Raw genomic sequence first — 57,671 nt, forward strand, 5'->3', positions numbered from 1 at the left:
GCGGCGGGAGCGGGCACGCTGGGGTTGCCAATGCTGAAATCGAACACGTTCTCTTCGCCAATTTCAGCCTTGCGCGCCATTCCGTACGCAAACAGCTCGCGGATGGCCGAGGGCTCGTTACCCAGCCCGTACATCCTCTCGTTCACCATGTGCACCACGTCCTCTTTTACCGCCGGTAGATAGTGAAAACCAGGGTAGCACAACCGCGCCAACCCCAAAGCTTTTCCCACGCGAACGGCACGCGTGCCATCCACCCAGCGAAGCTCCCGGCCGCGCCCAGCGCCCCAACACCAAAAGCCACCAACAAAACAACAAGCCCCTAGTTGCGTGCGATTCGTTGTTGCAAGGGGGTGAGGGAAACGAATCGCAGCAAAACCAGGGAGCTTGTTCGCAAGGCGTGTTCGCGCCGAAACCGGTTTGCCCAGCACCCGGCGCGTCACGACGGATTAGTAGAACATGAATATACTCGCGCCCAGGTTATAGAACACCACGCGCATGCATACCGCACCGACTGCCGCAGCAACAATGGCCACCGCAGCCCACATCTTCCATGAGCCTTCCTTTCCTTGTTTTTTGGCAACCAGCAGTGCGGCCAGCGGCACCACAGCGCCAACCAGCACAACACCAAGCCAGGTGAGCAGCGCCTGCTCGCCGGTAAATACATTCGTCAAAGCCGCGTAATCGATAGCCGGGTTCATCGGCGTGATGGTGGTGAAGTGGCTACCCACGTTCGTGAACGCCGCACCACTCATCTGCATGGCAATAAGGTAAGCAACCGTTGCCACCGCGTTCACCGCAGCGCCCACCACAGCCAGCAGCTGACCGAACGGCGAGGCGTCACCCTTAAGCGAGCACAACAGCGCCATGGTGGCCGGGCCCAGCACACAGGCGTTGCCCACCACGTACACAATCCACAGCACGGAGTTCCACGCGGGGCGCGCCGCCATCATGTAGGAGTGCGCCATTACCACTACCAGCACCACGGACACCACAATGCCCAGCACCGCCAGCCACGAAGGAATCTTGCCCTCGTCGCCCGCTTTGCGCAGAAACGCCAGGTAAATCACGGCCACCACCGCAAGCACCACAATAGCGATAAGCTCTTGCGTGATACCCGAGGTCAAGTGTCCGAACCCGTTGAAGATGCGCTCCCAGTGCTCAAGGTGCAGAAACACCGCGATACCACCCACCACCAGCAAGGCGGCGGACACAATCCAGGCGATCATCTGCGTCTTCTTGCCTTCGCCCTTCAGCGCAAGCGCGCACTGGCTGGCAAACAGACCCGCCGACCACGCCACCAGCGTGGTGAACACAATCAAAGGCCACTGCAGTTCCATTATTCATCGCCTCCCTGCCACTTGCGGTCGCGCAGGATGTAGACGTAGGAAGGCTTGTTCCCCACGTCGGGAAGGTGATGCACGTCCTCGTCGGTCCACGGTTTGCTCGTCTTGGTGATGGGCTGGAACTCGCCGGACGCATCAGGCGGGCCCACAAACGTCTCGATGCCCTTCTCCAAGTCGCCAAAGAAGCGAGCACGACCGCCGCACTGGCGCACGCACTCGGGCAGCTCGCCCTGGGCAATTTTCTGCTCGCACAGCGTGCACTTCTCCACCACGCGCTCTTCCTCGTTGAGGTAGCGCACGTTATAGGGGCAGGCCATGGCGCAGAATTGGCAGCCGATGCACTTCGACTTGTCAATCTGCACGGTGCCGTCCTCAAGCTTCATGGACGCGCCTGTGGGGCACACGTTCACACACTCGGGATTCTCGCAATGCTGGCACGTCACCGGGAGGTAGTACATCTCCACGTCGGGGAACTGGCCCGACCCGCCCTCAATGGGGTTGGGGCCGATGCGCAGCACCTTGTTCCAGAACGCGCCGGGCGCAATGCCGTTCACAATTTTGCACGCGACGGAGCAGGCCACGCAGGACACGCAGCGGTTGAGGTCAGTCGCGATAGCGTACTGGGTCATGCTTACACCTCCTCGGATTTCACGGGCATCCAAGCCTTCAGGCGCGGGTCGTTCGCGTCGGTGATGATGGGCGTGCCATCCTCGTCGGCGCAGGGAATCACCACACCATTCGGGCAGTTCTCGGGCGTGGCCTTGTAGATCTTCACCAGGTAGGCGCGCAGCGTGGTGGCGCCGCTGATGGGATCTTGGGCCGTGTCGTCAACCAGGCAGTTGATGTTACTCAGGTTGTAGCCGTGCGTCGGCGCGGGCAGCTCGGGGAACCACCAACCGTGGTCAGCCTCAACCACGCCGGGCGCAATGCCGTAGAACAAGTCGGCCACCTGGCGAATCTTGCCGCGGCGCGACTCGATCCAGCACCAGTCGCCCTGCTCGATGCCCAGTTCCTTCGCCGTTTCGGGGTTGATCTGGAACGTGGGCACCACCGCTTGCTCGCGGGCAAAGGGCTGCTGGCGGCCTTCGCTGTGGAAGAACACGGGGATGCGGCGGCCGGAGGTGAGGATGATCGGGTACTCTTCGGCCACATCAGGCGTGGAGTACGGGCTCTCGACAGGCTCGCGCACCACGGGCAGCTGCTCGCCGGGGTGATACGTCTCAAGCAGCGTCGACCACAACTCGAACTTCGTCGTGGGCGTCTCCCAACCGGGCAGACCGTCCTTGCGCATGTAGCCCAGCATGTGGCGGCGGTAGTAACCGATGGGCGTCACCTCGCGGAGGTCCCACTGGCCGTGTTCCTGCCACTGCTCTTTGAAGTCGTCCCAGTCCTTGAACTCCAGCTTCTTGCCCTCGGGGCCCGGAATCTGCATGCCGTGCGTCGAGTGGAAGATGGACATCTCGTTCACCTGCTGCTCGTCGGGCCACTGGATGTCCAGCCATTCCTTCGGCCAGAACGGCGGCGCCGTCTCAGCGCTGGTCGGCCACCAGGGAATACCCATCTTCTTGCACAGCTGGATAATCTGGATGGTGTCCCACTTCGCCTCGCCTTGCGGCGGCACCACGGCCACCTGCGCGCCGAAGCCGCTTTCCGCACCCTGCGAGATGCGCAGCGTGTCAATTTCCAGGAAATGGCAGGCGGGAACCAGCACGTCGGCCAGCTCCACCGTGGGCGAATGCCAGAGCTCAGCCGCCCAGTAGAAGTCAAGCGACTTGAACGCCTCCCAGTTACGGTTCGCGTTGCCGGAGTGATGATGCGAGCCCGTGGCCGAAATCATGGCACGGATGGGATACGGCTTGCCCGTGAGGATCATGTCCGTGGCGGACGTCTGGTCGTGATGGAACGCCGCACCACCAATGGTCTGGAAGAACGGCAGCAGCGGGAACTTGTCGCCGCCGGCCACCTTCGCGCGCAGCGCCGGATCCTGCATGGGCGCGCCAAAGGGGGTAACGTAGCTGAAGAAGCAGTTGTACAGGTAGTGCACCGTCTCGCCGCCGCGGTTGCCGCCCGGCGTATCCAGGTTGCCCGTGAGGGCCGACAGGATAAGCGGGATGCGCGTGGCCTGGATGGCGTTGCCCGCGTGCTCAAGGGCCAGCTGGTACTGGATGCCGCCCTGCATGAGTTCGCAGCCGTACTCCTGGGCCGCCTCGCGCAGCGACTCCACGTCAATCTCGCAGTGCTCGGCAACACGCTCGGGCGTCCACTCGGCCAAACCGTCGGTGAACAGCTTAAACGTGGGCGTTGCGGACACCTTGCGGCCGTCCTTGAGCGTAACCTCGTACTCGCCGTCAAGCGCGGGATCAATACCCGTCGAGAAACCGTTTTCCTCGGGCAGGAAGCCACCGCACCAGTCCTCGCCCTCGCCAATCTTCGTCATCTTGGTGGGCTTGATGTACTCCGTCTCGCCTTCCCACAGGCCGGTCTCGGAATCGAACCAGGTCAGACGGTTGCCCTTCTTGTCCCACACCATGAAGCGACGGACGCTGCCGCCTTCCTTCACGTCGGATTCCTTCAGAAGGCGCGTCTTCACCGTGAGCGGATACCCCTGGTTGTCCAGGTTAGCCTGCCAGTCGAACGGTGTGGGCTCAAGCTCTTCCACAAACAGGAAGGGGCCGTCGGTCCACTTCTTGGCGAACATTTCGTCATAGGTCTTCATCTCGTTCACGATGATGTTGAGCATACCCATGCCGAACGCGTCGTCAGTGCCGGGGCGGAGGTGCACCTTGATGTCGCACTCCTTGCCCAGGTTCTGCAGACGCGGGCCAACGCAGATGGACTTGCGGGCATTCACCTGGGAGTCTACGGTCACGCGGTTCGCGTTGTCGTAGTTGGACACTTCCTGGTTGGTGCCCCACTGGAAGAACACTTTGCAGCCCTCGTTCAGCGACACCCAGTGTGCCGGGAAGCACGTGAGCGCGCCCGCCTCGGTACGGGGGCCTTTGCACACCTGACCTGCGGTGCAACCGCCGTTGGGGCTGCCCACGTAGTAGCCGAACAGCATGGAGCCGTAGCTGGTGATGCGGCTGGTGCCGTGCAGCGACTTGATGGCCGGTCCGCCGTACTTGTCGATGACTTCTTGGAAGCCCTTGGCGCCCAGTTCAAGTGCTTCGTCCCAGCTGATACGCACCCAACCCGGGTCCTCGCCCTTGGGGTTCGTACGCTTCATGGGATAACGAACGCGATCGGGATGGTACAACGCCTGCATGGCCGACTTGCCCTTCGCGCAGATGTGGCCTCGGCTCGAGATGGCGCTTTCATCGCCGGTGAGGTCGATGACGCGGCCGTCTTGGACCCATGCCCAGATGGCGCACTCCATTTTGCCGCATGCACGGCAGTGCGTCCTGATCTTCTGCACGTCGCCCGCAGCCTGCGTGGCGTTTCCCTCGGCCAATGCGACGGGAGCCCCAGCACTCGTCAATCCCAGGGCAACGCTCGTGGCGGCAGCGGTCTTCAGAAAGGTACGGCGCGTGCACTTCAGTTGTTTCATTCCCCCTCCTCTGCTTGCATCAAAAAACACCTTCGGGTACATTTGATGAACGCTCATCAGGGCCAGTGTACTGAGCGCATGAAGCATGCAGAAGCGATTAAATGGCAGCCTGCTATTCCACAACGGAATAGCTTTATGCGATTTCAATCCCAGGGGAGGGGACGGCACTATGCAGCTTTCGCATTTGGAGGAGTTCGTTGAGTTGGCGCAGTGCCTGAATTTCAGCAAGGCCGCCCGCACGCTCAACATCTCTCAGTCTGCCTTGAGCAAGCACGTGCTCGCGCTGGAGAAGGAGTGCGGCGCGGAACTGTTGGCGCGATCGAGCGTGCAGGTGCGCCTCACGCCCGAGGGGAGCGTGCTGTTTGAAGAGGCGCTTTCCATCATTGAGGCACACGACCACGCGCTGCGCCGCATCGCCGAGATGAAGAAGGCGCATCCGCCCTTGTCAGTGGGTGGGTTGTACCTCAACATAAATATTGTGGGATTCATTAACGCCATCGCGCGCACGCTGAAAAGCACCGACGAGCACCTGCACCTCGTGTACAACAACGCGAGCGACCGCCCGTTTTGCGACCTGGTGGCATCGGGCGAAGTGGACGTGGCGTTCACCATTTTGGACCCCGACGACCCACTGCCACCCGGCGTGGAGCGCCTTCACCTGTTCGATGACCCCCTGGTGGCCATCATGGACCCCGACCACCCTTTGGCGAAGAAGGACACGCTTTCGCTGAAGGATCTCAACCGCCAAAAGATGCTGGCACCTGCCGGGTCGTACTTCATTGCCGGCGCGAAACTGGCGCACACCCTGTTGGAGCGCCACGGCTCGCGGCCGCTGTACGAATCGGTGCGCTTGCAAACGATGCAGGAGTTTCCCCTGATAGATGTGGGTGACAGCATTTTGATGGTGGAGGAATCGCTGCAGAAGCAGCAGATGTCGTACAGCTCCCATCGCGTCTTGCGCTTTGAGGAAGCGGACGCGCAGTTCCCCTTTTATGTGGTGTTTCGCAGCTCTCCGCGCACCGAGGCGACGCAGCGGTTCGTCGACGCGCTGCGCGAGGAGTCTGAGAAGTTTCGGGCCGCGGGTGGGGCGGCTGGGGCTGCCGAAGGAGCCGGAGCCGCCGGAGCCGCCGAGGCCGCGCTCTAACAGCGGTCGTTGATGTTGGTGCTGCCGAGCAGTTCCTGCAGGGCGTTTTTGATGGAATGAGGCTGATTGGGCACCGCCGCGGGCGGCTTCAGATTGAAGCGCGTCCACGTATCCGCCACGAGGCTTTCCGCAGGCACTTCGTCGGCCAGACTGAGGGCATCCTTCGGGCACACATCCACGCAGCAGCCACACTTCACGCACAAGCCGGGACGATGCTCCAAGCCCCACACACCATTGTTGTCGCAGGTGCGCAGGGCACCCGTCGGGCAGAACGTCGCGCACATGCGGCACGAGGTGCACCGGTCGGCATCGACGGTCACCTGACCCCACAGGCGCGTGACCACGGAGCTTGCCTGCGGCGCACCGTGACTTTCCAGCGCTTTGACCAGGCGCTTGCGGCGTCCAGGCACAAACTGCGGCAACACGCCCTGCTCGTTCACCTTCGTATAGCGCTGCTGTGTGAGCAGTTCGTCCTCGCCGGGAGCGACCGCCTCCCCCGCCACGGCAGCCACCGCCGCAATGCCGGCGATGCGCGCCGCCTCATCGCGCAGGTGCGCAAGCGTTTCGCGACGGCGAGCGTCGTAGCCCAGCGGCTGATCGAGGCGCAGCGAGGCCGGCAGCTTCTCCACGACGTCGGCCCGCGTGCTGCTCCCCCACGCTTCAAGCAGCGTGTTGGCCGACGCGCACACCGCGCGCGCCGTATCGATGCTGGCAGCATAGTCGCAGGTGGGGCACTGAGCTTGCACAAGCGTGACACGCTGCGCGCCGTTGGCGGCCAGCATAGCAATGAGGCTTTCCTCCACGCGCCCCAGGCAGGTGACGCCCACAACTTTCGCCGGGTCGAAGCGGCCCTCAGCCGCGGCAAGCATCTTGTCGCACGCGATGACCACGTGCCCGTCGTGTTCCCGCAGGGCATCCATACACTGGCGGTAGAGTTCCTTGTCCTCGGGGTGACGCGTCTCAAGTGCGCAGGTGGGGCACACGGTGGCGCAGGTTCCGCACCCGATGCACTTCTCGGGAGCCACGGCAAATGCGCCGTCTTTGATGGAGAGGCACCCGGATACGCAGGCAGTGGCGCAGCGTGCGCAGGTGGCATTGCGGTTGCGTACGGCAACGCAGCGGTCGCGATGGACCGTGATGTAAGGACTATCAATTTTTTCGAGTAGACCGAACATGGTGTATGCGGATGGCATAAGCGCCCTTTCTCGTCTACCCCCTTGCAGCGCATGAGTATAGCGGTTTTTCTTGGAAGGGGAAGAGGGCACGGGAGGAATGCCCCTTGTCATCCTGAGCGTAGGCGCTTCGCGCCTTCGCTCAGGATGACAACAGGCTTTACACTCGGGGCGGGCTGGCCTATAATGCGCCGCGGGGAAACCGCGTGGAGGCTTTGCCATGCGGACAATGTTGCAAAAGATGAGTCTCAGGGGTGAGGCTTAGCGTGCGCATGCACGACATCTGAACGCAACATTGTCTGAGAGGCCTTTCATGGAACGCGACACTTCACCTTATAATCCCCCCATCGAATTCGATTTCGATGACGATTTCGAAGATCTTACTCCCACCGAAAACCCAACCGACGCAGAACCGGTACCGGAACCCGATGCGCCGCCCGTCGTCATTCGCGACGAGCGTACGGCCGAAGAGCGCACGCACGATTTGTTCGCGCGCATGGCCCCGCACCGCGCCACGCTGCTGGGCATTCTGTCGCTGTGCGTTGAACCCCACACCGCTTCTGAGGTTGACGCGTTTGTTGACGAGTTGCGCGCCGGCGACTTCTCCGTGTTCTCGAGCGCGAGCCTCTGCACCCACCTGGAAAAGGCAGGCGCCCTTGAGCGCATTGTGCCCGAAGGTGCAGATCCCGCGGCCCCGGCTGAGCCGCGAACCATCGTGGTGGACGGCATCGAATACCTGGAGGCTGCCAAGGCGCCCGAACTCTCGTGGGTGACCACCTCTGTCGGCAAGGACGTGCTTGACGCCGACAATCCCGCGCGCCGCATGCGCGACCTGTTCGTCACCGAGGCGCGCTACCTCCCCATTTTCCAGCGCATTCTTGAACTGTGCGCAACCGAGGAAGGCGCTACCGTACCCGCACTGGGCGAGGCAGTAGACGATGACCCCCTGGTGCAGGAGCCGCGCTTCTACGCCTCGTACTTCGTTGACCTGCTTGACAAGTGTGGGGCTCTCCAGTGGAACAAGACCTGGCATATCACCGAAGTGGGGCGCGAAGGCTTGGCCCTGCTCGTCGAAACCGACCAACCCACGCACACCAACTGAAAGGCAACTTCCATGACTGAACCTACGAGTGCCGCACCTGTGGCCGAATCCGATCTTCTGCACGACCTTGCCGCAGCATGCCGTCAGCGCGCGGCGGCCTACGGTTTCCTTTCGCGCCTGTTCCGCGTGGAGGTGGACGAGGCGTACCTCGGTGAGTTGGAGCAGATGCGCTTCCCCGCCTCCACGGGCACTGAGAACCTGGACGAGGGGTATCGCCTCATCGCCCGCTATTTGAGCGGGTCGCGCGAGAGCACGGTGCTTGACCTGGCCGTGGACTACACGCGCACGTTCATTGGCAATGGCATTGTGGCGAAGGGGCTTTCCGCGCACTCGGCGGCCTACCCTTACGAGAGCGTGTACACCTCCGAGAAGCGCCTGCTCATGCAGGAGGCGCGCGACCAGGTGCTCGCCATCTACCGCGCAGCCGGGCTGGCCAAGCAGGATTCGTGGCACGACGGCGAAGATCATCTGGCGCTTGAGCTGGAGTACATGCAGGTCATGGCCAACCGCGCGGCGGAGCGCCTTGAGGCCGCCGATGAGGAAGGGGCCGTGGAGCTGTTGTCCGCACAGGAAGAATTCTTGCGCGCGCACCTCACGCCCTGGGTTCCCCAGCTGGCCGCCGACATGCGCACGTTCGCCAAGACCGACTTCTACCGTGGCCTCGCTTCGCTGGCGGAAGGGTATCTGGAAGCCGAGCGCGCCTTCTTCGACGAGGTACTGGCCGATGACGAGGACGAATGCCACTGCGACGAGGCGACGGAGGTGAGCCCGGATGGAGCCGGAGCATAACAACGAGCGCCCTGCCGAGCGCGCAAGCGAGAAGACGTATGCAGGCATGACGCGCAGGACGCTCTGCCTGGGTGTGGGCGGCGCTGCCGTCATGCTGGGACTGGGCGGCCTCACGTTTGTGGGCAGCACGCCACTCGTTCGACCGCCGGGAGGTCAGGACGAGGAACACCTGATGTCGGCCTGCATCCGCTGCGAGAAGTGCTTCGAAATATGTCCGCACGACATCATTCAACCGGCGCACATTGAAGACGGCATTCTGGGAATGCGCACTCCCACGCTGAAGTTTTCCCAGTCGTGGTGCGACTGGTGTAAAGAGGCGAACGGCGGCGAGCCGTTGTGCGTGAAGGTGTGCCCCACCGAGGCGCTGAAACTGCCGGTGGACGCCACGCCGGAAACCACCATCTTGGGCAAGGCCGTGCTAAATCGGGATTTGTGCCTGGCCTACAAACTAACCGGGTGCCGGTTCTGCTACGACGCGTGCCCCTATGAAGCCATGGGGCTTGACGAGGCCAATCGCCCTTACGTCATTGAGGACCCCTGCAACGGCTGCGGCGCGTGCGAAAGCGTGTGCGTGTCGCTGCAAAACGGATCAATCTCGCAGGGAACGAACCGACGGGCCATCGTTATTGAGCCGTACGAAGAAGGGCGGTGAGGAACACCATGAAAGCAAAAACGCTGCGCGTTGTTATTCCACTCGCCGTCATGGCGGTTATCGCGGTGGGGTTTTACCTGAACACCGGCGTGGGAACGCTTTCGGCCATCGGCTGGGCCGACGTGTCGCTGCTGTGCCCGCTGGGCGCTTTGGCCGCCATGCTGGCATCAAAGTCCATCGTACCGCAAGCGGTGATATCGCTGGTCATTGCCGTGGCAGCCATCGTCGTACTCGGCCGGGCGTTTTGCGCCTGGGTGTGCCCCGTGCCCATCGTGTCGAAACTGCGCGGGTTGTTCAGCAAGGGAAAAACTACCGGTTCGGGTGAGGACGCGGGTGGCGCGGTGGGGGCTGCCACTGCGACGACGAGTGACGCCGCAGTGGCTCCCCTGTCCGCGAGCGAGAAGGCGCTCCTGTCGAAGGGCTCCGGCTGCGCCTCGTGCCGCGAGAAGCGCGGTGCGGTGGATTCGCGCCACTTCGTGCTGGGCGGCGCGCTGCTTTCGGCGGCCATCTTTGGCTTCCCCGTATTCTGCCTTGTGTGCCCTATCGGACTTACCTTCGCTACTATTTTGTTGGTCATGCTGCTGTTCTCGAACGGCGACGTGACGTGGTCAGTGGTGGTTATTCCCGCATTACTGCTGGTGGAAGTGGTATTTTTCCGCAAGTGGTGCTCGAAGTTGTGCCCGCTTTCGGCCTTCATGAGCCTTATTGGCAAGGCAAACCGCACGTTCCGCCCGGCGGTGGATGAGAGCGCGTGTCTGGAAACCTCCAAGGGCGCCACGTGTGGAACGTGCGCCACCGTGTGCACCGAGGGCATCGATCCGCGGCATCCTGAGCTGGGTGCCAACTGGAGCGAGTGCACGAAGTGCCGCGCGTGTGTTGAGGCCTGCCCCGCGCACGCCATTTCCCTCCCGCTGCTGCCGCGCAAACGTTCCTCGGAAGGAACGCCCGCGCTTGACAGCGTGGACGAGGTCGCTCAGCAACGCTAAAGCGGCTTCGACCACATCCCTCCCTCCCCATGACGCGCCGCCCGCACCTCCGCAGGCGGCGCGTCGGCGTTTGTGGGAGGGCCGGGAGCGGCGCGTGACGCACCCGGCGGGAGCGGCGCACTCGGCGGGCGGCGGAGCGCAGGAAGCTAGTCCTGCTTCACCACCAGCACGTCGCAGCGCATGTTTCTGATAAGGAACGTGGACACACTGCCCACGAAGGCGTACTTGATGTTGGACAGGCCGCGCTCGCCGCACACCACGAGGTCGGGGTTGAAGGGTTGCGCAAGTTCCTCCATGAGTGTGTCGGCCACGCGCCCGGCAGCTACACGCACGTCAACCGAGGGGATGCGTGCGTCTTCACGCGCACGGGCGAGCGTGGGAGCAAGCTCCTGCTCAAGAAGCTTCAGACGTTCGGCGCATAAGGCCTGGTAATCGGCCCCGTTCATCTCATTAGGAACCGAGTCAACTACATGCCCAAACAAAAGATGCGCCCCATTGTCGGCCGCAAGCGAAAGAGCGCGGTCAGCCACCGCCTCCTGCGTCGAAGCCCCGTCAAGCGCTGCGAAAATGCGTGTGTACTTCTGTGTCATGGCACACCTCTTCCGTCAATGAAGGCCCCTAGCCGCCCTCACGCCAGCCGCACACTACCTTCCCCCATTGTACCGCAGCCCCACGAACCCCACGCCTGATTCCCCCGCGATTCCCGTCGGGTTCCCCTCGCGTGTTTAGCTTGTGATGAGTAGCATTGCGCCTACGAACAGTAGTAACACGTACGTGAGTTTCAGGAACTTCTCTTGGCTGATGCGGCGCTGGAGGCGGTTACCTATGAAGGTGGCTAGCACGGCGAGCGGCACGCACATGAGCACGACCTGCACTACCTCGCCGGTGAAGTGGCCTTGGCTGAGCGCGATCAGCGCATAAATAAGGTTCAAGATGGCCCACACCATGGAGAGCGTCGTGCGGAACTGCTGCTTGTCCTTGATTTTCTGCACGGCGTAAATCACCAGCAGCGCGCCGCCCGACACAAACATGCCCTGTATGAGCCCGGCCAGCGCCAATATGACCCACAGCGCCCACTCGGGCAGAAACTTCTGACGCTTCGACAGCAGGTTCTTCAAACCCACCGCCACAATGACCACGCCGTATATGCGCAAGAGCACATGCAGCGGCAGCACCGTGTCAAGCCATATGCCCACCAGCACAAACGGCAGCATGGTGCCCACAATTTTGCCTAGCTCGCGCCAGTTCACGTGCTTGATGTTCATCAGCGCCAAAAGCCCGCACGCGAAAAAGCCCATGGCGTTCAGAATGGCCACCGAGCTTTCAAGGCCAAGCAGGTTCGTGCCCACCGGCATGGCGAAGATGTTGCCGGCGAATCCCGTGATGGCCTGTATGGTATAGGCGAAGAAGAACGCGGCAAGGAACAGTGCTTTTTGCATATGTGATACAATCCTTCTCTAACGAACATCGTTCAGTGTAGCATTCGAAGCGGGGCGTCGCTGACGCGTCGCGGCAGGCGGGCGGACGGCCCGCGCGAAACCCACAACGACAACGAGCGGGACGGAGGCATATGGCGGGATTCACCATAACCATCGCCGGCGATTCGGCACTCAACCTGGAGTTTGCGCACACCATCTCACCTGAGACGAGCGCAAAAATTCGCCTGGCTGCGGAAAATCTGACGGACGACCCTATTGAGGGCATCACGGAACTCGTCCCCACTTTCTGCTCACTTATGGTGTATTACAACCCGCTCACCATCTCGTTTGATGAACTGGCAACACGCCTGCGCGGAAAGCTGCGCGATGTGGGCGAAGCCGATCTCAGCGTGCGCAAAATCGTGCAGATTCCCGTGTGTTACGGCGGCGATTTCGGCCCCGATTTGCCTGCCGTGGCCGCTCATGCGGGCCTCGACGAAAGCGAAGTGATGCGGCTGCACTCCGCACACGACTACCTTATTGATATGCTGGGCTTCCTGCCCGGCTTCGCCTACCTGGGTGGGCTGGACGAGAGGCTGCACACGCCGCGTCTGGCCGTGCCGCGCACGCGCATCGAACCAGGCAGTGTGGGCATTGGCGGCGCGCAGACCGGCATCTACCCGCTGGCCTCGCCCGGCGGCTGGCAGATCATTGGCCGCACACCGCTGCGCCCGTACGACCCCGACCGCGAAGAACCCATCCTGTACGCGGCGGGCGAGTACCTGCGCTTCACCCCCATCTCGGCCGACGAATACGCGGCCATCGAGGCGCAGCTGGCGGCCGGCACCTACGAGTACACCACCTTCGTGGAGGGCGAGTAACATGGGTCTCGTCGTGAAGAAACCGGGCGTCATCACCACCGTCCAGGACAAGGGCCGCTTCGGCTACCAGGGCAGCGGCTTCGCCACCAACGGCGTGATGGATCACCGCGCCTTCGCCATAGCCAACCTGCTGGTGGAGAACGACCCCAACGCGCCCGTGCTGGAGTTTGCCCTGGCAGGCCCCACGCTGCGCTTCACCACGAACACGTTTGTGGCCATTACGGGCGGCGACTTCTCGCCCACTATCGACGGCAAGCCGGTGCCCCTGTACACGGCGCTCATGGTGCGCCGCGGCTCCATCCTGCGCTTCGGCGCGTCGAAGACGGGCTGCTACGGCTACCTGGCCATCGCGGGCGGTAGCATCCGCGTGCCCGAGGTCATGGGAAGCCGCTCGACCAACCTCAAATGTGAGCTGGGCGGGTGGAAGGGTCGTGCGCTCGCCGCGGGCGACTACCTCCCCTTCGCCACGAAGGGTGTGGATTTCCTGCCCAACCTGGGCTCGCACCGCATTGAGGGCGACCCGTATTACGGCTTTGGCAAGGACGAAATTGTGGTGCGCGTGGTGCCCGGGCCTCAGGAAGAAATGTTCACCGAGGCGGGCGTCGAAACGTTTTACACCCAAGCGTACACTGCCACCACGAAGTGCGACCGTATGGGCTATCGTCTGGACGGGCCGGAAATTGAGACGCGGCACGGGTCGGACATCATTTCCGACGGCATTGCGTTCGGCGCGGTGCAGGTGCCCTCTCACGGACGCCCCATCATCATGCTGGCCGACCGCCAAACTACCGGCGGTTATGCAAAGATAGGCACCATTGCGACGGTTGATATTCCGAAGTTGGTGCAGCGCCCGCCGGGAAGCCGCGTACGCTTCGAGCGTGTGTCGGTACAGGAGGCGCAGCGCCTACTGAGGGCCGAAGCGCGCCAGATGGATCAGCTCATGCTGAAGGTGCGCCGCCCCAGCGCCGACGGCATTTCGCCCCGACGGACAGCCCGCCGCTTGGCACCCATCCTGGAGGCCCAGGCCCAGCGCATGCAGGCCGACACATTGTGGATTGACCGCGCGAACCGAGACGAACGAGTGGGACGACGCAACGATTTGACAAGCGCGTCGTACGAAACCGCCGCTCAGCGACCCACCGAGTAATCGGCTCGACCGGATAAGAATGCGAGGAATAAGCGACATGGACACGAAAGCCATCGAAGAACTGATCGCCATCATGGACAAGGCCGAGCTCACCGCCCTGCGCGTGGACGACGGCACCCAAAAAATTGAGCTGGAGCGCAATCACGGGCCGCTGTCGTCTTCTGCACTACCGCTTATGGCCGACCGCGTGAGCGCGCTTCTGGCCGGCAAAACCGAAAGCCACGAAGCCGCCGCGCTGGAAGACGTGGACGAGGACGCCCTCATCGTGCGCAGCCCCATGGTAGGCATGTTCTACCTTGCGCCGAGCCCCGACGAGGATCCGTTCGTCAAGGTGGGCCAGGAGGTGCTGTCCGGTCAGACGCTGGCCATTGTGGAGGCCATGAAGATGATGAACGAGATCACCGCACCAGCGCCTGGCGTGGTGGTGGAGGTGCTGGCCGCCAACGGAGCCCAGGTGGAGTACGACCAGCCGCTGTTCCGCATCGCCACCGCCGAAGCGCGCTAGGCGGGTCGCGCCATGTTCGACAAGATTCTCATAGCGAACCGCGGCGAAATAGCCGTGCGCATTATCCGCGCGTGCCGCGCGATGGGCATCAAAACCGTGGCCGTGTACTCCACGGCCGACAAGCATTCGCTGCATGTGTATTTGGCTGACGAAAGCGTGTGCATCGGGCCGCCAGCTGCGCGCGATTCTTACCTCAACATTGCCGCCATCCTGTCGGCCGCGAAGGGCACGGGCGCGCAGGCCATTCACCCCGGCTACGGCTTTCTGTCCGAAAACTCCACGTTCGCGAAGCTGTGCCGCGAGAACGATATTGTGTTCATTGGACCTGCTCCCGAGGTCATCGACCGCATGGGCAACAAGAGCCAGGCACGCAAAACCATGATGGAAGCGGGCGTGCCCGTGGTGCCCGGCACAAAAGACCCGGTGCATCACCCCGAAGAGGCGCTGGCGTTGGCGCGCGAGATTGGCTGGCCCATCATGATTAAGGCGTCTTCGGGCGGCGGCGGTAAGGGCATGCGCGTGAGCCTGGACGAGCGCGACTTCGCCGAGCAGTTCAGCATTGCGCAGCGCGAAAGCGTGGGCGCGTTCGGCGACAACACCATGTATCTGGAGCGCTGCGTGATGAACCCGCGCCACGTGGAAGTGCAGGTTATTGCCGACACGTACGGCACCGTGGTGGCGCTTGGCGAGCGTGACTGTTCCGTGCAGCGCAACCACCAGAAGATGATTGAGGAAAGCCCCTCGCCCGTGCTGACCGAGCAGGTGCGCGCCGAAATGCTGGATGCCGCCGTGCGCGCGACCCAGGCCGTGGGCTATACCTCGGCTGGCACTATTGAGTTTCTGCTGGACGACCAGCTGAATTACTACTTCATGGAAATGAACACGCGCATTCAGGTGGAGCACCCCGTGACCGAGATGGTGACGGGCACCGACCTCGTGCAGGAGATGATTCGCGTGGCGGCGGGCGACCCGCTCACGTTCACACAGGAGGACATCACCTACCGCGGCCACGCCATCGAGTGTCGCGTGAACGCCGAGCAGCCCGAGCGCGGATTTTTGCCCTCACCGGGCACTATCCTACAGATGCACCTGCCCGGCGGCAACGGCGTGCGCGTGGACACCGCCGCTTACGACGGCTACGAGATCACGCCCTACTACGATTCAATGATTGCCAAGGTAATAGTACACGGCGGCGACCGCACCGAGGCCATCGCGAAGATGCGCACCGCCCTGGAAGAGATGGTGGTGGTGGGCGTGAAGACGAACCTCGACTTCCAGTACGCCATCATGGAAAACGAAACCTTCGCCGCCGGCCTTGCCGACACCAGCTTTATTGAGCGGTTCCTAAAGGGCGAGGTGTAGCGGCCGCCTTCGAATTACCAGGTTTTCGTACGTGAAAGGGGTACGCCATGTTGAATACGCCGGTTCCTACCAAGCCTGAGGGCGTTGCCGATGAGGTGTGGACGCAGATGCTGTCCGCATCACCCGTGGAGGCGCGGCGGCTTATTCGCACGGGTGCGTTCGCGGCCCCGACCAGCGGGCTTTGCCCCGGGTATGCGCAGGCGAACCTCATTGTGCTGCCGCGCGAGCAAGCCTACGACTTTCTGCTGTTTGCGCAGCGCAACCCCAAGCCGTGCCCGCTGCTGGAAGTGACCGAGGTGGGCGCGCGTGAGGCGACGCTCTGTGCCACCGACTGCGACATTGCCACCGATTTCCCGCGCTACCGCATCTACGAGCACGGCGAACTGGTGGCCGAAGTGGAGAACGTCGCGGACTATTGGCGCGATGACCTGGTGTCATTCGTGATTGGCTGCTCGTTCTCGTTCGAGAGTGAGCTTATTGAGGCCGGCATTGAGATGCGCCACAACACACAGGGCCGCAACGTGTCCATGTACCTGACCGGCGTGGACTGCGTGCCGGCCGGCAGCATGTCCGGCAAGATGGTGATGTCCATGCGCCCCATCCCGCATGACCAGGTGGTGAAGGCGGTGCAGATCTCCGGCGCCATACCGAAGGTGCACGGCGCGCCCATCCACATTGGCGACCCGTCCGCCATTGGCGTGCGCGACCTTGCGCACCCCGAGTTCGGCGACCCGGTGGACATCCACGAGGGCGAAGTCCCCGTGTTCTGGGCCTGCGGCGTTACCCCTCAGTCCATCGTGATGAACAGCAAGCCCCCCTTCGCCATCACTCACGCCCCCGGCTGCATGCTCATTACCGACACGAAGAACATTGACCTGAAGGAATAACTTTTATTCGGATTACGCGACAGGAAGCCGAGGAGCCTGCTATGTATAGAATCGACCTTAACAGCGACTTGGGCGAGAGTTTTGGGCGCTACACGCTGGGGATGGACAATGAGATAATCCCGCTGGTTTCCAGCGCGAACGTGGCGTGCGGGCAGCATGCGGGGGATCCGCTGGTCATGCGCGATACCGTGCGACTGGCGGCCGACGCGGGCATTGCCATTGGCGCGCACCCCGGGTACCCCGACCTGCAAGGCTTTGGTCGGCGCGATATGCACCTGTCGCCCGATGAGGCGTACTCATACATGTTGTACCAGATAGGAGCGCTGCAGGCGTTCTGCGCCGCGTCGGGCGTGCCGCTTTCACACGTGAAGCCCCACGGCCAGCTGTACAACCACGCCGCCGTGGATGCCGAATTGGCCGCCGCCCTGGCGCAAGCCGTGCGCGATGTGGACGACCGCCTGGTGTTGGTGGGCCTGGCGAATAGTGCGCTTATCGACGAGGGCCGCAAGCTGGGCTTGGTCACGGCTGAGGAATTCTTCACCGACCGCAACTACACCGACGAGGGACGTCTGGTCAGCCGCAACGACCCCGCCGCGCTCATCCGCGACGAAGAGGTGGCCATCGAGCGCGTGAAGAATGCCATCCGCGACGGCGCCATCCTGTCCGTCACCGGCAAGCTGGTTGACCTGCACCCCGACACCATCTGCGTGCACGGCGACTCCCCCACCGCCCTTGCGTTCGTCCGCCGCATCCGCCAAGCCTTGGAAGAAGACGGCATAGTCATCAAACCTGTCCGCGCGGAATAGTGGGCTTTTGAGCTGGGATTGAGTGTGGCTAGCAGCGCCGTGACTCACGCTGGCGAGTTGGCGCGGTGCTTGGTGACAGCTTAGCTTGCGAGGTCGCTGGGTTTGACGCCGAGGCCGTCGGCCAGCTTGCAGAGGATGTCGAAACTGGCGTTGCGCTGGGCTTTCTCAACTTTGGCGAGATACGAGCGCTCGACGTGCGTTTTCTCGGAGAGGTGTTGCTGGGTCATGTCCTGCGCCAGACGTAGTGCGAGGATGTTCGCGCCCAGTTGCTTGCTGCGCTGTTCAATGCTGGGAGCGTCGTCGATGCGTGGAAGTTGGTCGGGCAGTGGCTGGTCACTCAGCAGCAGGTCAACGCTCACCTGAAGTCCATCGGCAATCCTGCACAGCATGTCAAACCCAACATTGCGTGTGCCGCTTTCCACGCGGCTGAGGTACGCCCGGCCCATTGCAACGTCCTGCGATAAGCGCACCTGAGAAAGGCCTCGCTGCTTGCGAAGCATCCGTATACGCTCCCCCAGGTTTGTTCGCCGCTCCACCGTATCCATCATGCCGCCAGTGTACGCCATCGGACTAATCCCCCCGTCCGATATAGGCAAAGACTTGGGGATTATATTTTGCTGGCGTGATTTCTTGCCTGTTTGCGGGGGAACGGTGGTGGTTTGGGTAGAGAAAAGGCGGCTCGGGAAAGGTCCGGGCCGCCTTTGTAGGGCGTTGGGTTTGCAATGCTGTTACTTGGCGACGATGTTCACCAGGCGGCCGGGGACGACGACGACCTTCTTGACGTCCTTGCCGGCGAGGGCGGCTTCGGCGGCGGCGAGGGCGGTGGACTTGATATCGTCCTCGGGGGCGTCGGCGTCCACCATGATCTTGGCTTTCACCTTGCCGTTCACCTGTACGGCCAGTTCCACCTCGTCGGCTTTGGCTTGCTCGGGGTCGAACTCCGGCCACGGCTGGGTATGCACGGAGCCTTCGCGGCCCAGCACGTCGTGCCACAGCTCCTCGGCCCAGTGCGGCGCGATGGGAGCCATCAGTTTCACGATGACCTCAGCCACCTCCGGGTCGATGGAGCGGGAACCCTCGCAGGCGGCGCGCTCTTCCGGCGAGCACTTGCGCAGGTAGTCGCTTGCAGCGTTCGTCAACTCCATGATGGCGGCAATAGCGGTGTTGAAATTGTTGCGGTCGAAATCGTCGACCACCTTGCCCGCCACGCGATGGCGCTCACGCACAAGCGTCTTCAGCGCTTCGATGCCCTGCTCCTCGGTGGCGCCTTCCTGGTAGAGCGTCTCGTCGTCGGCCTTACCCACGAGGTCGTTCACGATGCGCCACGCGCGGTTCATGAACTTGTAGATGCCGGCAAGGCCGCCCTCGTCCCACAGCAAGTCCTTGTCGGGCGGGGCCATGAACAGGATGTACGCGCGCACGGCATCGGCGCCGTACTCGGCGATCATGTCTTCGGGCGCAATGACGTTGCCCTTCGACTTGCTCATGGTTTCGCCGTTTTCGTCCTTCACCATGCCTTGGCAGAGCAGGTTTGCGAAGGGCTCGTCGAAATCCACCTGACCCAGGTCACGCAGCACTTTCGTGAAGAAGCGGCTGTACAGAAGGTGCAGGATGGCGTGTTCGATGCCGCCGATGTACTGGTCAACCGGCAGCCAGCGGTTCGCTTTTTCGGGCGCGAACGGCAGATTTGTGTTGTGCGGGTCGGTGTAGCGCAGGTAGTACCAGCTGGAGCACGTGAAGGTGTCCATGGTGTCCGTCTCGCGCTTCGCCGGGCCGCCGCACACGGGGCACGTGGTGTTCACGAACGCCTCGTGCGTGGCCAGCGTTTCGCCCGCGGCCAGGTCAATGTCCTCGGGCAGGCGCACCGGCAGGTCGCTTTCGGGCACGGGCACCAGGCCGCACTCCGGGCAGTGGATGGCCGGGATGGGGTTGCCCCAGTAGCGCTGGCGGCTGATGAGCCAGTCGCGCAGGCGGAATTCCACCTTTTTGCGGCCCTTACCAGCGGCCTCGAGGTCACCGATAATGGCATCCACGGCCGGGCTGTGCTTGCCACCCGTCATGCCGGTGTACTTCCCGGACTGCACGAGCACGCCCTCCGCGTCGTAGGCGTGATCCCAGTCAACCGTGGTCACAACGCGCTCTTGCACGCCGTTGAGCTGGGGATACAGCGGGTCATCTTCGCCCAAGATGATGGGAATGATAGGCAGGTCGTACTTGCGCGCGAACTCGAAGTCGCGCTGGTCGCCGCAGGGCACGGCCATGACCGCGCCGGTACCGTAGTCGCTCACGATGTAGTCGGCCACCCACACGGGCACCTTCTCGCCGTTAATGGGGTTCACCATATAGCGGCCGGTGAACGCGCCGTGCTTCTCGCGATCGCCCTGGGCTCGCTCGACGGCGCTCACCTTGGAGGCCTGCTCCACCACGTCGCGCACGGCGTTTTCGTATTCGGTGCCTTCTACCAGGTCCATGAGGCCTGGGTACTCGGGAGCCAGCAGGAAGAACGAGCAGCCGAACAGCGTGTCGGGGCGCGTAGTGAACACGGTAATGGTGTCGGCCTCGGTGGGATTCGCCGGCACTTCGCCGTCAAGGTCGCACAGCACGAAGTCCACCTCGGCGCCCTCGCTGCGGCCGATCCAGTTTGCCTGCATCTGCTTGACGCGCTCGGGCCAGCCTTCCAGCTGATCCAGGTCATCCAGCAATTCCTGCGCGTAATCGGTAATCTTGAAGTACCACTGCGTGAGGTCACGCTTTTCCACTTCACCGTGGCAGCGCCAGCACTGGCCCTCGGTCACCTGCTCATTCGCAAGCACCGTAGCGCAGTTCGGGCACCAGTTCACCGGCGAATTTCGGCGTTCCACTAGGCCGCGCTTCCAGAACTGCAGGAAAATCCACTGACCCCAGCGGTAGTACTCCGGGTCGCACGCCACCACGGTGCGGTCCCAGTCGTACGAGAAGCCCATACGCTTGAACGACGCCTTCTGCGTGTCGATGTTGGCGTACGTCCACTTCGCCGGGTGGCTGTTGTGCTTGATGGCGGCGTTTTCCGCGGGCAGGCCGAACGCGTCCCAGCCCATGGGATGCAGCACGTCGAAGCCGCGCATTTTGGAGTAGCGCGCGATGACGTCGCCGATGGTGTAGTTGCGCACGTGCCCCATGTGGATGTCGCCCGAGGGGTACGGGAACATTTCCAGCACGTACTTCTTCGGCTTGGAGGCGTCCTCGGTCACTTTGTACAGATCGGTGTCGGCCCACTGCTTCTGCCAACGGGGCTCAATCTCATGCGGATTGTAAGGTTTCATGGTCATGGTTATCTGTCCTCGTCAGGTGAGCGCCCACCCGCGCGCGTCCGCGCGGGGGGGCTCGATTCGCGAATGTTCCCTATTATAGTGATATTCGCGCGCTCGCGAAGCGTCAGATCACCATTTCGCAGACGCTGTACACGCTGAGGTTATTCTGTGCAGTAGTGCGCCAACTCGGTGTTGAGCACGGCTTCGGCCAGATCGGCCGGAAGGATCGTGACATTTCCCTGGTAGTCGTTGACGTTGTCGTCCCAGAACTGCACGATGGTTGCAGCCATGATGCAGTAGAACGAGAGCATTATCCCATGCTGTTCTTCGAGGGTTCTGACGAACAGAGGGTTGCCCTGAAGGGCGGCCTCCAGCACGGCCAGCTCTTCATCGACCATGGGCTCCGGTTCGCCCTGCGGGCCCAGAATGGTAATCACCATCTTCACATTGCCAAAAACGAGTTCAGTTTCTAGCAGGGCTTTCAGTGCCGAAGCCTTGTTTTCATCCTCGACCGTTATAGTCATGGTATGAGTTTCGTCGTCCGACTCATCCACTTCGCCTACCTGCACCTGCGGATCCCGCCCAAACAAGGCTGCCAGGCGATGCTGCCACGCAAACCAGGGAGAAGACAGCTGCTCAACTGCTACGTTAGCTTTCGCGCTCATGATGTTCCTCTTCTCTACTCGCGGTCTCACAGTGCTCCTGCATCATGCCGATGTCGACAACGTATGCATTACTGAGATTCTACTATGCCTTGAAGCCAAAAGGAACGTAGTTATGACTTATTTAATAAGTATTAGTTCCGATGCGTGATCATGAGACGAGGCACCGCCATCCGCCTTCCCCAACCCACTCACACGCCACGAGAATGTGAATCTCACATGCGAACAAGCTTTTGGCGGTAGAATGGCGATGATATGGCAACAAAACATCAAAAAGGCCAGGACATATGTCCTGGCCTGGAGTTAATGGTCGCGGGGGCTGGATTTGAACCAACGACCTCCGGGTTATGAGCCCGGCGAGCTACCAGACTGCTCCACCCCGCACCTTTGCGCCTACCCCTCCTGCCGGTACTACCAAACAGGAAAAGCGGCAAGATTGAATACTACTCTTGTAACCGCCAAGGGGCAAATGCTTTCTTGTTCCTACACAAAACCACCATGTATGGGGCGCCATGAGGGGCTTTCTCGCGCCCTTCTGGACATATCGGCGCCCTCCTGCACGATTCCGCCTGCATACCGCCACCGCAAGCAATAGGTTGATGTATTCCGTCTGCACCCTCACACGGATTGCAGTACAATCGGACGCGGACTTACACGGGGCGCATTCGGTGCGCCTTACGGATAGCGAGGAACAACCATGAACGTCATTGATGTGCATGCTCATATTTATCCGGAGAAAATTGCGGACCGTGCGGTTGGGGCCGTCGGGGACTTTTACCTGGTGGACATGTATGGCGAGGGTACGGCGGCGCACTTGTTGGACTCGCAGGAACGCTCGCCCATCACACACTTCGTCGTGCACTCCGTGGCCACCAAGCCCAGCGCCGTGGCCAGCATCAACGACTTCATCGCGGAGCAGTGCCGCGAGCATCCGGAATTCATCGGGTTCATGGCCATGCACCAAGACCTCGAAAACCCCGAAGCAGAAATCGAACGCGCCCTTGACCTGGGCCTTGTGGGCATAAAGCTGCATCCCGACACGCAAAAGGTCAATATGGACGACCCGCGGCTCATGCGCATCTACGAAATGATCGCAGGTCGCCTGCCGCTCATCGTACACACGGGCGACTACCGCACCGATTTCTCACACCCGCGCCGGCTGAAAAACATCCTGCACACGTTCCCCAACCTCGTGGTGGACGCGGCGCACTTCGGCGGCTGGTCCATCCCGGAAATTGGTTACGACGTGCTGCACGACGAAAACGTCTTCATCGACGTATCCAGCTCCATGCCTTTCCTCGGCAATCGCCGCACGCGTGAACTGGTGAACCTCTGGGGCGTCGACCGCGTGATGTTCGGCTCAGACTTCCCTATGTGGGATCCGGCGCGAGAGTTCGACACGTTCACCTCGCTCGGCTTCTCGGACGACGAGTTGGAGAAGATGCTCTGGAAGAACGCTGAGCGCTTCCTGGGCGCGCCGGTATCGGAATAAGCGCGAGGCACCGCGCGCACGCAGCAAGCGCCTCGCCTCGCGCGAGAACTAGCTCTCCAGCTGGTCAGCCGGGCGCACCACCACCACGCGAATCTTGTCGATGCGATGGCGGTCCATATCAACCACGGTGAACGTGGCCACGTGACCATCCTCCGCCACCGACACTGAGTCGCCTTCGTCGGGGATGCGGTCGAACAGCGAAAGCAGCAGGCCACCGGCCGTTTCGCACTCGGACGATTCCTGCGGCTGGAAGCCGATAAGTTCCTCCACCTCGTCAATGGGCATGGAGCCATCCACCAGATAGCTGCCGTCGTCCAGCTGCACGAGGTTCTTCGTCTCGCTGCTGTGCGCGTACTCGTCGTCGATGCGGCCGACAATCTGCTCCATGATGTCGCTCATAGTGACAATGCCCGACGTGCCGCCGTGCTCGTCAATGACCACGGCAATTTTCGTATGCTTCGCCTGCAAAATTTGCAGCAGCTTTGCAATGGGAATGCCCTCGGGCACCGCCTGGATCGTCCGCACGTGCAAATCGTCGATGGTGCTGTCGGGCGGCAGCGTGTACAGATCTTTCACGTGCACGAAGCCCACAATACGGTCTTTGCTGCCGCGGCACACCGGATAGCGCGTGTACTTGTAGCACGTGATGAGCTGCAGATTCTCTTCCAGCGTGTCGTCCAAGTCCAGACAGATGACGTCGGTGCGCGGCGTCATGATGGCCTCGGCGTCCTTGTCGCCTAGGTCGAAGATGTTGTCCACGTACTCGTTTTGATCCGGATCGATGAGACCGCTTTCGGTGCTCTCGTCGATGAGCAGCTTAATTTCCTCGTCGGTGTACACCTCGTGCTCGTCGGCCACATCGTGCCCAAGCAGCTTCATGACGCCGTTCGTGATGGAGTTGAACAACCACATGATGGGATACGTAATGCGGTAGAACCACACGAGCGGCGTGGCGCTGAACAGGGCCCAACGCTCGGTGGAGAAAATGGCAAGCGACTTGGGAATGAGTTCCCCCACCACAATGTGCAGCGCCGTAATAATAATGAAGCCCACGGCCACGGCAATAGCATGAATGGCTGCCTCGGGAAGCCCAAGCGCCTCGAGCGCTGGCGAAATGAGTGCCGACACCGCCGGCTCTCCCAGCCAGCCTAAAGCCAGCGAGGCCAGCGTAATACCCAGCTGACAAGCCGAAAGATAGGCGTTCACGTTGTCGGCGATGAGCTTGGCGTACTTCGCGCCGCCCTTGCCCTCATCGAGGGCAATTTCCACCTGGGACTTTCGCACGCGCACGAGCGAGAATTCGGCGACCACGAAGAAAGCATTCATGAGCAGGAAAAACAGAACAAGTAGCAAACTGAGTGCTGGGTGCATAATTGCGGATGGTCCTCCTTTATATGACTATTCGCTTCGTAATCGTACGGCATCCCCCCAACCATTCGCCCAACCGTCACCCAAAACCCGCAGGTTTCCACAAGTAAGCCCTTGTTGCGCCACGCACCGGGTGGTATGCTCCAAGTGATATCACTGCTATCACTTGGCTTCAAGCAGCATCGGAAAGGAGCCGCCATGTCCGACCTTCTTATCCGCAATTTAGCGCCCCGCGATAAAAATGCGCTCAGGGCGCGCGCTGCACGAAACGGCCGTTCTCAGCAGGCTGAAGCGCGTGCCATCTTGGAAAACGCCCTGAGGTCCGAGTCGCGAGAATGGACCTCGCTCCTTCGCTCGGCTGCGCAGGCAGTTGACGGCATTGAGGTCGAACAGCCTCAACGTCACCCCGCCCGTTCGCTTGACACTAAGGACTGGCAATGAGGTACGTCGCCGACACCAATGTGGTGTCTGAACTGATGAAGCGCGACCCGGCGGACAACGTGATCGACTGGTTCCAAGACCACGAAGGAGACATCTACCTTACCGCCATCACCATCAAAGAGCTGTACTACGGCATGCTTCGCCTTCCGGAGGGAAAGCGAAAGGCGCGCCTCAAAGATACCATGACTGCTATTGTTATGGATTGCTCGAACAAGACCTTTGCCTTTGATGCGTACAGCGGCTACCTGTGCGCTGGCCTGCATGAACAGGCTATCGCAAGCGGGCGCACGCCCACTATTGAAGACCTCATGATAGCGGCCATCTGCCAACGCAACGACGCTGTCCTCGCCACGCGGAATGTTAAAGATTTCGACTACTTGGGAATAGAACTCGTGAATCCGTTTGAATACGAAGCAAGCTGCGCACGAACGTGACAGGAATGTCATGGTGGGTAAAGGCCTTTGCAAGGTTCCTACAAGGTGGGGGCGGTAGGGTGTTGGGCGTACTGAGATACCGTCTTGAGGGAAGGAGCCTGGCATGAAGAGAGTACTTATCACACTGGCAACGCTGGCCGCAATGGGAGGACTGTTTGTTTGCGTCGCTTTGCAGGCGCCACGGTTGGAGAAGGCGCGGTAGCTGCCGCTGTGTTTGCCGGAACTGCGACGGGAGTCGCGGCGGAACCACGACCCCCGTCGATCAGGACGTTATGTGCGTCAACCTGCCCGTTCGGTCAACCCAGCCGCTAACCAGCGAAGCGCTAGGCACCTGCTGCGATCAGGTCTTCCTCGTCGGCGTCAGTAACAGGCGCGGCCTCGGCTGGTTTTGCCACCTCATCAACAGCCGGCTCTTTCGGCAGCACGAGGTTCGCCACCACCGCCACCAGGAACACCACGGCTACGCAGTTTTGCGCGAACACGCTTTGCACCAGCTCCGGGAAGATGGCAAACAAGTCGCCCACCTGCGTAAACCCAATCCCTACGGCCAACGACAACGCTGAAATCACAATGTTGCGCTGCGTGAAGCCAGCACGCGCAATCATCTGGAAACCGCTCACAATAATGTTGCCGAACATCATGATGGTGCAGCCGCCCAGCACCGCCTCCGGCAGCGACGAGAACACTACGCTAATGACCGGCAGAAACGCCGCCAAAATCATGATGACGGCACCCGTGGCGATGGCGCGCCGGTTGACCACCTTCGTCATAGCCACCAGGCCCACGTTCTGCGAGAACGACGTGATGGGCAGACAGCCGAAGCACGCGGAAAGCGAGCTCACGAAGCCGTCGCAGGCGATGGAGCCCGACAGCTCCTTCTCGCGCACCTCGCGGTTGAGGCCCACCATAGTTAGCGCCGAAGTGTCGCCGATGGTCTCGGTGGCGGACACCAAGAAGATAAGCGTCACCGACACAATGGCGCCCAGGTTAAACTCCGGCGTGAAGGGCATGAGTTGCGGCAGCGCGAACAGTCCCACGTTCGCAAACCCGCTGAAGTCCACTGCGCCCATGAAGACTGCTAGCACATAGCCCACAATCAGGCCAAACAACACCGACAGCTGCTTGGTCTTCCCCTTCGCCAGCACTTGGAATACCAGACATGCCGCCAGCGACACCGTACCCAGTATGAGATTTTGCGGCGAGCCGAAATCAGGCGCGCCGCTCCCGCCGCCAAACGATGTCGCGCCCACACCCAGCAGCGAAAACCCGATGGCCGTCACCACCACTGCCGCCACAATGGGCGAAATAATGCGCCGCCAGTACTTCGCGAACAGGCCCAACACACCCTCAATGATGCCGCCCACAATAATGGCCCCGATGGCCGCACTGTAGCCGTACGTGGCCACCACGCCCGTGAGCACCGTCACGAACGTAAAGCTGATGCCCATCACAATGGGCAGCCCCGAGCCCACGCGCCACAGCGGGAACAGCTGGATGAGCGTGCCGATACCCGCAATGAGCATGGCGCTTTGCACGAGCGTGCCCGTCTGCGCCTCGCCGAGGCCCGCCACACCTGCCACAATAAGGATGGGCGCGAGGTTGGCCACAAACATGGCCAGAATGTGCTGGATGCCGTAGGGCACCGCGCGCAGAAGCGGGATGTCGCCATCGAGTTTGAACAGGTTTTCGTGGTTGAACTCCTTGAGTTTCATCGGAACACAACCTCCCCCGTGTCGGGGTCCATCGACTCCACAATGGCAAGCGACTCCAACCGATAGCCGCGCGCACGCAACTCCGCGCCACCCGGCTGGAAGCCCTTCTCCACCGCAATGCCGATGCCCTCCACGGTGGCACCCGCCTCGTCCACCAGCTCAATGAGCCCGTTCAGCGCGCAGCCGTTCGCCAGGAAGTCGTCGATGATAAGCACGTGATCGGTGGGGCCGAGAAATTTCTTGGATACAATAACGTCGTAGATGCGCCCGTGCGTGAACGACTGAATGCGCGTGGTGTACATCTCGCCGTCGAGGTTGATGGACTGCGCCTTCTTCGCGAACACCACCGGCACGCCGAAGTGGCGCGCCACCACACACGCAATGCCAATGCCCGACGCCTCAATGGTGAGGATTTTTGTGACCGGCACATCGGCAAACAGGCGCTTGAACTCCGCGCCCATGGCGTCGAACAGGTCAATGTCCAACTGGTGGTTGAGGAAGCTGTCCACCTTGAGAACGCCCTCGGACTTCACTACTCCGTCGCGCCTGATGCGCTCCTCCAACAGCTCCATGCACCGCCTCCGTCGTCCGCCCCATGCGCCAGCCCCCCGGGCGGCGCAAAACCTTTGGAAGACAGTGTAAAGGACAAGCGCCAGGTTGAAAACGGGAAATGTGGGAAGCATCATCAAGCGAGCGATGGTGATAGGAAAGGCGCCCCCTCCCGCAAGAAAAAGGAGTGCCCCGAGCAAGACCGCCAAAGCGGTTTTTAGAGCCGCAAGGACCGAGCGCTCCCCGCGGCTCGTCTAGTAGTACACCCAAACATCCACGCCCGGGTAAACCACTATTTTTGCCCTGTATCCGTCAGCTAAATAACCACGGCTCCCGTCGCAATAAGCACGATGGACACAAGGGCGGCCGCCAAAATGATGGCCACCACCACCTTGTCGAGCGTGCTCTTCAGGTACGGCTCGCCGCGTTCCTTCTTCCCCTTGATATACATGAGGATGCCCGGCGCGTACAACAGCGACATGATGGTAAGCCCCACCGCGCCGCTTGCGAACGCCAGGAAGAAGCTGTACACCACGCCAAAGATGCCAAAGATGCGCCAGAGCGTCAGGTTGCCGCCCACCTTGCCCTTGAACGACTCAGGCTGTGTAAAGGCGAGCTTGGCAAAGTACGCGGCGGAAAGCAGGTACGGCAGCAAAATCATGCCGGCCGAAAGCGTATAGAAGAACTGGTACGTACTATCGGAGAACAGCATGACAATGAGAAAAGCTTCAACAATAAGGTTCGTCACAATGAGCGTGACGATGGGCGCGCCCTTCTTGTTGGTTTTCGCGAAGGCTTTGATGAAAACGCCCTGCTCAGCGGCCTCGTAGGGCGACTCGCTGGAGAGCACCGTGTAGCCCAGCATCGCGCCCACCAGCGACAGCACCACGCCGCCGTTGATGAGGGTGGCACCCCACGGCCCCACCGCATGCTCAAGCACGCCGGCGAGTGCCGGGTTCGGCAGTTCGGCCAGGTCGGCCAGCGGCATCACGCCCATGGACAGCACGCTCACCATCAGGTAGATGGACAGCACGCACACAAACGCTATGATGGTGGCCTTGCCCACGTCGCGTTCCTTCTTGGCACGGCCGGAGATGGCCACCGCGCCTTCAATACCCACGAACACCCAGATGGTTACCATCATAGTGTTGCTCACCTGGTCGAAAAACGGCAGGCTGGGGTCGGCGCCCTGCGCAAAGTTCGCCATAAAGATGGCTGGGTCGAACTTCTGCAGGAAGATAATGGCGGTAATGCCCACGAAGATGGGCACGAACTTGCTGATGGTGATGACGGCGTTCACGCCGGTGGCCTCTTTGATGCCGCGCGACACGAGGAACACGTAGAACCAGATGAGGCAGCTGGCCGCAATGACCGACGGCAGGTTCGTGCCGTCTTCAAAGATGGGGAAGAAGTACGCAAGCGCCCCGCACAGAAGCGCCGAGAAACTTACCGTACACAGAAGCGCGCTAATCCAGTAGCCCCACGCGCTGTTGAAACCGAGGAAGTCGCCGAAGCCGGCGGACGCGTAGCTGTAGATGCCGCCTTTCAACTCGGGTTTGATGCGCGAAAGCGCGAAGAACGTCATCACCAGGCAGAACACACCCACGCCGGAGATGCTCCACGCCGTGAGGATGGCCGCGCCGCTCGCGCCGCCAGCGGCCTGGTCGCCCGCCAGTGTGAATACGCCGCCGCCCACAATGAGCGTGATAACCGTGGTAACCAGTCGGAAGATGCCCAGACCACCGTGGGTTTGTGGCGTGTCGGGCGCGCTGGATCCGGGGGTTGTTGCCACTTCGCCTCCCCCCGCAGGCGAGACCGTAGGGGCAGCGACAGAAGCCGCGTTCACTGTTGAAGCGGGGTGGTGCGATGCGGAAACGCTCATGGGATCACCGTTCCTCGTCGGATTGACCGCACCATAATACCGCAGGATGCCAAAAGGTTCTGCCTCGTTCCCCAATGTTTTACTACTGATAGCGTGGCGAAGGGCGACGCGCGGGCGGGCGCTAGCGTTCGATGATGATGCGGTCAACGAGCACGCTTGCCAGGGCGGTGCGGTTGAGATCGCAGCCAAGACCGTGCGTGTGACCAGCGCGATTGAGGGTGACCATGCCGCGCTCGGCGGTGTGCGGCGGGTTGGTAATGTCGGTGGCGAAGTAGCGCGCGGTGGCCCCAATGTCGCCGGGCGCATCGATGCCGGGCAGCGTTTCGAAGGCGGCGTGCAGGCGTTTTGACACGCCGGTGTCATACATGCCTCCCATCCACACACGCAGACCTCGCGAGCGCGCCAGTCGCACAAAATCGAGCGAGGGCTGCACGCCGCCCAGCTTCGCCAGCTTCAACGCGTAGCAACGCAGCTCGGGATGGCTGAGCGCGCGAGCTAAATCGGCGGCGGTGACGATGGATTCGTCCAGGCACACCGGCGTGCGCAGGCTGCGTTGCAGGCGGGCCAAGCGCTCGAACGCGTCGGACGAGGTTGAAGTTGCGATGCGTCGCAGGTCTAGGGGCTCTTCTATCCCGGCTGTGCCGCAGCTATCGAGAGCGCGCAACTCGTCGAGGTGCTGCTCGGTGAAGCTTTGGTTTGCGTCCAAGGTAACCATAAGCTGCGGGAAGGCGTCGCGCACGGCGCGCACGGCGGCGAGCGAACCCGGCGCCACCTTCAACTTCACGCGGCGATAGCCCGCTTGCACACACCGACGCACCGCGGCCACTGTGTCGGCGGGCGAACCAATGCCCACCACGGCACCGGCGGGAACCGAGGGCGACGTGGCCGCGTGTGACGTGACCGCGCTTCCGAGGGGCCCCTGCGCGCCCGCACCCTGACACTGAGCAGGAGCGGTGCCGCCAATGAGCTGCCAAAGGGGCTTGCCCACTATCTTGCCGTACAAATCCCACAGCGCCGGCTCCAACGCGCCCTGGGCCAGCGGAAAGCCCGCCGCGGCGGGGCAGGCGGCAAACGACGCGCTCACCTCGCTCGGATGCAGGTACGCCTCGGACAGAACGAGCGGGGCCAGCACGTCTTGCAGCACGCGCACATCCTGGTCGAGCGTTTCGGGTAAGTACCAATCGGTGGGGAACGCCACGCATTCGCCCAGGCCAATGCGCCCCTCGTGGTCTTCCACTTCCACGATGACAGATTCGCGCGTGTAGAGCGCACCCTTCGCCGTAGAGAACGGGCGGAGGAACGGGAGGCGCACGCGGTGGAGCGTGACGCGCGTCACTTCGATGCGCTGCTCATAGAGCGCTTCCAGCGCGGCGCGGTCGATCTTGCCGATGCCCGTGCGCGGCAGTTCATCCAGCGCGAACAGGTGGCGCGGTTGGTAGAGTTTCGACAGCTGCGGGGTTAGGCTTTGCCGCACGACGGAGGCGAACTGCTTCGCTGACAAGGGAGTTCCCTGCCGCGCGCCACGCGACGGGGAGGCAGCTGCGGGCGCGGCGGCTGACCCAGCAGCTGGCGCGGTGCCGGTTGCGGGCGCGCCCTCCTGCGGCTCGCGTTCCACAAACGCGACGGGGCGGCGGCCCCACGTGGCATCCGGCGCGCCGAACACGTAGGCGTCGGCCACGCCCGGCACGCGCAGCAGCTTGTCGCGAATCTCGGCCGGATACACGTTTTCGCCACCCGACACGAACATGTCGGCCGTGCGTTCCTTCACGTACAACCGCCCGTTGACCAGCGCCGCTGTATCCCCCGTGAGGAAAAACCCGTCGACCGTGTAGGCGGCGCGCGCGTTCAGGTAGCCCTCGAACACGCCCGGCCCCTTCACCCCCAGGCGGCCGAAGCCCTGCGCGTCGGGCCCCACAATGCGCACCTCGTAGCCGGGAAGCAGCCGCAAGCCGCCATCAAACGTGGACGTGACCAGCTGGTTTGCAATCTGACTGGACGTTTCAGTCATGCCGTAGCTCGCGTACACGCGCGCGCCGGCAGCCAGAGCGCGCGCAAGCGTCCGCGGGTTCGACGCGCTCCCTCCCAGCAGAATGCAACGGTAGTTCTTCAACGTACCCTGCACGTCTTCGTTCAGCAGATCTTGCAGCATCTTGTCCACCACAGAAAGATGCGTGGCGCGCGAGCGCGCGGCGTCGGTCAGCACCCGCGCGGCGTCGAAGCGGCGGTACAGAATGAACGGCGTGTACCCCAGCAGGGCGCGCACGATTACCTGGAAGCCGCCAATGTGGAAGAGCGGCAGCGCAGCTTGCCAGAGTCCCCCGTTCGCGTCATTCAACACGGCGCTGGACGCCTTGGCCGAGCGAAACAGCTGGTCCCAGGTGAGGGCGACCGCCTTGGGCTTGCCCGTGGTGCCCGAGGTGAACATGACGAGGGCGCGCGCCTTGGCATCAAACACGTGGGCCGCGCGCTCGGCGAAGTGGATGATTTCTTCCAGCGCGTCCTGGCGCACCGTTTCGTCGCGACGTCGTCGCGCGGCGCGCAGCGACGTGGCCCGTCCCAGGCCGCGGGCCGAACGCGGTGCAGCCGTCGCCGCTTTCGTGCGCGCCGTGAAACTGGTACGCGCAGCACGAGCCGCACTGGAAGCGGCACGCTCTTCGCCTGCCAGAAGCGCCACCGCATGATTGAACAACGATTCAGCACGCGACTCATCCACCCGATACGCCACGTGCATGCCCTGACAACGCTCCAGTTCCAGCACGCGCCCCAGCTTCTCACTGTCGGTGAGGCGGTTGTTGACGGCCACCAGCGTGAAGCTGCCGTAAGCAGCGGCCAGAATCAGCAGCACGTACAGCGGGCAGTTCGGCAAATCCACCGCCACGTAATCGCCGCGGCCGACCCCCTTCGCCTGCAGGTGACGAGCCAGCGCGGCCGACAGCATGCGCACTTCGCGATACGAGAACGGCGACTCACTGCCCGCCTCATCGACATACGTAAAGCACGTCCTTTGCGGATAGCGCCGCACCATGCTTTCGAATGCGCTGATCATTGGCCTGTTGTTCCTGCTTTCTTTCGCGTTCGAACCCTGATTTCGCCGCGAGCGGCCCCACGTTGTGCCGCCTCATCCCCCCCGCGTGCGGCGCCGCGTTCGTGCAACCGCGCTTACGGGAACTTCGGGAACTGCGTGAAGTCGGGCGCGCGCTTCTCCTTGAACGCGTCGCGGCCCTCTTTCGCCTCGTCAGTGGTGTAGTACAGAAGCGTCGCGTCGCCGGCAAGCTGCTGAATGCCCGCGAGGCCGTCGGTGGCCGCGTTGAACGACGCCTTCATGAAGCGCAGCGCCGTGGGGCTGAACTGCAGCATTTCGCGCGCCCACGCCACACATTCCGCTTCCAAGTCTTCGAACGGAACTACCTTGTTGACCAGGCCCATCTCCAGCGCCTCGGCCGCGGTGTACTGGCGGCACAAGTACCAGATCTCGCGCGCCTTCTTCTGACCCACGATGTTGGCAAGGTAGCCCGCGCCGTAACCGGCATCGAAACTGCCCACCTTGGGGCCCGTCTGGCCAAACTTCGCCGTTTCGGCCGCGATGGACAGGTCGCACAAAATGTGCAGCACGTGGCCGCCACCGATGGCATAGCCGTTCACCATGGCAATGACAGGCTTGGGCACCACGCGAATGAGTCGCTGCAGGTCAAGCACGTTGAGGCGCGGGATGCTGTCCTCGCCCACGTAACCACCGTTGCCGCGGATTTTCTGGTCGCCGCCAGAGCAGAACGCCTCGTCCTCGTGGCGGCCACCGTGATTCGCGCCGGTGAGAATGATAACGCCAATGCCCGCATCGTCGCGCGCCTCGGTAAAGGCGTCGTAGAGTTCATTCACGGTGAGCGGGGTGAACGCGTTGCGGCGTTCGGGCCGGTTGATAGTGATTTTGGCTATGCCGTCGCACGTTTCGTAGATGATCTCGCGGTACGTCTTGCCCGCTTGCCACGCGATGTCGCCCATGGCCGTCCTTTCGTTGCGCACCCGTGTCCGAATACGCCTTATGAGGAGGATTTCGTATGGATGCTCCTATACTACCGCGTTGTGCGCCTGAGCGCGACCGGGTGGCTTAAAGATGCGGAAAAGAAACGGCAGGAGTCAACGATCGGTATAAGGACACCGCAGCGCTAGAGTTTCCGGAACCCATCGAGATTCTGCTGGAGAAGGGCTTCGTAGGCTCCACGCGACACCTCTTCACCGCTCGCTTGCAGGGTGACGCTTGCGCGCGCGCCGTCGATTGACGAGTCGGTGAGTTGGCTACCGAAATCTGTCTTCATCTGGGTAATGAAGGACTCGGCCTCGTCGGGCGAGGGGAAAGTGACCTCAACCGTGCTGGATACGAGCTGGCTGGCGTCATTGTAGCGCGCCGTTTCGCGCGCATCACACCAGGTGCCGTTTGACGCTTTCACGCGATAGCCGTACGTCACCTCGGACGCCCCCTGGGTTGCCGCAGCGGAAGCGCCTGGTTGAGTGTGAGGTAGGGCGAACGTGTACACGGCGATGCTTCCCAAGGCGAGAGCAATCACGGTGAGCACGACCGCAGCCACACGCAAGCGGCGGCGACCCTTGGCGGCGGCCACCTTCTCGGCCGCGCGACGCTTCTCCGGCGTGGGCACAAACGGCGCAGCTGGCGTGCCGTCGGGCGCAGCATGCGCCTCAATAAGCGGCTCAAGCGCCTGCCACTCAGCGTCCTCCGAGGGCTCTTTCTCCTGCTCAGGTGTGGGGAGAGGCTTAGTGGCTTCGGTCGCGGAATCAGAGGCAGGTTCTTGCTCGGCTTGCGCTTTGGGAGCGGGTTCGGGCTGAGGTTCTGGTTCGGGCTCAGGTTCTGGTTCGGGCTGGGGTTCAGGTTTAGCAGCAACCGGAGGCTCGGACTGAGGTTCAGGTTGCGGTTCGGGCTTTGGTTCGGGTTCAGCCGTAACCGGAGGTTCGGGCTGAGATTCGGCCGCAACTTCGGGTTCGGGAGCAGGCTCAATGTCTGGTTGAGTCTTCACCTCTGGCTTCTGTTCCTGCGTCGCTTCTTTTAGGTCGGCCGCGGCCTCTTGCTTGCTCGCAGGCTTTTCTTCCTGCCGCTCTGGCTGAACATCCTGCTTCAATGCAGAATTAAAAGGAGTCTTGCGCTCAATCTTGGGCTCGGTTCCCCACTTAGATTTATAGGAGGGCTCAACTTCCTCGTTGGTTGCAGGTTGCACTGGAGATTGCGCTTCTTTGGGCTTCTCGGCATGAACCTCGGACGAAGTTGCTTGCTTGTGCTCAACCGCCAGCTCAGCCTGAACAGGCACTGCGACTTTCTGCTCTGGCTTCGCTTCCGCCTGCGTCTCGGGTGAGAAGTTCAACTCAAACTTCGACTCAGCTTTTGGTGCGGGCTTCTCTTCCCTTGCGGGGGTCGCATCTGCCGCTATTCCCAGCAGCTGAGCGAGATCCGTTTGAGGCTCGGGTTCTGCAACCTGTTCATCGAGGGGCCCAGCATTTTCGACACCCAAGAGGGAGGCCAGGTCAAACGAGGTATTTTCAGCGGGGTCTGCGAGTTTTTCCGTTGCGACGGGAACCTCAGCAGAATCTGCATCTTCGCTCGTCAGTCCCAGCGAAAACAACACGGCCAACGGGTCGGCCGCGTCATCAGCAGCGCGCGAAGGCTCCTGACGCGGTGTAGGCTCTGAGGCGAACAGGGGCGCAGCGGTATCCTCGTCGCGTGACTCGTCACCAGCTGCGGCAAGCAAGTCGGATAACGAGAGGGAGGCGGAGCTATCGGATTCGTGCATGGGTATCCTTCTTTATTCCAAGATCAGCGCTTTGACTCTGTGCGAGCGCGGGACTGTTGCGCACGGCATCAATGCGAACAGTCTCAATGCGATAGGGGGATGTGCGGGAAGAATCACTGCGGGGCGCCGTGCCGCCAGACTGCGGCGTGGTGGGAAGACCGCGCTCGATAACGAGCGGCTGCGGACCCTGCCCAGGGCGCACAGTGCGCGAGGCGCGCGAGCGCGTGAACGCCACCACGGCCGCCACCAGGCACGCCGCCGCTAACACCGCAGCACCTATACCAATTCCGAGACGTTCCGCCTCGGCCTGAGAGGCCTTCGCGGCCGCCTGGCTTTCTGCCTCATGAACAGTGCGTTCAGCTGTGGCGAGCGCCGCAGAATCCTCCTGCGCCAACCAGGGACCTACCTGCACGGGCTTGCTTTTCGTAGCTTTGGCTGCGCCAGCCGTTCCAGCAGAGGCCGCACCAGCGCTCTTGCCGGGCTCCGTGCTCGCGCCGCTTCTCTGTTCGGAACCTACTGCCGCCTGACCTGCACCAGTAGCCTCCGAGGCGTTCGCACCTCCGGCCGAAGTCCCAGCGGCAGCACCTGCGCCACTCGGCGACGTTGCGCCAGCGGCACCGTACGCGCCCGCCGACTCTTCGCCCGCCGTGCCGCCAGTCAACGCGCCAGCGCCCGCCGAACCTCCGGCGGAACTCGCGCCTGCGGCACCTTCCTGATACCCCGGACCCGGCGCGCTCGCAAAAGCGGACGGCGCTGAAACGAAGTTCACTGCACACAGTGCTGCAAGCACGAAGGCAACTGCACCGATCAACAGCCACACGTTCTGGACGATTTTCTGTCCTGCGTTCATCTTCCCCCTCATGCTACGACAGGGCAACCAAAGACCGGCCAAAAGCCCGTCGTGGCAGCCCTCAAATATCTCATCTCAAAAGTAATGTTTATGCGTTTTTCTGACGTTAACTATAACAGGACACGCCCCACACGTAAGCGAAAAATTGCCCAAACGCCCGCTCCCAAACACCTTAGTTGATCAGGGAAAACGTCAGATTTTTTTAGAAAAACGCGCCACCCCCCAGCAGTATATGCGGTTGACGGCAAAGCAGAGCCTTACCCTACCGACTAGCTGCTGCGGTAAATGCGTGTATGGTTTCGCAAAACTGCGCGGGGGCTTCTAGGTGGATGTTGTGACCGGCGGGGGTGATGAGGGTGATGGTGCAGAGGTTCTGGGCTTCGAGGGACTCGGCCAGAAGGCGGTACTTTTCGTCGAGGCTGCCTGCGAGGTAGAGAACGGGAACGTCCTGGTCTGCAAGCTGCTTCAGCGTGGAAAGTACCTCGTCGCGGGCGGGCATGACGTGCTGGCCGGCATGCAAAAAGGTGAGCGCCAAAGCCTCGGCATTGTTTGCGAGACGACCGGCGCGGACGCGTTCGCGCACCTCAGGCGGCAGGGCACGCTGAGTTGCGAACAGCGGCAAGCGCTCCCATGCGTCCATGAATGCTTCGAGGCCCTGGTCACGCAGGCGCTCAGCGTTGGTTGCGTCGCGTTCTGCCGCCGCAGCGCGCTCGTCCGACGTCGCAGGGCCCAGACCGGCGCTTTCCAACACCAAGTCGCTGACGCGCTGGGCAAACGCCTGCGCATCGCGACACGCAGCAGTAAGCGCCACGCGGCCGCCCAGCGAGTAACCCACCACTACCGGGCGCGTTTCGCCACCACTACCAGCGCCACACGCAAAAGCTTCCCGCTTCGCCACATAGTCCAAAAACGCCAGCAGCGCCTCAGCTTGCGCCGACAGCTCGTAGGCAGCCTCGTCATCCGGGCAGTCAGAGCCACCATGTCCTACCAGTTCAAACGCATATACCGCCCGCCCAGACGCCAGCTGCGAAGCCACGCCCTCCCACGAAGCGGCGCTCTGCGCAAACCCATGCACCAGCACCAAAGGGACACCCGCATGCTCTTCCTCGCGGTCACCTTCCCCACAGCCACCGTCGCCGAGTGCGCCACCCTCGTCGCGCACGTCACCTTCGCCACACCATCGCACAAAGCGATGCCGCACCGCGCCGTACGCAAAAAACCCGCGCTCACCTCGCCCTTCCACAGCACGCCTCCCTACGACGTCTTCCAGAAATCCTGGACGAGGGCCTGGCGGTTCGGCTGGCCGGTTTTCTGCAGGATATTGTGCACGTGCACTTTTACGGTGCTCAGCGCCAGGTGCATGGCGGAGGCGATGTTCTGGTTGTCCTTACCTAATAATAGGTAGCGCAGCACCTCGCACTCGCGGTCCGACAGCCGGTGACGCTTGCCGTACAGTAAGAGGTTGTTGTCGATGAGCGTTTCTTGGCGGCCGCCTTCGTGCATGGGCGGGCGCTCGAACCGCAGCGACAGCGCGCGGAACGCGTCGCGGCAGGCGAAGAATGCGCAGGCCATCATCAGTATATTCTCGGAGAAGTTGCGCTCGGGCGCGTAGGCGCGCGGCCCAACAAAATGGGGTCGGGCAGCAAAAACACCAGCGCGTCTTCCAACACCACCATGAGCCCCAGCACCCACAAAAGCACGTACAGCCAGCGATGACGGCGCAGCCGCCCGCGTTCGGCCTGGTCTTTTACGCGCAGGAAGCGCACGCCCGCGTACGCCAGCATCCAGAACAGGTACAACTCGCGCATGAAGTAGAACGCGAAGCTGCGGCCATCGCCCGCCGGAGCCAGCAACAGCACAGCCACGCTGCCCACCACGAACACCATCGCCGGCACCACCTTCAGCGCGCGGCGCTCTTCGCCCAGGTAATCGCACAAAAGCAGCCAAAACGACGTGAGGAAACCGCACCCCGTTACCACCAGCGCCAGGGACATGACCAGCGCATACGCCTCGCCGAGTCCCACCGTAGCACCCGAGAAGAAGTCATCCTGGAATACCCAGGCCACATCAAAGAAGTAAAACAGAAAGCCCGCGAACGCGAACAGCATGGTGCGCTTGCGCGACACGAGGTAGGCCGAAAGGCACGTCGCCGACGCCAGGATAGACGCAAGCAGCACAAACAACGTGTAATGGAAGAGCGCGAACCCCAAAACGGGCACCTCCCTGTCTCGAACCTTGCGCCGCCTTCGGAGCCACGGCCCATGATAGCAGGTTGGCGCGCCGGACGGCAGCCAGATTGCCCCCTCGCGCATTCGGCTGCCCGCGGGCGGTTGCGCGCGCCCTCTTCGCCCTATTCCCTTCCTCACCTGCGGTTTATTGTAGGTGTAGCGGTCCGCCGCGCGCGCTACACCCCAGTCGCGCCACCGCTACACCCGCTTTACATCTTCCCTTTACCCGCCGTAGGGCGCATGGTGGGGCCAATGCATCCGGAGGTCGGCGAAGGCCGCCGGGGCACTTGGCGAAGACAGGCTTGCGTGCTAAAGGAACGCGGAGCCCACGAAGAAGGAAGAAGGAGGGTTGCACGATGGCTGGAGTGAACGTCAAGAGCGAGATCAAGCCCTTGAAACAAGTGCTACTGCACCGCCCAGGCAAAGAGTTGCTGAACCTGACCCCGAACACGCTCGAAGAGCTGCTGTTCGACGACATCCCGTTTCTGAAGGTGGCCCAAGAGGAACACGACGCTTTTGCTCAGGCGCTGCGCGACAACGGCGTAGAGGTGTTCTACCTGGAGGACCTCACGGCCGAGGTGCTGGAGGCCGACCCGGCGCTGCGCGAGCAGTTCCTCAAGCAGTGGATCGAAGAAGCGGGCATCCGCACGGAGCGCTACCAGAACATCATCTTCGACTACATGCAGGAAAACTACCCCGACGCCAAGGACTTTGTGCTGAAGACCATGGAGGGCATCAACCTCACCGAGCTGCACACCGACAAGTCGAACTCGCTGGTTGACCTGGTGAGCGAGGCGTCGAAGATGGTAATTGCGCCCATGCCGAACCTGTATTTCACGCGCGATCCGTTCGCCATGATTGGCAACGGGGTGTCGCTGAACCGCATGTACTCGGTCACGCGCAACCGCGAAACCATCTACGGCGAGTACATTTTCGCGCACCATCCCCTGCTCAAGGGCACGCCGCAGTACTATAGCCGCTACAACACCTTCCACATTGAAGGCGGCGACATTCTGAACCTGAACGAGCACGTGCTGGCCATTGGCATCTCGCAGCGCACGGAGCCCGACGCCATCGACGGCATTGCGAAAAACATTTTCAACGACCCCACCAGCCCCATCGACACCATCCTGGCGTTCAACATTCCGAACAGCCGCGCGTTCATGCACCTGGACACGGTGTTTACGCAGATCGATGTTGACAAGTTCACCATTCACCCCGGCATCATGGGCCCGCTGACGGTGTTCGAGATCACGCCCGAGAACGGCGGCATCAAGGTGCGCGAGATGAACGACACGCTTGAGGCCATTCTGGAGAAGTACCTGGGCGTTCCCGTGGAGCTGATTCCGTGTGGCGGCGGCGACCGTATTGCGGCCGAACGCGAGCAGTGGAACGACGGCAGCAACACGCTGTGCATTGCGCCGGGCACCATTGTGGTGTACGAGCGCAACGACGTGACGAACAAGGTGCTGAAGGAAAAGGGCCTGAAGGTGATTGAGGTCCCGTCCGCCGAACTGTCCCGCGGCCGTGGCGGCCCACGCTGCATGAGCATGCCCATCTGGCGCGAGGACTAGCACGCGCGAGTGCACGTGAGAGCGCGCGAGCGCAAGCGATCGCGCGCGAAGTAGCCTTTCTCGTCTGCCGGCCCTACTCCCCAAAGGGCCGGCATCCCCTCAGTTGTTTGCAACCGCTGCGCAGAACCCGGTTAGTTTTGGCGAACGAGAGCCGGATTCGACCAACGCGGTGGCAATAAGAGCCTGCATTCCCCTTCCCGCACACCGAAGAGGAATGCAGGCGTTTTTATTGTGGGGGGGGTGGAGGCCGGACGCGCGGGGCGCGCGGGGGCGGCGAGGCGTCTGGTATCAATCAACATATTTTTTCGGACTTTTCCGGTTATAACTGGAAAAGTTTTTTATTCTGCAAAGTTTTACGGTTATAACCGTAAAAGTCCGACGCTCGCTAGACCGGCCAGCATCATGCCTGTTCACGGACTTGTCAAAAACTTTCGACAAGGCTAATTTGGCCCAGAAAGCCCTGTGTCAAAGGCTTTTGGTGGTAAGGTGGTGCCCGACATGGCAGCCTGAGATCAGCGAAAGGACGAACGTGGAACTGGGCAAGCACATCAAGGAGTATCGCACGGAGCGCGGCCTTTCCCAGGAAGACCTTGCGGAGCGCATTTATGTGTCGCGGCAAACGGTGTCGAACTGGGAAACCGACAAGACCTACCCCGATGTGGAAAGCCTCCTGCTCCTGAGCGTCCTCTTCGACACGACAATAGACGAACTGATCAAAGGAGACGTGGAAACCATGAAAGACGTGCTGAAAAACGACGCGCAGAAGATGCAAGCGTACGCGACGGTGGGCATGGTGATTGCCTTTGCAGGTGCCGTCCTGTTCGTTGGCGGCATCGGGTTTTGGAACTGGGGCATTGTACCCAGCATCATCATTGGCCTGTTGGTGTGGGGTTTCGGCATGTATCTGCTGCTGAAAGTGGAGCTCATGAAGAGGGCGCACGACGTGGTGACCTACCGCGAGCTAGTGGCGTTCTCGAAGGGCGAGCCCATCGACCGCAACAATCCCAAAAGCCAACGCGCCCGCCAGCACCGCGTAATCAAGACCATCATACTGCTCATAGTGGCGCTAGCGTTTGGCCTCGTAGTTGGCGGCCTCATCGGAACAAGCATGAGCCCGTACGCAGGTTAGAGGCAGTGCTAGGGACAGCCACCCGCCCCGTGCACAGGGCGGGTGGCTTCGTGTTGCTTGGCTGGGAATATGTGACGCGCTTCGCGCTGGCGAATATGCCAACAGCACTCATCCGCCTTCACAGCCCGCGTCGTAAAGATGGGGATGCGGGCTGGCTCCTGGCGTACTTGATAGCGCGAAGCGCGTCACACTTTTTCGCAGCGGGGAGTGCGGCAGTCTCCAGCACCTCGCGGGGCTCGCACTACGCTGGATCCAAGTTCTTCAGCAGCAGACGCGCGACGGCTCGGGGGGACTCGGGGTTTTGACCGGTGATGATTCGTCCATCTTGGAGGGCGTATGAGCCGAACGGGCGCTTTTTGTGGAACACAGCACCGTGCTCCTGCGCCACTTTTTCGTTCCAGAAGGGGATGTCGGCGCTGTGGCCGCTGAGGTATTCCTCCGTTGTAGTGAAGCCGGTGATATTCTTGCCCATGACCAGGTATTCTCCGCGGTCTTTCACGAACAGCAGCCCCGCAATGCCATGGCACACGGATGTTAGATAACCGCCGTTGTCGTATATCTGAAGGCACAAGTGTGCAAGCCCTTCACTGCTAGGAAAATCCCACATCACGCCATGTCCGCCGGTGTAGTACAGCGCCGCATACTCTCCCGCGTCCACCTCGTCAGGACGAAGCGAGTGCGCAAGCGCGCGCTCCTGAAAGTCGGCGGAACGATACAGCTCAAACGAGGCGTCGTCGACATACATCCGCTTCATGCTGCGCGGGTCAAGCGGCACGTACCCGCCCTTCGGGCTGACGAAGTCCACAGTAAAGCCGCGCTTGCTCACCTCGTCCACAAACTCGGTTGCTTCGCCCAGCCACAACCCCGTGGCATCATTTTTCTCCCCATACGTCGGAGTGTTCGTAAGTGCGATCAAAATTTTCTTGTTCATCAATGCTCCTTTACCAAGAGAAGCGTAGCCAGACAAAGCACCCAGCGTGCAAGTAGTGCCCCTGATCATAAGCAGCCTCGCCCCAGCCCTCACCAACAACCCCGACCCGTTGCCCGCACGAAGTCAAACGGCATAATTAAAGTGCACAAACAAAGTTCTTTGTTAATTAAATAAGTGAAATACTCAACTTATTACAGTGTTTCACGTGAAACATCTGATCTGGAAACCCTTTTTTAATGAGCAATTCGCTCTAGCATTCTGAGATTGGTCAGACGCTGTCTGACCAATTGAATATGACGAAATACCCCCCATGCACAAGTAAATGGTCACGCAATGCGTGACCATTTGGCTCTACGTTCCGATAACTTGTTAATTCTTTTTTTCATTGCGCGTATTACGAATAGTACAAGGAGGATCGTCGTGAACCCAAACCTGTATTGCGCTTAATTTTTTTAATAGTAAGTTTCCTGCTATTTATCGTGAAACATTAAAACCGAGGGCCCTGGTGTGGGGCCCTCGGGGAAATCCGTTATGCAGTTACACCGTAGTGCTTGGTGCTATTTTTGCGGCGTGGGGGCCTTGGTTTGCACCTTGTCGCCGGCATCTACGGCGGCGCGGCCGCCGTGGTTGAAGCCGGTTTGGATGACGCCCTGGGTGTTGCCCGTCACGAACTTGGCCTTGTTCAGGGTGTCGATTTCCTTCTTCATGTCCTCAACCAGGCGGATTGCCAGCTGCATGGAGAAGTCGGCACGAGCCACGACGCGCTGCACGGTGGTGTCCTGCATGTCAGCGGGCATCGGGTACGCCGGCACCAGCCAACCACTCATGCGCAGGCGGTCGGACAGGTCGTAGAGCGACCACTCTACGCCAGCGTCTTCCTTCAGGCCCCAGCACACAATCGGGATGTTGGAAGCGTCCTCGTAAATCTCGAAGATGCCCATTTCATCCAGTTCAAGCGCCAGGTAACGCGCCACGTCTAGCGTGCGCTCCTGAATCTCCTTGAAGCCCTCGAAGCCGTTGCGCATCAGCACGTAGTACTGGCCCACAATCTGCGACGCCGAGCGCGAGAAGTTAATAGCCATCGTGGCCTCGTTGCCACCGAGGTAGCTCACCCAGAAGATGAGATCTTCCGGCAGCGCTTCCTTGCTGCGCCACACAACCCAGCCAACACCGGGGTACACCAGGCCATACTTGTGGCCAGAGGTGTTGATGGACCACACGTTCTTCAAGCGGAAGTCCCACTCAAGGTCGGGGTTCGTGAACGGAGCCACCATAGCGCCCGAAGCGCCGTCTACGTGAATGCGAATAGGCAGCTGCGGATGCTCCTGGTTGTAGGCCTCCACCAGCTCGTCGAGCTTCTTCACGTCGTCGAACTTGCCCGTATAGGTGATGCCCAGGATAGCCGTGATACCAATGGTGTGGTCGTCCACGTAGTCCATGACGGTGTCCATGTTCAGGGACAGGTGATCCTTCTCAAGCGGCACGAGACGCATCTCGATGTCCCAGTAGCGGCAGAACTTCTCCCAGCACACCTGATAGCCTGCAGAAATTACCAGGTTCGGGCGCTGAGCAGTGTAAATGTCGATGCCAGCATCCTTCGCCAGCTTCTTCCAGCGGAACAGCATGCCCAGACCACCCAGCATGCAAGCCTCGGACGAACCCACCGTGGAGGTGCCCATAGGCTCCTCGTCCGGATTCGCGTGCCACAAGTCACCAATCATGGCGACGCAGCGGTTCTCGAGGTCGGCCGTCATGGGGTATTCGTCCTTGTCGATGGCGTTTTTCTCCATCGTTTCGGCCATGATCCTGGTAGCCATGGGCTCCATGTAAGTCTGGCAGAACGTCGTGAGGTTCTGCGTGGCGTTGCCCTCGATGGACAGATACTCCTTGATCATCTCATAGGCAATGCGCGGCTCGACCGGCTTGTCGTTCATCCTCAGGCGCGGCATCTGCGCGTCGGATGCCTCGGAGCCGAAGATGGGCGTGAGGTACTTCGTGCCCTCGTCCATGCTGTCGAGCACTTTGCTGGTAGATGTTTGTTCCATGGGAACCTCCTGTATATCGAAATGGTTTGGAACCTAAGGTTGGAATCCGTGCGGCCGCCCACATCGGGCGCGGCCGCACGGGGTGCGCCTAGCGGGACGCTGGCCCGGTGGTGTCGGGACCGATCTCGCGACGCGGATCCGGAGTGTCGTCGTCGGCACGGGGAAGCCCCTCGCCCACAACGCCCTCGGTCACACTGCTGCGCATGTCACCTGCCGCCTCGCGGTCGATAAGTTCATCGCGCACATCGGCAGCATCCTTCGATGCGGCATCAGGCATAGCGGAACTGCTGCTTGGCGCCGTGCTGTGAGCAGGCTGAGGCTCAGCCGGAACATCATGCGTAGTGGCTGCAGAACCGGAATCCACGGAGATGGGGCCAGCCGGACGGCTGGTCACGCTGACCACCGCCGCCGAGATGCCGCGCGCGATGGTAGCTCCCACGTCGGAACCAGGGCCGCCACCAGCGGACATACCCGCCGCACCCGCGCCACTCGGTGTGGCATCGGTGCGCAAGGTGTCGCGCGCCTTGGTGCGCTTGTTGGTCTTGGCACCTGCGGCACCCGCGCCCATGCCGCCTGCGGAACCCGCAGCGCCCGCACCTGTAGCGCCCGCGCCACCAGGAGCATCGGCCACCGTACTGGACTTCGCCACCGGCGAAGCACCAACCGCAGGGTTAGCCGCAGGCGGATCGGACGGACGCACGGCCGTTTGCTTGGCCACACCCGTAGTCGCCGTCGCATGAGCCGCCTTCGCGTTCGCCGCCATCGCGCCAGTACCTGCGCCAGCGCCGGCGCCCGCACCAGCCGCAGCCGTGCGCCCAACCGGCACCTGCGTATCAGGCGTCCAGCGATTCCGCAGCGCGTAAATGATGAACGGAATGGCCACGGAGATAACGAACGCAACTCCCAACGTCGCCTGATACACCATGTTGGACTGCGCATCCAAGTTCGACGACGGGAAGAACGAAATAATAAGGGTTGCCACGGTCATAATGAGGCCCACACCAGCCACGATGGCCTTAAACGGCGTGCCACCCGGCAGTTGGAACGAACGCTCAAGGTTCTTCTTCTTAAAGATGAGATAGAAGTACCCCAGGAAGAACAGCACGTAACCCACCAGGTAAATAACCACGGTAAGGCCGATTGCCGTCAGATAGCCCACCGAGGAGCTTGACCCGCCGGACAGTGCGATGGAGCCGCACAGCACGGCGTCCCACACCGTCACGATGCATGCCTGAATGACAACGGTCTTCACAGACACGCCGTTCTTGTTCACTTTCTTGAACGTGGGAGGCAGAATGCCATCGTGCGCCGTGTCCAGCAAAGCGCGCGACGGACCCACAATCCACGCGGAAATCTCGGCCAGCACGCCCAGCGCCAACAGCAACGCCACCACAAACACAATCCAGCTCATGGACGGGCCAATGTGCTGCACGTAAATGGCGCGGAATGCCTCAATCACACCGAACGACAAGTTGCCGTCCAGCACGTTCGCCGGCAGCGTGGTTGCCACAGCCAAACCACCCAACGCGTCAAGCGCAATGGTGAGGATGGCCAGCACAATCATGGCCAGCGGGTAGTTGCGGTTCGGGTTTTTCAACTCGTTCACGTGCGACGCGGACGCCTCAACGCCCATGTACGCAAGAATGAACGAGGCGAAAATAACCAGCGTGTCCACTTTGCCGAAGTTCGGCACGAACGTAGCCGCATCCATCTTGATTTGCGACACGCCGCCCGTTGCGAAATAGATAATCAGGCCCACCAACAGCACAATAACCGGCACAATAATGCCGCCCACGAAGCCCACCTTCGAGATGCGCGCCGTGTACTTTGTGCCTCCGAGCTGGGTCAACGTGAGCAGCCACACAATGGCCGCCACGCCGAAGAACATCACCAGCGGGTTGTTATACAGCGCATCCCACTTCACCACGTAGGCAAACGCGGCCAAAATGAAGAACGCCATGGTCACAAAACCCACGGTAATCTGGAACCACTGGAAGAACAGCGCCGCAAAACCCCAGCGCCTGCCCAGCGTGTTGCCCACCCAGGCGAAAATGCCGCCCGTTTCCCATCCTTTTACTGTGGCCATTTCCGCCGCACACAGCGCGACGGGCAAAAACCACAGCAGGCCTCCAATGATCAGGAAAAACACCAACTGGAAACCGGACGAGGCGAACGACGGGTACTCATAGACGGTCATCACCATAGACGCAGTGATGGCGAAAAATCCGAAGAATGTCAGCGTGCGCTTAAACGACGGCCTACTTACCTGCCCGATGGGGCCCGGATCAGCCGAGGGCGCGACCGCCTTTTGACGGGATTCGCTCATGCTCCAACTCCTTTCCTTGCCTGGCGACCGCCACCCCCTCCAAAGACAGAGAGGCGAAATCGCGAACGTTTGCGTCCGTCCGTTCTACCAGACGGCGCAAAGCGCTTAGCAAGAGAAGAAGCAAGGTTCACCCACCCGTCGCCCACCCGTGAGACGGCCGTGTTGTTGTGGGTTGAAGTGAAGAAAGAGAAAGGGAGAGGGAGCCAGCGCCTACCCTCGTTCGGCGGCTTCGTAGGCGGCTATGGCTTCGTCGAGCAGTTTGGCGGCCATTTCGCGGACGTTGTAGCCTTCGGAGATGGACGCTACAGCAGCGCCGTCCACAATAGCGCCCACAATGCGCGGGGTCATAGGCACACCCGCGCGATCGAGAATGCGCGCGATGGCGGCGTCTAGCAGCACGCGGCCCTTGCGGTAGGCCTCCGTAACCACCGAGGAATCGGCCGCGCCAATGAGCTGGGCATAGTGCGCCGCGGGCACAATGGAGTCGTCTGGCAGGCAGGCCCGCGTCAGAAGCTCGGTAATGCGCGCACGACATTCCTCAGGCGGCAGGCTTTCACACAGGTCAGCCACCTTTTCCGCACGCTGCGCCCACAGCTGAATGTTGTACATGCCAGCCTCATGCAGAAGCTCGGTCACGGAATCGAAGTAGTAGCCCACCGACGACGAGGCAGCACCGGCCCACTTCGCCACCTTGCGGTACGTAACGGCCTTAGGCCCCTCTTCACGCAGCAGCGCGGCGGCGGCCAGCACCAGCGAGGTGCGCGTGATCTGCGCCTTCAAAGACTTTGGCGTTACCGACGTCTCGCCCATCGAAACCTCCCGGTGTCTCTCCAGCCGAAACTCCGCTCCGGCGTTACTGCCATCGTATCATGCCCCCGCCGAAGTTGCCATGCGCAAAACCAGCGCTGCCCGAACTCACGGAAGCAGCGCTGGTCGTTAGCATCTCCACACGCACGCATGTAAGCGCGCTACACTTCGGACAAATCCTTACCCGTGTGTTCGTGCGACATGATCATGGCAACCAGCGCCACTGCCGCAATAAACACCATATAGAAGGCGGGCGCAATGTCGTTGCCGGTGACCGAAATCAACCAGAAGGAAATGTAGGACGCCGACCCGCCAAAGATGGCGTTCGCCAGGTTAAAGCTAAGCGCGAACCCGGAGTAACGCACGTCGGTGGGGAACGTTTCGGTGAGATAGCTGGATAGTGTGCCGTCGTTAATGGTGAGAATCAGGCACATGACCAGCTCAACCAGCAAAATAATCCAGAAGTTCAGCGTGCCCAGCAAGATGAATGCGGGAATGGTGCACACAATGAACCCGACGCACGCAATAATAAGCATGCGCTTGCGCCCGAACCGGTCGGAAATGCGTCCCGACAAAAAGATGAACGCAATGTACACCACCAGCACAATGGTAGTAATGATGGAGGCTGCGCTTGGGTCGTAATTGAGCGTGGTTTCCAGGTAGTTCGGCAAATACGTGAGCACCGCGTAGAAACCCACCGCGTTCAGCACGCAGGCACCGAACGACACAATGAGCACCCTCATGTGCTTCTTCAACAGCGTACGAATGGGGCGCTGAATCTTGGAGCCCTGCAGCCGCAGGCGCTCCTGCATCTGCTCGTACACCGGGGAGTCTTCCAGGTGCGTGCGGATGTAGTGCGTGATGTACCCCAAGGGGCCCGCCAGCAAGAACGGGATACGCCAGCCCCAGTCCACCACGAAGTCGGACGTGGCTCCCCAGGTGTTGAACATGAACGTGGCGAACAGCGAGCCCACGAGCAGGCCCGTTGCCGTGGACGCCGGTACCATCGAGCAGTAGAACCCGCGATGATTCTTCGGCGCATATTCCGCAATGAAGGTGGCAGCGCCGGCGTATTCGCCCGAAGCCGAGAAGCTCTGCACGATGCGCAGAAGCAGCAACAAAATGGGTGCGCCAATGCCCAGTACCGCGTAGCCCGGCAAGCAGCCAATGAGGAACGTTGCCCCGCTCATCATGAGGATGGAGATGGACAGCGCCCACTTACGGCCCTTTTTGTCTCCCATGTTTCCCCAGAAGATAGCGCCCACCGGACGCACGAGGAAGGAAAGCGCGAACACAGCAAAGGTGCTCATGACCGCCACCGTACGATCCTCGCCCGGGAAGAACACGAGAGCAATAACGGTGGCCAGATACGAATAGCTTGCGTAGTCAAACCATTCGATGAAGTTGCCCAAGAACGACGAGAACGTCACTTTCTTAAGCGTGCGGTGTTTTTCCTCTTCGGAAATGGCAAGTGCCTCAGCCGCACTGATTTCGTTACTGGTGTTTTGTTCCATGGTAGTCCCCTAAGAAATTTGCGGCCGCATTCGTCAAGCGCGCGAGCCGCTGGCGTGTCAGATGCTCCATTGAAGCCCCCTGTCTGATGGGAAAACGCCAAACATTGAAGGGTATCATACCCCATGATTCCGAACCGTGAGACAACCCGTTACCGTTCGGTCTTTTTTTGATGCACTGTGGATACCGTGCTGGAAGGTGGAGAAAGCCCGGTTCAGGGGCCCCACGCAACCACGAGGCGCAGCTGCGTGGGGGTTCGTTTCGCCTGATAGCCGCCAGGTACAACGGATGCTCAGGGCGCGTAGAGGGCGCGCCCCACCTGCATCAGTAGTCTTCGAGCATATCCACCTGCGCCTTGCTGGCGCGCATAATAAAGGCGCGCTTGGCCTTCTGACCTCCGCGAGCCAGCTTACTCAAAATGACACGCTTGAGACGCGGATAGTCGTTGATGCCATACCAGGCAAACGCCGTGCCACCAACGTAGCACTCCACAATGCTGTGCACGGGAAGAGCTGCGTCGCGCTTGGCGTCGAGCGCCAGGTATTCGTCAATCTCTTGGGCGCACACATCGCGGATAACTTCCACGTCAATGTCGAGGTCGTGCGCCAGCTGCTTCAACTGATAAGCCACTTCATCAGCATCGGCATGGGGAAAATACGTCACATCGTAGGCCACTGCGTGAGCCCCGGAAACCTGAGCGAACTCCAGCAGCGAGTCGAGCGAGAGCATTTGAACGTGATCCTCGGTGCGCTCAGCAATGTCAAGCAGCGCAGGAAAGCCCTGAAGTTCCCTTTCGGCAAATGCAGCCTTGAGTTCATCTTCGGTCTTTGCAGGCTCAAGTTCAATGTCGGTGACAACATGTGTCAGCTTGTCAGTGATCTTCATTGCCACACCCTCCTAATCTCATCGGCGAGCTTATTTCAGCGTCTTAGCTTCCTCTTCTTCGACACGCTCCAGACGCTCGGCCAAATGCTCGGCGATCTCAGCCTGCTGCCTCTGCTTGCGCGCCACAATCATGCCGCGAATCGACGGCACGGCGCCACCGCCGATGATAAGGATGCCACCAATAATGGTGTTGATAGTAAGCGCTTCACCAAACACAACCAGGCCCACAAAAATGGCCACCGGCACTTCCCAATAGGCAATGGTGCCGTAGTCAGCAGCAGGAAGGTTGCGGCCTGCAACCAGCAAAAAGCCCAGAGCAATGGGGCCGCAGATGATCCACAGCAGTACCGCACCAATCCAGTTGAACGTGGTGAAGTGGATATTCAGCGCCCAGTTCTCCATACCGGGGTTCGCACCGAGCGAGTTCAAGATAATGGTAATGATTCCGGCACCCAACACGGCGAAGATGAAGTTCCACACACCACGCGCCGTGGTGTCAGCATCCTTGCGATAGCCGTTGAAGAACATCGAGGCGCCATAAAACACACCAGAGAGCAGGCCAAACGCGTCACCGATGCCCTTCTGAGGGAACTCAGGGGTGGACGGCACCAGGTTGAAGTCGATAAAGAAACCGCTTTCGTTAAAGCCGATGAGGTTATTGCCGAACAGCATGCCGATAAACACTGCCCCGAGACATATCCATTGCAAGACCGACATGGGTTCTTTGCGGAAGATACGAGCAAGCAGCACGCAAACGACGGGGCCAATATAAATGAACAGCACCGCGTTCGACACCGTGGTCAGCAGCGTTGCGGTGACGTAGCAGGCCAGCGACATGCCAATCATCAGGCCACCGAGCGCAATAGCCGGCGTAAGTTTGAGCTTCTTGAATGTGCTCACCTTATGAGTAGCAAGAAGCAATATCACGAAGAACACCACGCCCATACCCATGCGACCCACGGCCATAAGAGCGCCAATTGAGTCGCCAGCATTGAAACCGGCGGCGCCGTTGAACATGTCAGTACGCGTGGCCCAGCGGCTGAACAGAGGCACAAGACCCATGCCTGTCGCGGAAATGAGCATGGCGATAGTACCCCAGCCCACCTTCATCTGGTACTTGCTCGAAGCCTCACTTTCGTTGCTTCCACCAGTTTGTTTGATTTTAGTATCGTCTGCCATTGGTCCTCCTTAAAACCGGCAGCAAAAAGGGAATGAGCAGCCAAGCCCTTCGCACGAGGGCTTTTGAGGGTGTGGCGGGAACACGCACTCAGCGACGAGTGCGCCGTCCAGCCACTCCCTGTGCATTTCGTTTGAGCGTAGTAGGGTTCCGCAAACGAAAAAGGGGATCCGGCATGCTGTGCAACCGAATCCCCTTTCTTATCGAGTGGCGTAAGCCTTACGTCAGGTTCAAGCTATGCGACTAGTCGTTCCACATTTCGGGGCGCACCAGGGTGGGATCCTTGACGCGGTTCGGGAAGTAGTCGAGGCACTCGCCCTCGCGGTAGACGTCAGCCGTGGAGCAGTGCAGGCCGCCGCCGAACGGATAGGCGTCGCGCAGGTCGCAGGGGATGACGTTCATGCCGAGCTTGTCCATCTGCTCCTGCTGGTAGACCTCGGAGGCCTCCACGATGACCGTCTTCGGGTCAAGCACGAGGCAGTTCATGGACAGCCAGACGGAGCTGTAGCACAGCGCCGGCGGCTCGTCGTGAGCCGGCTGAGCAGCTTCGACGATCTGCCAGTCGTTGGCCTCGAAGATGGCGCGCTGCTCTTCGGGAAGCTTGCGGTGCGGGTTGTTGATGATCAGGCCAGGACGCAGCGGCACGAACGTGGCGTCGATGTGGATGGGGTACGGGTCGCCCGGGAAGTTCACGGCGTGCACGCGATATTCGGGGTAGTAGCGCTGGAACCAGTCCATGGCCGTGCGGTTCGTGGTGAGGCCATGCTGGATGAACAGGTCCTTGCCCATGCGCATAACGTCGGCGGCGTCCCACATCGGCTCAACTTCGGTGGTGACGAAGTCCTTGTTGGCCGTACGCACGAGGCGCTCTTCCAGCGTGATCTTCTCGTCGTAGTAGTTGTGCTTGTAGGAGGCATCGGTCAGGCGCGGACGGGGAGCCTGGGTCCACTTGAACTCGGGATCCTCATCGAAGTACTGCTTCATGAGGGGCCAGTAGGCCAGGTACTCGAAGTAGCGGCAGCGGAAGGAGTTGGCGGAAGCCATGATCTCGTTGCCAATGGTGAGCAGGATGTCGCGGGGAGGCATGCAGGTCATCATGGAGTCGTTGCGGAAGTCCGGCGTGCCGATGGCCTGGTTCCACTGCAGCGGGGTCGGGCGATCGACGACGACACCGCGATCCTCAAGGATCTTCACGAGGTTCTCAAGGCACTCGTTGCCGCGCTCGACGGTGGCGAGGGGACGAAGGCCCCACATGCCGCGCATCTCGGAGTCGACCGGCACCTTCTCAGACGTTGCAGGCTCCTCGGGCGGGATCATCGAGTTGTCGCAGCGACCTACGATAACGCGCTTCAGCGGATCCCAGTCGTTCCAAGAATTGACTATCTTCGCCATGACAGTCTCCTTTCTGTGGCAGCGTTTCGTCGCTGCCGGTTGGGTGGAACTCAGACTACCCTTGCTTGCAGCTTAACTGGCGAGTGCGGCGCGGCTGCAAGAAGGTTTGGGAAGATGCACCCGTGTGGTGTATGTTCCGGTCTTGCGTGGCGTGCGTGCCAGGTTTGCCGTTGACGTAGTTATACCATCTTTTTTGTTCACCTGCAACAGAAATTTACGAGTGCTTTTTGCCAAAAAGTAAACGTTCTTGTTCAAGTGCACAAAAAATGGTTGCGCTTCCTGATGCTTCCTTACAACGATTACCGGAACCATATTGAATATTCCGCGCATTTATTGCCATAGGCTTGCATAAAAAGGAATGAAATTGTTACCTCATGCAGCGCCCCGCACTGCGAAACCCGCACTGCCATACACCCCGTTTTGCTCAAGAAAAAAGAAAGGGACCGCCAAAGGGCCCCTCAGCTTTTTTGTGCAGCCGCCTTTCGCCGCGCGCGCATATCCTTTTGCGGCACGCTACGAAATATGCCCCAAGAAGTCCTTCGTGCGGTCGGACTGGGGGTTGTCGAACACGTCTTCGGGTGTGCCCTGCTCCACAATATAGCCGCCGTCCATGAAGATGACGCGGTCGGCCACGTCGCGTGCGAAGCCCATCTCGTGGGTGACCACAATCATGGTCATGCCGCCGCGTGCCAGCTCCTTCATGACGCCCAGAACGTCGCGCACCAGTTCCGGGTCGAGCGCGCTTGTGGCCTCGTCAAACAGCATGACATGCGGATCCATTGCCAGGGCGCGCGCAATGGCTACGCGCTGCTGCTGGCCGCCGGAAAGTTCCGAGGGCTTGAAGTCAATGCGGTCGGCCAGCCCCACCTTCGTCAGCTGATCGATGGCAATGCGCTCGGCCTCTTCCTTGCTGCGCTTGAGCACCTTGCGTTGGGCCAGCATGACGTTGCCCTTGGCCGTGAGGTGCGGGAACAGATTGAAGTTCTGGAACACCATGCCCACCTTGGCGCGCACGGCGTTGATGTCGGTTTTCTTGGCCGTGATTTCCGTGGCTTCGAAGAAGATGTGCCCGCTGGTGGGCGTTTCCAGCAGGTTCACGCACCGCAGCAGCGTGGACTTACCCGAACCCGACGGCCCCAAGATGACCACCACTTCGCCGCGCTGCACCTGAAGGTCGATGCCACGCAGTACTTCGTTATCGCCGAACGACTTGCGCAAATCCTCGATGCGGATAACCGGCTTGTCGTCTGTCGTCGTTGCCGTCGCGCCGTCCACGACAACCGTTTCGCTGTTCGCTTCGCTCATGTCCGCACCTCCCTAATGACTCATATGATTGCCCTGCGCCAGCAGGTCGCCGTCCACCGCCGGAGCAGCAAACGTCTCAGACATGCGAATATTGCGCGCGATGACAGCTTCGGACGTGGGCTCCGCAGCAGCCGGCGACGCGAGCGCCGGAGCGGCCGCGCCCTTCTTGCGCTTGCGCCCGCGGCCCATGCGCGACTCCATGGAGTTGATGAACTTCGTCATGGGGATGGTCACAATAAGGTAGAAGCCCGCGGCCACGATGTAGGGCGTGATGTCGCCCGTGGTGGCCGTGATAACCTTCGCGCGCATCATAAGCTCGGTCACGCCCACGGCAGACAGCAGCGCCGTATCCTTGTACATAAGAATGAATTCGCTGGTCATAGTGGGGATAACGCGGCGCACGGTCTGCGGAATAATAACGAAGAACATGGTCTGCACGCCATTCATGCCCAGCGAGCGCGAGGCTTCGAACTGCCCCTTGCTGATGGACTGAATGCCCGCGCGGAAAATCTCCGCCAAATACGCGCTGGAATTCAAGATGAGCACAATGGCACCCACCGCAAACGGTGTGATGTTAATGCCCATCTGCGGCAAGCCAAAAAACGCAATGTAGAGCTGCAAGAACAGCGGCGTACCGCGAACGATGTTGATGTACGTGGCGCCGATAGCGCGCGGCACGCGATGCTTCGCCATACGCATAAACGACCACAACAGACCCAGCGGTATAGCCAGCGGGAAGCTGATGGCCACCACAGCCAGCGACAACAACCAGCCCGAGAACAGAGCGGGAATACAACGAACAATGGTGGCAGGGTTGAAGAACAGCTCAAGGAACCTGACCGAGTTCCACGCCTCAACCCAGTCCTGACCATCGATCCAGTTCGCCAACGCTTCGGTGGGTGAGCTGGCCGAAATGGTTATCTGCGCATCGGTGGGAGGCATGTCGTGCGTCTGCCCATCGGCGGTGGTGTAGCTGCCTTTCAGGCCAAACGTTCCGCCATCGGCGGGGAACAGCGTACGGTTCAACTCCACCATGAGAAGCGAGCCGGCCGGCGCCCCCTCGGGGAAGTTCACTGTGACCGAGGTGCCTTCCACCGTTGCCTCGGCAGACACCTCCAAGCGGTCGAGGCCGCTCATGACCGTGGGTTTCACGTTCTCGGCTTCAACCGTGGTGCCTTCGGGCAGGTTGATGACCACCTGAGCCACCGACTCACCCTCGTCCGTTTGGCCCTGCCACGTCACACGCGTGGGCGTGGCGCCGAGCACGGTGGTGTTGTCACTATCTTGGTTCGCTTTGGCGGTCCAGCGCTCCACCTCAAGGGCGTGCGCTTGGACCGGCAAAGCGAACGATGCCGCCAGCGCCGCAGCAAACAGAAGTGCTGCGACGCCGGCGAGGTGCGCCCGAAAGCGCGTAACCGCGTTTAGCATCGTTCGATCCTTAGTGGGACGGAAGGGCTACTGGAGCCACTTGGCAACGATCTCGTCGTACTTGCCGTTGTCCTTCACGGCCTTGAGCGCGGTGTTCAGCGCCTTCGTGAGCTCGGGGTTGTCCTTGCTCACAGCGATGCCGTACTGCTCGCCCGTGGGGATTTCCTTGATGACTTCGCAATCGGTGTAGGTGCGCACGTAGTAGTTCGCCACCGGCAGGTCCACAGCCACGCCGTCAATCTGACCGGACTGCAGCGCCAGGAACACAGCCGTCATCTCGTCGAAGCCGATGACCTCGGAGTCCTTGATGTTCTCGGCCGCCCACTCGTAGCCCGTCGTACCGGACTGCGCACCAATCTTCTTGCCCTCAAGCTGAGCCACATCGGTGATACCCGACGTCTTCAGCACGGTGATGCTCTGGTTCACGTCGCAGTACACGTCCGTGAAGTCGACCTTTTCCAAGCGGTCATCGTTGATGGTGATGGACGACACACCCACGTCGGCCTTACCGCCCGACTTGATGAGCGGCACGATGGTGTCGAACTTGGTGGACGGCAGGTAGTTGCACTCCAGCCCCATCTCTTCGGCCAGAAGATTCATGAGGTCCACCGCAAAACCCTCCGGCTTGTCGCCGTTGAGGTTTTCGAACGGCGGAAAGTCGAGCGATGCTGCCACCGTCAGCTTGCCGTCATTCACCAGCGCGTAGCCAGCGTCGGCGCCCGAAGCGCCCTTGTCCTTCGTCGCGTCGTCGGTGCCACCGCCGGACGAGCAGCCAAACAGCGCCAAAGACGCCGCCAGCGCACCGGCCGCTGCAAGCGCGACCACTTTCTTGATGTTCATGAGTCCTTCCCCTTTCCTCTGCGCACGCCTTACATAAGAAAGATACGTGACGCAATCGCACTACTATAAAGCGCCAGCCCCCTCTTTTCAAACACGGATTTGCCGCCGACCTCCGTTTTCGATGAACGGGGCTCCGTGAACGGAGCATTTTGAGGCTCGTGTGGTTTAGCACACTAAAGTGATAAAGAGGGAAGTGAGGGGAAGGTGAAGCCTCGTCGCGCGGTGGATAGGCGGCCGCGCGACGAAGCGTGGAAGCTAAGCGGTCTGTAGCTAAGCCGCTGTGGGAGCGGAGACGCGCATGCCGCGTTGGATGTCGCCGGGCTGACCGGCGGGCATGCCGCCGCCTCCCGCACCGAGGCCGCCCATGCCACCGGTTGCCGTAGTGGAGGCCGTGATGTCGGTGGTTGTGCCGCCGCTCACGGTGCCACTGTCGGTGTAACCATCGGCATTCGCGCCACTCACCTGGCCGCCAATAACCAGCTGGTACGTGCCGCCTTCCGCAAACGCAGGCGAGCTGGCCAGCACCATGCCGAACTGCTTGGGCGAGGTGAACGAGGCCACCACCGTGCCGTCACCGTCCACCACCGCAACGCTTTGACCTGCGTTGCCGCTGGCCGTGGCAAAAGCGAAAGGCTGCGTACCGCTGGTGAAGTTCTGCGCCATGCCGGTGGAGCCCACTACAAGCACCGTGCCGCCCGACACCGTGGCCGTAAGATCGTAGTCAAACGCGCCGTTTGCACTATCGGCAGGGCCCGACACGAGCAGCACGCCTCCGGTCACTTCCACGCTGCCGTTACTGTCAACGCCATCGCCCCCGGCATCGAGCACCGTATAGCCACCGTTGATCTGGATGAGGCAGTTTTCGTCACCCATGCCCATGCCGCCTTCAGCCATACCGGTCAGAGGCATGCCGCCATTTTGCTGGCTTTCGTTGGGACTTTCAGCCGCAGGGCCGCCGCGCATGCCATCCCTGCCTCCCCCGCCACCAGGCACTTGCCCGTCGCCCGCCGCAGTAGGATCAAAACCCTCTGCGCCAGGCGCGGCGCCTTCGGGAGGAGTAGGCGTACCTTCCAGCCCCGAAGTTGCAGCTCCGTCACTGGTTGTACCGGTGGCGGTAGTCGCCGCAGCCGAAGCGGCGTTGAGAGCATCGTCGGTGGCTACGATATGCGTATCGCCACCGTTAATGTACACCTTTTCAGCCTCGTAGCCCTCATAACACGAGGTCACATTCACTGTGCCGCCATTGACAACAAGCACCGTTTCCGCGTGCACTGCGTCATCGCCCGCATCGATGGTGAACGTGCCGCCATCAAGAGTGACGAATCCGCGTGTGGCGTCCTCGTCATTGTTCGACTTGATGCCGTCGCCGCCCGCCGTTATGGCGAACGAGCCGTCGCATATCTTCACGCAATCGCGCCCACGGAGCGCGTCCTCTACCGCAGTAATAGTGTAGGTGCCACCTGTAATAACGAGATCGTCCTTCGAGCACACCGCATGCCGATAAGCGCTGGTCACGGTAAGAGAGCCTGGACCATTCAGCGTCAGATCCTCCTTGCTAAACAGCGTGGCATACGGCTCGTCAGAACCTTCTTCTAGCACATATTTCGCTCCATCGGTGAGTGTATTCACAGTGCCATCGGCCAGCGTCACAAACACTTTATCCGCCTGCTTCACGTACACAGCGGGCCCATCCTCGTTGTGGATAGTGGCGTTCGCCAGAACCACCTGAATCTTCGCATCATCAGGCGCTTCGACCACCACCTGCCCATCAGAAAGCGACCCCGACACCACATAGGTTCCCGCAGCCGAAATGCTCACCGTTGACCCTTCAACCGAGACCCCCTCCCCGTCAACCGAAGCCGAATCTCCCAACAAT

General features: G+C 61.2%; 49 protein-coding genes and 1 tRNA gene (2 of these 50 cut by a window edge). 16 read left to right on the plus strand and 34 right to left on the minus strand.

Annotated features, from left to right (window positions below):
- From QNJ86_RS10970 to QNJ86_RS10985, 4 genes are all read right to left on the minus strand, one after another.
- Positions 1–149 carry the beginning of a pyridoxal phosphate-dependent aminotransferase gene (locus QNJ86_RS10970; RefSeq protein WP_283832671.1) on the minus strand. Its footprint begins 1,036 nt before the window's first position, so only the first 149 of its 1,185 coding nucleotides appear in the window; the start codon lies at positions 147–149; the stop codon falls past the left edge of the window.
- A gap of 297 nt (positions 150–446) precedes the next feature.
- Positions 447–1,337 carry a dimethyl sulfoxide reductase anchor subunit family protein gene (locus QNJ86_RS10975; protein ID WP_283832672.1) on the minus strand — a complete coding sequence of 297 codons (891 nt, stop codon included), beginning with the start codon at positions 1,335–1,337 and terminating at the stop codon, positions 447–449.
- Positions 1,337–1,972, minus strand: a complete 636-nt coding sequence (locus QNJ86_RS10980; protein WP_283832673.1) for a 4Fe-4S dicluster domain-containing protein — start codon at positions 1,970–1,972, stop codon at positions 1,337–1,339. The genes QNJ86_RS10975 and QNJ86_RS10980 overlap by 1 nt, the downstream gene beginning before the upstream one ends.
- 2 nt (positions 1,973–1,974) lie before the next feature.
- Positions 1,975–4,890: a molybdopterin-containing oxidoreductase family protein gene (locus QNJ86_RS10985; RefSeq protein ID WP_283832674.1), complete on the minus strand. Its 2,916-nt coding sequence runs from the start codon at positions 4,888–4,890 to the stop codon at positions 1,975–1,977.
- Positions 4,891–5,059: 169 nt separating this feature from the next.
- On the opposite strand from QNJ86_RS10985, the gene QNJ86_RS10990 reads away from it, so the two are divergent.
- Positions 5,060–6,034: a LysR family transcriptional regulator gene (locus tag QNJ86_RS10990; RefSeq protein ID WP_283832675.1), complete on the plus strand. Its 975-nt coding sequence runs from the start codon at positions 5,060–5,062 to the stop codon at positions 6,032–6,034.
- Here the strand turns inward: QNJ86_RS10990 and QNJ86_RS10995 are convergent.
- Positions 6,031–7,227, minus strand: coding sequence for a 4Fe-4S binding protein (locus tag QNJ86_RS10995; RefSeq protein WP_283832676.1), 1,197 nt, complete (start codon positions 7,225–7,227; stop codon positions 6,031–6,033). The genes QNJ86_RS10990 and QNJ86_RS10995 overlap by 4 nt on opposite strands.
- A gap of 292 nt (positions 7,228–7,519) precedes the next feature.
- Here QNJ86_RS10995 and QNJ86_RS11000 point away from each other — a divergent pair, with 292 nt between their 5' ends.
- The 4 genes from QNJ86_RS11000 to QNJ86_RS11015 are packed head-to-tail and all read left to right on the plus strand — an operon-like array spanning position 7,520 to position 10,735.
- Entirely contained in the window at positions 7,520–8,308 is a 789-nt protein-coding gene (locus QNJ86_RS11000; protein WP_283832677.1) for a hypothetical protein, read from the plus strand.
- 12 nt (positions 8,309–8,320) lie between these two features.
- Positions 8,321–9,097, plus strand: a complete 777-nt coding sequence (locus tag QNJ86_RS11005) for a TorD/DmsD family molecular chaperone (protein ID WP_283832678.1) — start codon at positions 8,321–8,323, stop codon at positions 9,095–9,097.
- Positions 9,081–9,749, plus strand: coding sequence for a 4Fe-4S dicluster domain-containing protein (locus tag QNJ86_RS11010; protein ID WP_283832679.1), 669 nt, complete (start codon positions 9,081–9,083; stop codon positions 9,747–9,749). The genes QNJ86_RS11005 and QNJ86_RS11010 overlap by 17 nt, the downstream gene beginning before the upstream one ends.
- An 8-nt stretch (positions 9,750–9,757) precedes the next feature.
- Complete coding sequence (locus QNJ86_RS11015; protein WP_283832680.1) at positions 9,758–10,735, plus strand: 4Fe-4S binding protein; 978 nt, start codon at positions 9,758–9,760, stop codon at positions 10,733–10,735.
- Positions 10,736–10,881: 146 nt separating this feature from the next.
- Here the strand turns inward: QNJ86_RS11015 and QNJ86_RS11020 are convergent, their stop codons facing one another.
- Both QNJ86_RS11020 and QNJ86_RS11025 read right to left on the minus strand, forming a co-directional pair.
- Positions 10,882–11,325, minus strand: a complete 444-nt coding sequence (locus QNJ86_RS11020) for a universal stress protein (protein ID WP_283832681.1) — start codon at positions 11,323–11,325, stop codon at positions 10,882–10,884.
- A gap of 135 nt (positions 11,326–11,460) precedes the next feature.
- Positions 11,461–12,174 carry a sulfite exporter TauE/SafE family protein gene (locus tag QNJ86_RS11025; protein ID WP_283832682.1) on the minus strand — a complete coding sequence of 238 codons (714 nt, stop codon included), beginning with the start codon at positions 12,172–12,174 and terminating at the stop codon, positions 11,461–11,463.
- Between the two features lie 131 nt (positions 12,175–12,305).
- On the opposite strand from QNJ86_RS11025, the gene pxpB reads away from it, so the two are divergent.
- From pxpB to QNJ86_RS11055, 6 genes are read left to right on the plus strand one after another with little or no spacing between them, the layout of a single operon-like run.
- Positions 12,306–13,034, plus strand: coding sequence for a 5-oxoprolinase subunit PxpB (pxpB, locus tag QNJ86_RS11030; RefSeq protein ID WP_283832683.1), 729 nt, complete (start codon positions 12,306–12,308; stop codon positions 13,032–13,034).
- A 1-nt stretch (position 13,035) separates the two neighbouring features.
- The gene (locus tag QNJ86_RS11035; RefSeq protein ID WP_283832684.1) at positions 13,036–14,181 is read left to right on the plus strand and encodes a 5-oxoprolinase subunit C family protein; all 1,146 of its coding nucleotides are present in this window, start codon (positions 13,036–13,038) and stop codon (positions 14,179–14,181) included.
- A gap of 37 nt (positions 14,182–14,218) precedes the next feature.
- Positions 14,219–14,686 (plus strand): acetyl-CoA carboxylase biotin carboxyl carrier protein, encoded by a 468-nt coding sequence (accB, locus tag QNJ86_RS11040; RefSeq protein WP_283832685.1) that lies wholly within the window; start codon positions 14,219–14,221, stop codon positions 14,684–14,686.
- Positions 14,687–14,698: 12 nt separating this feature from the next.
- On the plus strand, positions 14,699–16,048 hold the full coding sequence (gene accC, locus QNJ86_RS11045; RefSeq protein ID WP_283832686.1) for an acetyl-CoA carboxylase biotin carboxylase subunit: 1,350 nt from the start codon (positions 14,699–14,701) through the stop codon (positions 16,046–16,048).
- Between the two features lie 47 nt (positions 16,049–16,095).
- On the plus strand, positions 16,096–16,935 hold the full coding sequence (locus tag QNJ86_RS11050; protein ID WP_283832687.1) for a putative hydro-lyase: 840 nt from the start codon (positions 16,096–16,098) through the stop codon (positions 16,933–16,935).
- Between the two features lie 41 nt (positions 16,936–16,976).
- Positions 16,977–17,741, plus strand: coding sequence for a LamB/YcsF family protein (locus QNJ86_RS11055; RefSeq protein WP_283832688.1), 765 nt, complete (start codon positions 16,977–16,979; stop codon positions 17,739–17,741).
- 80 nt (positions 17,742–17,821) lie between these two features.
- Here QNJ86_RS11055 and QNJ86_RS11060 read toward each other — a convergent pair whose 3' ends face one another.
- From QNJ86_RS11060 to QNJ86_RS11075, 4 genes are all read right to left on the minus strand, one after another.
- Positions 17,822–18,307, minus strand: coding sequence for a helix-turn-helix domain-containing protein (locus QNJ86_RS11060; RefSeq protein ID WP_283832689.1), 486 nt, complete (start codon positions 18,305–18,307; stop codon positions 17,822–17,824).
- Between the two features lie 162 nt (positions 18,308–18,469).
- Complete coding sequence (gene leuS, locus QNJ86_RS11065) at positions 18,470–21,043, minus strand: leucine--tRNA ligase (RefSeq protein ID WP_283832857.1); 2,574 nt, start codon at positions 21,041–21,043, stop codon at positions 18,470–18,472.
- 149 nt (positions 21,044–21,192) lie between these two features.
- The gene (locus QNJ86_RS11070) at positions 21,193–21,696 is read right to left on the minus strand and encodes a hypothetical protein (protein WP_283832690.1); all 504 of its coding nucleotides are present in this window, start codon (positions 21,694–21,696) and stop codon (positions 21,193–21,195) included.
- A gap of 304 nt (positions 21,697–22,000) precedes the next feature.
- Positions 22,001–22,077, minus strand: a tRNA-Met gene (locus tag QNJ86_RS11075).
- A gap of 313 nt (positions 22,078–22,390) precedes the next feature.
- Between QNJ86_RS11075 and QNJ86_RS11080 the strand changes: the two genes are divergently transcribed.
- On the plus strand, positions 22,391–23,185 hold the full coding sequence (locus QNJ86_RS11080) for an amidohydrolase family protein (protein WP_283832691.1): 795 nt from the start codon (positions 22,391–22,393) through the stop codon (positions 23,183–23,185).
- A gap of 48 nt (positions 23,186–23,233) precedes the next feature.
- Here QNJ86_RS11080 and QNJ86_RS11085 read toward each other — a convergent pair whose 3' ends face one another.
- On the minus strand, positions 23,234–24,556 hold the full coding sequence (locus tag QNJ86_RS11085; protein ID WP_283832692.1) for a hemolysin family protein: 1,323 nt from the start codon (positions 24,554–24,556) through the stop codon (positions 23,234–23,236).
- A gap of 195 nt (positions 24,557–24,751) precedes the next feature.
- Between QNJ86_RS11085 and QNJ86_RS11090 the strand changes: the two genes are divergently transcribed.
- Positions 24,752–24,994 carry a FitA-like ribbon-helix-helix domain-containing protein gene (locus QNJ86_RS11090; RefSeq protein WP_283832693.1) on the plus strand — a complete coding sequence of 81 codons (243 nt, stop codon included), beginning with the start codon at positions 24,752–24,754 and terminating at the stop codon, positions 24,992–24,994.
- Positions 24,991–25,428, plus strand: a complete 438-nt coding sequence (locus tag QNJ86_RS11095) for a type II toxin-antitoxin system VapC family toxin (RefSeq protein WP_283832694.1) — start codon at positions 24,991–24,993, stop codon at positions 25,426–25,428. Before QNJ86_RS11090 ends, QNJ86_RS11095 begins: the two co-directional genes overlap by 4 nt.
- Positions 25,429–25,751: 323 nt before the next feature.
- On the opposite strand, the gene QNJ86_RS11100 is transcribed toward QNJ86_RS11095, so the two are convergent.
- From QNJ86_RS11100 to QNJ86_RS11145, 10 genes are all read right to left on the minus strand, one after another.
- Positions 25,752–27,140, minus strand: a complete 1,389-nt coding sequence (locus QNJ86_RS11100; RefSeq protein ID WP_283832695.1) for a uracil-xanthine permease family protein — start codon at positions 27,138–27,140, stop codon at positions 25,752–25,754.
- The gene (locus tag QNJ86_RS11105) at positions 27,137–27,712 is read right to left on the minus strand and encodes a xanthine phosphoribosyltransferase (protein ID WP_283832696.1); all 576 of its coding nucleotides are present in this window, start codon (positions 27,710–27,712) and stop codon (positions 27,137–27,139) included. The genes QNJ86_RS11100 and QNJ86_RS11105 overlap by 4 nt, the downstream gene beginning before the upstream one ends.
- A 293-nt stretch (positions 27,713–28,005) precedes the next feature.
- Positions 28,006–29,571: a basic amino acid/polyamine antiporter gene (locus QNJ86_RS11110; protein WP_283832697.1), complete on the minus strand. Its 1,566-nt coding sequence runs from the start codon at positions 29,569–29,571 to the stop codon at positions 28,006–28,008.
- Positions 29,572–29,692: 121 nt separating this feature from the next.
- Complete coding sequence (locus tag QNJ86_RS11115; RefSeq protein WP_283832698.1) at positions 29,693–32,617, minus strand: AMP-binding protein; 2,925 nt, start codon at positions 32,615–32,617, stop codon at positions 29,693–29,695.
- A gap of 113 nt (positions 32,618–32,730) precedes the next feature.
- Positions 32,731–33,570, minus strand: a complete 840-nt coding sequence (gene menB, locus QNJ86_RS11120) for a 1,4-dihydroxy-2-naphthoyl-CoA synthase (protein WP_283832699.1) — start codon at positions 33,568–33,570, stop codon at positions 32,731–32,733.
- A gap of 164 nt (positions 33,571–33,734) precedes the next feature.
- The gene (locus QNJ86_RS11125; RefSeq protein WP_283832700.1) at positions 33,735–35,366 is read right to left on the minus strand and encodes a hypothetical protein; all 1,632 of its coding nucleotides are present in this window, start codon (positions 35,364–35,366) and stop codon (positions 33,735–33,737) included.
- The gene (locus QNJ86_RS11130) at positions 35,350–36,216 is read right to left on the minus strand and encodes a hypothetical protein (protein ID WP_283832701.1); all 867 of its coding nucleotides are present in this window, start codon (positions 36,214–36,216) and stop codon (positions 35,350–35,352) included. Before QNJ86_RS11130 ends, QNJ86_RS11125 begins: the two co-directional genes overlap by 17 nt.
- 262 nt (positions 36,217–36,478) lie before the next feature.
- Positions 36,479–37,459: an alpha/beta fold hydrolase gene (locus QNJ86_RS11135; protein ID WP_283832702.1), complete on the minus strand. Its 981-nt coding sequence runs from the start codon at positions 37,457–37,459 to the stop codon at positions 36,479–36,481.
- 11 nt (positions 37,460–37,470) lie between these two features.
- The gene (locus QNJ86_RS11140) at positions 37,471–37,791 is read right to left on the minus strand and encodes a response regulator transcription factor (RefSeq protein ID WP_283832703.1); all 321 of its coding nucleotides are present in this window, start codon (positions 37,789–37,791) and stop codon (positions 37,471–37,473) included.
- Entirely contained in the window at positions 37,791–38,426 is a 636-nt protein-coding gene (locus tag QNJ86_RS11145; protein WP_283832704.1) for a hypothetical protein, read from the minus strand. Before QNJ86_RS11145 ends, QNJ86_RS11140 begins: the two co-directional genes overlap by 1 nt.
- A 374-nt stretch (positions 38,427–38,800) precedes the next feature.
- On the opposite strand from QNJ86_RS11145, the gene arcA reads away from it, so the two are divergent.
- Both arcA and QNJ86_RS11155 read left to right on the plus strand, forming a co-directional pair.
- Positions 38,801–40,018 carry an arginine deiminase gene (gene arcA, locus QNJ86_RS11150; protein ID WP_283832705.1) on the plus strand — a complete coding sequence of 406 codons (1,218 nt, stop codon included), beginning with the start codon at positions 38,801–38,803 and terminating at the stop codon, positions 40,016–40,018.
- Positions 40,019–40,547: 529 nt separating this feature from the next.
- Entirely contained in the window at positions 40,548–41,147 is a 600-nt protein-coding gene (locus QNJ86_RS11155; RefSeq protein ID WP_283832706.1) for a helix-turn-helix transcriptional regulator, read from the plus strand.
- Positions 41,148–41,388: 241 nt separating this feature from the next.
- Here QNJ86_RS11155 and QNJ86_RS11160 read toward each other — a convergent pair whose 3' ends face one another.
- The 12 genes from QNJ86_RS11160 to QNJ86_RS11215 form a co-directional block, all read right to left on the minus strand.
- Positions 41,389–42,078 (minus strand): type 1 glutamine amidotransferase domain-containing protein, encoded by a 690-nt coding sequence (locus tag QNJ86_RS11160; protein WP_283832707.1) that lies wholly within the window; start codon positions 42,076–42,078, stop codon positions 41,389–41,391.
- 557 nt (positions 42,079–42,635) lie between these two features.
- A complete protein-coding gene (gene gad, locus QNJ86_RS11165; protein WP_283832708.1) occupies positions 42,636–44,123 on the minus strand; it encodes a glutamate decarboxylase in 1,488 nt (495 codons plus the stop codon).
- An 88-nt stretch (positions 44,124–44,211) separates the two neighbouring features.
- Positions 44,212–46,449: an amino acid permease gene (locus QNJ86_RS11170; protein ID WP_283832709.1), complete on the minus strand. Its 2,238-nt coding sequence runs from the start codon at positions 46,447–46,449 to the stop codon at positions 44,212–44,214.
- Positions 46,450–46,659: 210 nt separating this feature from the next.
- On the minus strand, positions 46,660–47,259 hold the full coding sequence (locus QNJ86_RS11175) for a TetR/AcrR family transcriptional regulator (RefSeq protein ID WP_283832710.1): 600 nt from the start codon (positions 47,257–47,259) through the stop codon (positions 46,660–46,662).
- A gap of 158 nt (positions 47,260–47,417) precedes the next feature.
- A complete protein-coding gene (locus QNJ86_RS11180) occupies positions 47,418–48,770 on the minus strand; it encodes an MFS transporter (RefSeq protein WP_283832711.1) in 1,353 nt (450 codons plus the stop codon).
- Positions 48,771–49,092: 322 nt separating this feature from the next.
- Positions 49,093–49,653, minus strand: coding sequence for a hypothetical protein (locus QNJ86_RS11185; protein ID WP_283832712.1), 561 nt, complete (start codon positions 49,651–49,653; stop codon positions 49,093–49,095).
- Positions 49,654–49,683: 30 nt separating this feature from the next.
- Positions 49,684–50,832 carry a DMT family transporter gene (locus tag QNJ86_RS11190; protein ID WP_283832713.1) on the minus strand — a complete coding sequence of 383 codons (1,149 nt, stop codon included), beginning with the start codon at positions 50,830–50,832 and terminating at the stop codon, positions 49,684–49,686.
- A 241-nt stretch (positions 50,833–51,073) separates the two neighbouring features.
- The gene (locus QNJ86_RS11195) at positions 51,074–52,222 is read right to left on the minus strand and encodes a serine/threonine protein kinase (RefSeq protein ID WP_283832715.1); all 1,149 of its coding nucleotides are present in this window, start codon (positions 52,220–52,222) and stop codon (positions 51,074–51,076) included.
- Positions 52,223–52,735: 513 nt separating this feature from the next.
- The gene (locus QNJ86_RS11200; protein ID WP_283832716.1) at positions 52,736–53,527 is read right to left on the minus strand and encodes an amino acid ABC transporter ATP-binding protein; all 792 of its coding nucleotides are present in this window, start codon (positions 53,525–53,527) and stop codon (positions 52,736–52,738) included.
- Positions 53,528–53,539: 12 nt separating this feature from the next.
- Positions 53,540–54,955 (minus strand): amino acid ABC transporter permease, encoded by a 1,416-nt coding sequence (locus QNJ86_RS11205; RefSeq protein ID WP_283832717.1) that lies wholly within the window; start codon positions 54,953–54,955, stop codon positions 53,540–53,542.
- A 27-nt stretch (positions 54,956–54,982) separates the two neighbouring features.
- Complete coding sequence (locus tag QNJ86_RS11210) at positions 54,983–55,795, minus strand: transporter substrate-binding domain-containing protein (protein ID WP_283832718.1); 813 nt, start codon at positions 55,793–55,795, stop codon at positions 54,983–54,985.
- A 270-nt stretch (positions 55,796–56,065) separates the two neighbouring features.
- Positions 56,066–57,671, minus strand: partial view of a carbohydrate-binding domain-containing protein gene (locus tag QNJ86_RS11215; RefSeq protein WP_283832719.1) — the 3' portion only. Its footprint extends 68 nt past the window's final position; the window shows 1,606 of its 1,674 coding nt (coding positions 69–1,674); its start codon lies beyond the right edge, outside the window; its stop codon occupies positions 56,066–56,068.

The organism is Gordonibacter faecis (assembly GCF_030077735.1).
In the GTDB taxonomy this organism is placed as follows: Bacteria; Actinomycetota; Coriobacteriia; order Coriobacteriales; family Eggerthellaceae; genus Gordonibacter; species Gordonibacter faecis.

Excerpts from the sequence above, each read along its gene's own strand:
- QNJ86_RS11125 (WP_283832700.1), bottom strand. The coding sequence starts at position 35,366 with ATGCACGAATCCGATAGCTCCGCCTCCCTCTCGTTATCCGACTTGCTT.
- QNJ86_RS11035 (WP_283832684.1), top strand. The coding sequence starts at position 13,036 with ATGGGTCTCGTCGTGAAGAAACCGGGCGTCATCACCACCGTCCAGGAC.
- QNJ86_RS11085 (WP_283832692.1), bottom strand. The coding sequence starts at position 24,556 with ATGCACCCAGCACTCAGTTTGCTACTTGTTCTGTTTTTCCTGCTCATG.
- QNJ86_RS11170 (WP_283832709.1), bottom strand. The coding sequence starts at position 46,449 with ATGAGCGAATCCCGTCAAAAGGCGGTCGCGCCCTCGGCTGATCCGGGC.
- QNJ86_RS11195 (WP_283832715.1), bottom strand. The coding sequence starts at position 52,222 with ATGGCGAAGATAGTCAATTCTTGGAACGACTGGGATCCGCTGAAGCGC.
- QNJ86_RS11070 (WP_283832690.1), bottom strand. The coding sequence starts at position 21,696 with ATGAGCGCGAAAGCTAACGTAGCAGTTGAGCAGCTGTCTTCTCCCTGG.
- QNJ86_RS11005 (WP_283832678.1), top strand. The coding sequence starts at position 8,321 with ATGACTGAACCTACGAGTGCCGCACCTGTGGCCGAATCCGATCTTCTG.
- QNJ86_RS10995 (WP_283832676.1), bottom strand. The coding sequence starts at position 7,227 with ATGCCATCCGCATACACCATGTTCGGTCTACTCGAAAAAATTGATAGT.
- QNJ86_RS11200 (WP_283832716.1), bottom strand. The coding sequence starts at position 53,527 with ATGAGCGAAGCGAACAGCGAAACGGTTGTCGTGGACGGCGCGACGGCA.
- QNJ86_RS11180 (WP_283832711.1), bottom strand. The coding sequence starts at position 48,770 with ATGGAACAAAACACCAGTAACGAAATCAGTGCGGCTGAGGCACTTGCC.
- arcA (WP_283832705.1), top strand. The coding sequence starts at position 38,801 with ATGGCTGGAGTGAACGTCAAGAGCGAGATCAAGCCCTTGAAACAAGTG.
- QNJ86_RS11050 (WP_283832687.1), top strand. The coding sequence starts at position 16,096 with ATGTTGAATACGCCGGTTCCTACCAAGCCTGAGGGCGTTGCCGATGAG.
- QNJ86_RS11015 (WP_283832680.1), top strand. The coding sequence starts at position 9,758 with ATGAAAGCAAAAACGCTGCGCGTTGTTATTCCACTCGCCGTCATGGCG.
- QNJ86_RS11105 (WP_283832696.1), bottom strand. The coding sequence starts at position 27,712 with ATGGAGCTGTTGGAGGAGCGCATCAGGCGCGACGGAGTAGTGAAGTCC.
- gad (WP_283832708.1), bottom strand. The coding sequence starts at position 44,123 with ATGGAACAAACATCTACCAGCAAAGTGCTCGACAGCATGGACGAGGGC.
- QNJ86_RS11110 (WP_283832697.1), bottom strand. The coding sequence starts at position 29,571 with ATGAGCGTTTCCGCATCGCACCACCCCGCTTCAACAGTGAACGCGGCT.
- QNJ86_RS10975 (WP_283832672.1), bottom strand. The coding sequence starts at position 1,337 with ATGGAACTGCAGTGGCCTTTGATTGTGTTCACCACGCTGGTGGCGTGG.
- QNJ86_RS10990 (WP_283832675.1), top strand. The coding sequence starts at position 5,060 with ATGCAGCTTTCGCATTTGGAGGAGTTCGTTGAGTTGGCGCAGTGCCTG.
- QNJ86_RS11100 (WP_283832695.1), bottom strand. The coding sequence starts at position 27,140 with ATGAAACTCAAGGAGTTCAACCACGAAAACCTGTTCAAACTCGATGGC.
- QNJ86_RS11190 (WP_283832713.1), bottom strand. The coding sequence starts at position 50,832 with ATGGCAGACGATACTAAAATCAAACAAACTGGTGGAAGCAACGAAAGT.
- QNJ86_RS11140 (WP_283832703.1), bottom strand. The coding sequence starts at position 37,791 with ATGATGGCCTGCGCATTCTTCGCCTGCCGCGACGCGTTCCGCGCGCTG.
- QNJ86_RS11020 (WP_283832681.1), bottom strand. The coding sequence starts at position 11,325 with ATGACACAGAAGTACACACGCATTTTCGCAGCGCTTGACGGGGCTTCG.
- QNJ86_RS11060 (WP_283832689.1), bottom strand. The coding sequence starts at position 18,307 with ATGGCGTACACTGGCGGCATGATGGATACGGTGGAGCGGCGAACAAAC.
- QNJ86_RS11080 (WP_283832691.1), top strand. The coding sequence starts at position 22,391 with ATGAACGTCATTGATGTGCATGCTCATATTTATCCGGAGAAAATTGCG.
- QNJ86_RS11205 (WP_283832717.1), bottom strand. The coding sequence starts at position 54,955 with ATGCTAAACGCGGTTACGCGCTTTCGGGCGCACCTCGCCGGCGTCGCA.
- QNJ86_RS11210 (WP_283832718.1), bottom strand. The coding sequence starts at position 55,795 with ATGAACATCAAGAAAGTGGTCGCGCTTGCAGCGGCCGGTGCGCTGGCG.
- QNJ86_RS11090 (WP_283832693.1), top strand. The coding sequence starts at position 24,752 with ATGTCCGACCTTCTTATCCGCAATTTAGCGCCCCGCGATAAAAATGCG.
- leuS (WP_283832857.1), bottom strand. The coding sequence starts at position 21,043 with ATGAAACCTTACAATCCGCATGAGATTGAGCCCCGTTGGCAGAAGCAG.
- QNJ86_RS11000 (WP_283832677.1), top strand. The coding sequence starts at position 7,520 with ATGGAACGCGACACTTCACCTTATAATCCCCCCATCGAATTCGATTTC.
- QNJ86_RS11095 (WP_283832694.1), top strand. The coding sequence starts at position 24,991 with ATGAGGTACGTCGCCGACACCAATGTGGTGTCTGAACTGATGAAGCGC.
- menB (WP_283832699.1), bottom strand. The coding sequence starts at position 33,570 with ATGGGCGACATCGCGTGGCAAGCGGGCAAGACGTACCGCGAGATCATC.
- accC (WP_283832686.1), top strand. The coding sequence starts at position 14,699 with ATGTTCGACAAGATTCTCATAGCGAACCGCGGCGAAATAGCCGTGCGC.
- accB (WP_283832685.1), top strand. The coding sequence starts at position 14,219 with ATGGACACGAAAGCCATCGAAGAACTGATCGCCATCATGGACAAGGCC.
- QNJ86_RS11115 (WP_283832698.1), bottom strand. The coding sequence starts at position 32,617 with ATGATCAGCGCATTCGAAAGCATGGTGCGGCGCTATCCGCAAAGGACG.
- QNJ86_RS10980 (WP_283832673.1), bottom strand. The coding sequence starts at position 1,972 with ATGACCCAGTACGCTATCGCGACTGACCTCAACCGCTGCGTGTCCTGC.
- QNJ86_RS11055 (WP_283832688.1), top strand. The coding sequence starts at position 16,977 with ATGTATAGAATCGACCTTAACAGCGACTTGGGCGAGAGTTTTGGGCGC.
- QNJ86_RS11175 (WP_283832710.1), bottom strand. The coding sequence starts at position 47,259 with ATGGGCGAGACGTCGGTAACGCCAAAGTCTTTGAAGGCGCAGATCACG.
- QNJ86_RS11010 (WP_283832679.1), top strand. The coding sequence starts at position 9,081 with ATGGAGCCGGAGCATAACAACGAGCGCCCTGCCGAGCGCGCAAGCGAG.
- QNJ86_RS10985 (WP_283832674.1), bottom strand. The coding sequence starts at position 4,890 with ATGAAACAACTGAAGTGCACGCGCCGTACCTTTCTGAAGACCGCTGCC.
- QNJ86_RS11130 (WP_283832701.1), bottom strand. The coding sequence starts at position 36,216 with ATGAACGCAGGACAGAAAATCGTCCAGAACGTGTGGCTGTTGATCGGT.
- QNJ86_RS11160 (WP_283832707.1), bottom strand. The coding sequence starts at position 42,078 with ATGAACAAGAAAATTTTGATCGCACTTACGAACACTCCGACGTATGGG.
- QNJ86_RS11185 (WP_283832712.1), bottom strand. The coding sequence starts at position 49,653 with ATGAAGATCACTGACAAGCTGACACATGTTGTCACCGACATTGAACTT.
- pxpB (WP_283832683.1), top strand. The coding sequence starts at position 12,306 with ATGGCGGGATTCACCATAACCATCGCCGGCGATTCGGCACTCAACCTG.
- QNJ86_RS11025 (WP_283832682.1), bottom strand. The coding sequence starts at position 12,174 with ATGCAAAAAGCACTGTTCCTTGCCGCGTTCTTCTTCGCCTATACCATA.